The organism is Pseudomonas sp. PMCC200344, assembly GCF_030053095.1.
Lineage (GTDB): Bacteria > Pseudomonadota > Gammaproteobacteria > Pseudomonadales > Pseudomonadaceae > Aquipseudomonas > Aquipseudomonas svalbardensis.
In genome coordinates, this window is the sequence record NZ_CP125618.1 from 2,926,545 (window position 1) to 2,984,215 (window position 57,671).

Below are 57,671 nucleotides of genomic sequence, written 5' to 3' on the forward strand. Positions count from 1 at the left end.
CGTCACCCCCGAAGACCTCGAACAGTTGATCCATGCCAGTGAGTTGCATGCCAAGCGGCGCAGCATTGGCACTGTATTTTCCAATAAGGCTTGAAGATCAAAAGATCTTGCTTTAAGGCAAAAACGCAAACTAACCCTGCACATATGCCGGTTGTACATCACAAATTTGCACTGGTACGATCCAGCATCGCTCGCGCGCGAGCTTCTCTATAAAGAACAATAAAAGCAGGGAGTTAGTGATGACTGCTCAGGTTTCTTCTCCGGGGACTTCGTCCATGGATGCCATGCAAAACGAAGTGCTGGCCGAGGTTCGCAACCACATCGGCCACCTGACCCTCAATCGCCCCGCCGGACTCAACGCCATCACCCTGGACATGGTGCGCAACCTGCAGCGTCAGCTCGACGCCTGGGCACTGGATCCGCACGTACACGCAGTTGTATTGCGCGGTGCTGGCGAGAAGGCTTTCTGTGCCGGCGGCGACATTCGCTCGCTGTACGACAGCTTCAAGAACGGCGACACGCTGCACGAAGATTTCTTCGTCGAGGAATACGCCCTCGACCTCGCGATTCACCATTACCGCAAACCTGTACTCGCTTTGATGGACGGTTTTGTCCTGGGCGGCGGCATGGGCCTGGTACAAGGCGCCGACTTGCGGGTGGTCACCGAGAAAAGTCGTCTGGCGATGCCGGAAGTGGCGATCGGTTACTTCCCGGATGTCGGTGGCAGCCATTTCCTGCCACGCGTTCCCGGTGAACTGGGGATTTACCTCGGCGTCAGCGGCGTGCAGATCCGTGCGGCCGATGCGCTCTATTGCGGCCTGGCCGACTGGTACCTGGAAAGCGATAAGTTGGGCACTCTGGACGAGCAACTCGATCAGCTCGAATGGCACGAAACACCGTTGAAGGACCTGCAAGGTCTGCTGGCGAAACTCGCCGTGCAACAACTACCCGACGCGCCACTGAGCGCGTTGCGCCCGGCCATCGATCACTTCTTCGCCCAGCCCGATGTGCCGAGTATTGTTGAGCAACTGCGTGAAGTAACGGTCGCCGACAGCCACGAGTGGGCCACGACCACCGCCGACCTGCTGGAAAGCCGTTCACCGCTGGCCATGGGTGTGACCCTGGAAATGCTCCGTCGCGGCCGGCACTTGAGTCTGGAAGACTGCTTCGCCCTTGAGCTGCACCTGGACCGTCAGTGGTTCGAGCGCGGCGACCTGATCGAAGGCGTGCGCGCCTTGCTGATCGACAAGGACAAGAAACCGCGCTGGAATCCGCCGACCTTGCAGGCGCTGGACGCCGAGCACGTCGCGAGTTTCTTCACGGGTTTTGACCAAAGCGGGAGCTGAGCCATGCACGATATCGAATTGAGCGAAGAGCAAGTCATGATCCGCGACATGGCCCGGGACTTTGCCCGCGGCGAAATCGCGCCCCACGCACAAGCCTGGGAAAAGGCCGGCTGGATCGACGACGGTCTGGTGGCGAAGATGGGTGAGCTGGGTCTGCTGGGCATGGTGGTGCCCGAGGAATGGGGCGGCACCTATGTCGACTACGTCGCCTACGCCTTGGCCGTGGAAGAGATTTCGGCCGGCGACGGCGCCACTGGCGCGCTGATGAGCATTCACAACTCCGTGGGCTGCGGTCCGGTCCTCAACTACGGCACTGAAGAACAGAAACAGACCTGGCTGCCGGATCTGGCCAGCGGTCAGGCCATCGGCTGCTTCTGCCTGACCGAACCCCAGGCCGGTTCCGAAGCCCACAACCTGCGCACCCGCGCCGAACTACGCGACGGCCAATGGGTGATCAACGGCGCCAAGCAATTCGTCAGCAACGGCAAACGGGCGAAACTGGCCATCGTGTTCGCGGTGACCGATCCAGACTTGGGCAAGCGCGGCATCTCGGCGTTCCTGGTGCCGACCGATACCGCGGGTTTCATCGTTGATCGCACCGAACACAAGATGGGCATCCGTGCTTCCGATACCTGCGCGGTGACCCTGAGCCACTGCACGATTCCCGAAGCCAACCTGCTGGGTGAGCGCGGCAAAGGGCTGGCGATTGCCCTGTCGAACCTCGAAGGCGGCCGCATCGGCATCGCGGCGCAGGCGTTGGGCATTGCCCGCGCCGCATTTGAAGCGGCGCTGGCCTACTCGCGGGATCGGGTGCAGTTCAACAAACCGATCATCGAGCACCAGAGCATCGCCAACATGCTGGCCGACATGCACACCCGGTTGAACGCGGCACGACTGCTGATCTTGCATGCTGCGCGCTTGCGCAGTGCCGGCAAGCCGTGTCTGTCGGAGGCTTCACAGGCCAAGCTGTTTGCATCCGAGATGGCCGAGAAAGTGTGTTCGTCGGCGATGCAGATTCATGGCGGGTATGGGTATCTGGAGGATTACCCGGTGGAGCGTTATTACCGGGATGCGCGGATAACGCAGATTTATGAAGGGTCGAGCGAGATACAGCGGATGGTGATTGCTCGCGAGTTGAAGCACTACCTGGTCTAGAGGATCGCCGCAGAGCTGATCGTTCCCACGCGTGGGAACGATCAAGCGATCAATCTCAAGCCAGACGGGGTTTACGTCCCGACACAAAGTGGCTCACATCATTAAACCCCTGCGTCGACGCATGCCCAGGCACAACCAGCGAATCAATGAACGCTTCATCCTCAGCCGTAATCTTCACCGCTTGAGCCTTCGTGTAGGCATCCCATTGTTCTTCAGTGCGCGGCCCTACGATGGCCGAGGTGACGGCGCTGTTGTTAAGCACGAATGAAGGTCGGGGCAACCACTCGTCGCCACTGTCAGATTTGACAGTAGCCAGTCCGACCCTGACCCCTGTGTGATAGCTCCAACCGCCGGACCCTCCCGGTCGTTCCACGAAGGAGCGTTTTCATGACCACCGAATCCCCCGACACACTGGCTGAGACTTCGTCCGATAACACCGTTCTGGTTCTGTATGCGCCGGATGTACTTGGCAGCACCAAGCCAGTGGTGGGGGGACATTGCGGTGTCTCTATACGGATTTATGACCTGTCCCCCATGGGCGCCAGGGTCAAGGTGGATGCGTACCAGGGGCAGGCACCGAACGATACCGTTGCGCTGAACCTGAACGGCCAACCAAACATCGCCAGTACGCAGACAGCCTCCACGGATGATTCTGTCTTCCTGTACATTCCCAAAAATCTGCTGAGGCCCGAGTTCGTCAACCGTCTCACCTATACGGTGACCCGTGGCAGTCAGAACATGGGCACCTCCACGCCACCGCTGGAGATCTTGTACAACGCCATCCGCCCCGGTATCGAAGACCGCATTCATGGCGACGATGGCCACTCTGAGCTGGAACTGATTCTGCCCCAGGACGTACTCGAAAACGGCATTGACGCCGACCGCGCGGCGCAGGGTGTGCAGGTGTGTTTCTCTTACCCTTACTGCCGGGCCTACGACAGAATCTGGTTGAACTGCAACGGCCAGGACGTCTACCGCGACGTCACGCCTGCCGAAGCACCGGCTACTCCTTCCGCCGAGCCGACAAGGATTTGCGTCACCGTCGACAAAGCCGTTTTCGAACGCGCCGGTGATCATCCCCGGTTCGTGTTTTCGTACACCGTGACCGACCAGGTGGGAAACGGACCTGATACGGATTCGCCGTGGTCGGTTTCGTTGTTGGTGGATGTATCTCTCAAGAGCAATCGGCTAGTGGCCCCCGACCTGGCCGAAGACCCGGATGACCCCAGCGATGACCCGAAAACCATCGACCTCAGCAAACTCGGTAGCAAGGATCTGACCGTGTTGGTGCATGCCTTTGCACCGCTGTGGCAACCCAATGACATCATTCGCGTGAAATACACGTCAACGCCGCCTGGCGGCCCGGCGGTGCCGCATTCCGTTGAAGCCACCGTTTCGCGAATCCCGTTCACCTATAAATTGATGGTGCCCAATGCCAAGGTCATTGCCGACAGCGTGGTGAGGGCTTTCTATGAGCAGGTCAGAAATGGCGCGGTCATTGCCACGTCCAAAACGACTACGGCGCAGGTGACGGGCGCAGGACAGAATGACGTGCTGACCTTCACCAATGAGCCCTACACCATCGCCCCGGCTGGCCGGCTGAAGAACGTTGAGTTGCTCCTCAGCACCAGCAATAACACCCCCATCCCCGGGGGCAAGCTCAGTCTGACTCTCCCGGCCAACTTCATGTACGCCGATGGCGGCAGCGGCCAGCGCGACTTCATCACCGACGATGTCGGCAGGCTCAGCGTCAGCCGCGTCAAAGGCGCTCTTATCCCCGGCTCTTACAGTCTGAGCGCCACCAGTGGTGCTCAGGTCGCCAACGCAACCGTAACCGTTACGGGGCTGGGGCCGGTCGGTAGCATCCCGGTCGGGAACAATCCGATCGGGATCGCCGTCAGCCCGGACGGTACCCGTACTTATGTCTGCAACCAGACTAGCCACTCGGTCTCGGTGATTGATACGGCGACGAATCGAGTCCTGACGAACATCTCGGTCGGGACCAGTCCGGCCGGGATCGCCGTCAGCCCGGACGGTACCCGCGCTTATGTCAGCAACGAGGGTAGCTTCACGGTATCGGTGATTGATACGGCGACGGAACGAGTCCTGACGACCATCCCGGTCGGGAACCATCCGACGGGGGTTGCCGTCAGCCCGGACGGTACTCGTGTTTATGTCTGCAACTATGTTAGCAACACGGTCTCGGTGATTGATACGGCGACGGAACGAGTCACGAACATCCCGGTCGGGACCTATCCGAGGGGGGTTGCCGTCAGCCCGGACGGTACCCGCACTTATGTCAGCAACTGGAATAGCAACACGGTCTCGGTGATTGATACGGCGACGAATCGAGTCCTGACGAACATCCCGGTCGGGACCCATCCGCAAGGGATCGCCGTCAGCCCGGACGGCACCTGCGCTTATGTCTGCATCGGGAATAGCCACACGGTCTCGGTGATTGATACGGCGACGAATCGAGTCCTGACGAACATCCCGGTCGGGACCCATCCGCAAGGGATCGCCGTCAGCCCGGACGGTACCCGCGCTTATGTCAGCAACGAGAGTAGCTTCACGGTCTCGGTGATTGATACGGCGACGGATCTAGTCCTGACGAACATCCCGGTCGGGAACAAACCGATGTGGGTTGCCGTCAGCCCGGACGGTACCCGCATTTATGTCAGCAATTATGATAGCCACACGGTCTCGGTGATTGGGGGCTAATCAGGGACACCCATTAGCCGGTCTCGAGTCAAGGCTAAATGTCCACTTACCCTGCAGTTCTGAACTGCAGGGTGTTTCCCTCGCCAATCCCGATCGGTTGAACCCGCCGAACCCGTTTCCTCATCGGAAAAGGGGATGCATTTATGTGCGCCAGGCAAAGCTTGGTCGTCTGGGATTGACGGTGCAAGCCGAGTAGAAAAGAGTAGAAAAGGAGTAGAAAAGGGGACGCATTTATTTATCCGATGCCGGGGGAGCTGGCAGTGACTCGGGCGTTGGATAATATCTCCCCACAGCAACCGATCATTCCCACGCGGAGTGGGGGAACGCTCAAGCATCGCGAGCAAGCTCGGCTCCTACAGGTTATGCGAAATCCTGTGGGAGCCGAGCTTGCTCGCGATGGCGTCATCGAATACGCCGAATTACTTTCCGACGAACTCGGCTTCACGCTTGGCAATAAACGCCGCCATCCCTTCCTTCTGATCCTGCGTCGCAAACGCCGCATGGAACACCCGGCGCTCAAAGCGCACACCTTCCGACAGGCTCACTTCAAACGCGCGGTTGACGCTTTCCTTGATCATCATTGCAATCGGCAACGACTTCTTGGCAATCAGCGCCGCGACTTTCAACGCTTCTTCCAGCAACTCATCTGCCGGAACAATCCGCGCCACAATCCCGCAACGCTCCGCTTCCACCGCATCGATCAAGCGACCGCTGAGGCACATCTCCATGGCCTTGGCCTTGCCCACCGCGCGGGTCAGGCGCTGAGTGCCGCCCATGCCTGGCAGGACGCCGAGGTTGATTTCCGGTTGACCAAACTTGGCGTTGTCGCCGGCCAGGATGAAGTCGCACATCAGCGCCAGTTCACAACCACCGCCCAAGGCGAAACCGTTGACGGCGGCAATGATCGGCTTGCGGCGGTTAGCCACGCGATCGCTGTCGCTGAACAGGTCGTCAAGGTAGATCTGCGGGTAGGTCAGCTCGGCCATTTCCTTGATGTCGGCGCCAGCCGCGAAGGCTTTTTTCGAGCCGGTCAACACGATGCAGCCAATGTTCGAATCGGCTTCCAGGCCGTCGAGGGCGTGGTTCAGCTCGCTGACGATCTGCGCGTTCAACGCATTCAGCGCTTGCGGACGGTTCAGGGTAATCAGGCCGACGCGACCATGGGTTTCCAACAAAATCGTTTCGTAGTTCACACGTAGCTTCCTTCTCAAAGATTGCGCGAAATGACCATGCGCTGAATATCGCTGGTGCCTTCGTAGATCTGGCAGACCCGCACGTCGCGGTAGATCCGCTCCAGCGGGAAATCGTTCAAGTAACCGTAACCGCCGAGGGTTTGCAAGGCCGCGGAGCACACCTTCTCGGCCATTTCCGAGGCGAACAGCTTGGCCATGGACGCTTCGACCAAGGCCGGTTTGCCGCTGTCACGCAGCGCCGCCGCGTAATGCACCATCTGCCGAGCCACAGCGATTTGGGTTGCCATGTCCGCCAGGCGGAACGCGACCGCTTGATGCTCGATGATCGGTTTGCCGAAGCTTTCACGCTCGCGGGCATAGTCGCGGGCCGCTTCGAACGCAGCGCGGGCCATGCCCACCGATTGCGAAGCGATGCCGACACGGCCGCCTTCGAGGTTGGCCAGGGCGATTCGATAACCTTCGCCCTCCTCGCCCAAGCGGTTGGCGACTGGCACCTTCACGTCTTCGAACAGGATCTGGCAGGTGTCGGACGCGTGCTGGCCGAGTTTGTCTTCGACCCGTGCGACTTTGTAGCCCGGCGAATCGGTGGGCACGATCAGCGCCGTGATGCCACGCTTGCCGGCAATCGGATCAGTCACGGCGAACACGATCACCACTCCGGCGTTCTGCCCGGAGGTGATGAACTGCTTGCAGCCGTTCAACACGTAATGATCGCCTTCCAGACGAGCACGGGTTTTCAAGCCGCTGGCGTCGGAGCCGGCCTGCGGTTCGGTCAGGGCAAAAGCCCCGAGCATCGAACCGCTGGCCAAAGGTTTGAGGAAGCGCTCTTTCTGGTCGTCGTTGCCGTACTTGAGAATCGGCACGCAACCCACCGAGTTGTGCACGCTCATGATGGTCGAGCAGGCGCCGTCGCCGGCAGCGATTTCTTCCAGGGCCATGGCGTAGGCCAGGTAACCGGTGTCGCAACCGCCCCACTCTTCCGGCACCAACATGCCGAAGAAGCCCAGTTCCGCCATCTCGCCGATGGCTTCCTTGGGGAAGCGATGCTCGCGGTCCCACTCGGCGGCGAACGGTTTCAGCCGTTCCTGGGCAAACTGCCGGGCCGCGTCGCTGATCTGAAGTTGTTCGTCAGTCGGGAGCATAGTGATTCCTTAGTACAGGCATTCAACGGCCATGGCCGTGGCTTCGCCGCCGCCGATGCAGATCGCTGCAACGCCGCGTTTCAGGCCTTTCTGGCGCAGGGCCGAGAGCAAGGTCACGAGGATCCGCGCGCCAGACGCACCGATCGGGTGGCCGAGAGCGCAAGCGCCGCCGTGAACGTTGATCTTCTCGTGGGGGATTTCCAGTTTGGTCATGGTCACCAGACTGACAACGGCGAAGGCTTCGTTGACTTCGACCAGATCGACTTCGTCCAGCGACCAGCCGGTTTTCTTCATCAGCTTCTCGATAGCGCCCACCGGTGCCACCGGGAACAGGCCCGGGGTGTCGGCAAACGCAGCGTGGCCGTGAATCACTGCCAGCGGTTTCAGGCCGCGCTTTTCAGCTTCGGAACGGCGCATCAACACCAATGCCGCAGCGCCATCGGAGATCGAGCTGGAGTTCGCCGCCGTCACCGTGCCGCCGTCACGGAACGCCGGTTTCAAGGAAGCGATCTTGTCCAGTTTGGCTTTCGGTGGCTGTTCGTCGTTGCTGATCAGCACCTGCTCTTTACCGACGGTCACGGTGAGCGGCACGATCTCGTGTTTGAAGCTGCCGTCCTTGATCGCCTGCTGCGCGCGGGTGGTCGAGGCAATGGCAAACGCGTCCTGAGCTTCACGGGTGAAACCGTTGGTTTCAGCGCAATCCTCGGCGTAAGTGCCCATCAGGCGGCCCTTGTCGTAGGCATCTTCCAGACCGTCAAGGAACATGTGGTCAAGCACGCGACCGTGGCCCATGCGGTAACCGCTGCGGGCGCGGTCCAGCAGATACGGCGCGTTGGACATGCTTTCCATACCGCCGGCGACAACCACGTCGGCGCTGCCGGCCACCAGCATGTCGTGGGCCAGAATGGCCGCTTCCATACCCGAACCGCACATCTTGTTCAGGGTGGTGCAGCGAGTCGATTTATCCAGCCCTGCGCCCAATGCGGCTTGACGTGCAGGGGCTTGGCCGAGGCCGGCGGACAGGACGCAACCGAACAGCACTTCTTCAACCGAGTCTGGTGCCACACCGGCGCGTTCAACGGCGGCGCGAATTGCGGCAGCACCGAGTTGCGGTGCAGTCAGGCTTTTCAGTTCGCCCTGGAAACCACCCATCGGGGTGCGGACGGCGCTGACAATAACAATGGGATCGTTGGAAATAGTCATGACAAATCCTCCTTACTTGGCGGCCATGCGCAAGGCGCCGTCGAGACGGATCACCTCGCCATTGAGCATGCTGTTTTCAATGATATGCCTGACCAGCCCGGCATACTCGCCTGGTTTGCCAAGACGCGGCGGAAACGGCACGCCAGCCGCCAGGGACGCGCGGACTTCCGGGGTCATGCCGGCCATCATCGGCGTTTCGAAAATGCCCGGGGCGATGGTCATCACCCGAATGCCGAAGCGCGCCAGTTCACGGGCGGCGGGCAAGGTCAGGCTGACGATCGCGCCTTTGGAGGCGGCATACGCGGCCTGGCCGATCTGGCCGTCATAGGCTGCAGCCGAGGCGGTGTTGATGATCACGCCGCGCTCGCCGTCAGCATCTGCTTCGGTTTCGGCAATCGCCGCAGCGGCCAGGCGCAACATGTTGAAACTGCCGATCAGGTTGACGTTGATCACCTGGCTGAAATTGGCCAACACGTGTGGGCCGTTCTTGCCGAGGATCTTCTCACCGCGCACGATACCGGCGCAGTTGACCAGACCATTCAGGCCACCGAAGGCTTTGACCGTCGCCTGCACAGCGGCTTCCGCCGCGGTTTCGTTGCTGATATCCGCCACCACACTTTGCGCGCCGAGACGTTCAGCCTGGGCCGCAACGGCCTCGGCATTCATGTCCACCAGCATCACTTTGGCGCCGGCCGCGACCAGCATTTCAGCTGTGGCCGCACCGAGGCCGGACGCACCGCCGGTGACGAGAAAAACCTTGTTTTCGATCTGCATCATTGTTTCCTTGGATTCAAGCTGAAACATTCTTCGCGGCGGCCTCTTGAGCCTTGGCGATTTCCTGGTTGCGCAAGATAAAGCGCTGCAATTTGCCGCTAGGGGTTTTCGGCAATTCGCTGACAAATTCGATTTCACGGGGGTACGAGTGCGCGGCCAGTCGTTTGCGCACGTGTTGGCGCAACTCTTCGGCCAGTTCCGGTGCAGCGCGGTATTGCGCGCTGAGCACGACAAAGGCTTTGACCAGTTCGGTCCGCTCCGGATCGGGTTTGCCGACCACGGCCGCTTCGACCACTGCCGGGTGCTCGATCAACGCGCTTTCCACGTCGAACGGACCGACGCGATAGCCCGAGGTGGTGATCACGTCGTCGCTGCGACCGACGAAGCTGATGCTGCCGTCCGGGTTCCACTCGACGGTGTCGCCGCTCAGGTAATAGTTGCCGACGAAGGCCTTGGTCGGTGCGCCTTCGTAACCGGCGAACCAGCACATCGGCGACTGGGTGCGATCGATGGCCAGAATGCCAGGCTGACCGACGCCGAGTTCTTTGTACTCGTCATCCAGCACTACGATGCGGTGGCCCGGCGAGGCGAAACCGGCGGCGCCCATGTGGATCGGATGCTCCAGGCCATGGTGATTGCACAGGACCATGCCGAGTTCGGTCTGGCCATAATGGTCGTGGATGGCCACGCCGAGGTTGTCGGCGAACCAGCGAATCACTTCCGGGTTCAGCGGCTCGCCGGCGCTGCTGACGATGCGCAGCTTGCCCTTGATCGAGCGGGCCAACTCGTCGCCACCCGCGATCAACAGGCGATAGGCCGTCGGCGAACCGGTGAGGTTGGTGATCCCGTATTTGTTGATCACCCGGCAGGTGCTTTCGAGGGAGAACGGGCCATCGTAAAAGGTGATTGGATGCCCCATGGCCATGGGACCTGTGACACCGAAATAGATGCCGTAGGCCCAGCCCGGATCGGCGACGTTCCAGAAGGCGTCTTCAGGGCGCAAGTCCACGGCGTCACGGGTGTAACTCTGGAAGGCGACGATGGCCTTGAGCGGTACGGACAGCGCTTTCGATGGACCGGTGGTGCCCGAGGTGAACATCAGCAGGAACGGGTCTTCGCCGGTCAACAGGACTGGTTCGCACTCAGCAGAATAATTGGCCAGTTCGGCCCAGAAGCTGTAATCGCCGCGGACGATGCCCAGGCCTTTGGGGCCGGCGACGGTGACGATGGTCGGGCAGTCGGCGACTTCAGAGAGTTTGGAGCGATTGCCCGCGTCGGTGACCACCACTTTGGCGCCAGAGGAGCTGAGGCGGTGTTCGATGGCTTTCGGGCCGAATGCCGTGAACAGCGGCTGGTAGACCGCGCCGATGCGCCAGGTGGCGAACACGGTGATCAAGAGTTCGATGTTACGTGGCAGGAGACCGGCGACCTTGTCGCCTTTTTTCACGCCTTGGGCCAGCAGGAAATTGGCTAGCCGCGCGGCTTTGTCCTGCAAGTCGCTGAAGGTGTAGGTCGCGCTGGCGCCATCGCGACCTTCCCAGAACAGCGCGATGCGCCCCGGCAAGGCATGCCGGTCGCAACACTCGACACAGGCGTTGAGGGCAGTCAAATCGCCCGCGAGTGCGGCGTCGACGGTGTGCTGATAATTGAACTGTGATGTAGCAGACAAATAATCACGCATTGCCAGAATCCCTTTGTATTTTTATTAGGCTGGGGGAACCTTTATTAACAGGGAAATACTCGCTCTGTGCGGGGCGCGGGACAATGGTCAAAGCTATCAAGTTGCGTGACTGGTTTGGCCAAGATTCAAGAGGTGTGGCGCCAGTCAGGGCCCCTTCGCGAGCAGGCTCGCTCCCACAGGGGAACGCATTCCACATGTGGGAGCGAGCCTGCTCGCGAAGAGGCCGGCTGCATCACCACCCAATCCGGATCAATCGGCTTCGTTCAGGATCAGGCTGCGGTAATGCCCCGGATTTGACCCCGACCACTTGCGAAACGCCTTGTAGAACGAGCTGGTGTCGGCAAACCCCAGCCGCGTGGCGATCTCGGCAAAGCTGATGGCAGGCTCGGCCAGCCAGACAATCGCCAATTCCTTGCGCACGCTGTCCTTGAGCCCCTGGTAAGTCTGGCCCTCTTCAGCCAGGCGTCGACGCAGGGTGGAAGCCGACATGCACAGCTGTTGTGCCAAGGGTTCGGTTTCCGGCCAGTGTTCGGCGGGCAGTTGCCGCAAATCGTGCTTGATCCGGCTGGCCAGGCTCTCTGGGTCGCGGTACTTGACCAGAATATTGGCCGGTGCATGGGCCAGGAAACGCTTGAGTTCTTCCGGACTGCGCTTGATCGGCAAGTCCAGGCACTCGGCGGAGAAAATCATCCGCGTGCGCGGCCGGTCGAAACGCAGGTTCTCGGAGAACATCACCTGATAGTCATCGCAGAAGTCCGGTGCCGGGCAGCGCAATTCGATGGCCAGGATCGGAATCCGTCGCCCTGCCAGCCAGCAGGCGACGCCGTGAACGATCATCCAGTAAGTGAAATAGGTGAAGGCGCGGCGTGGGTCCTGATCGTCTTCGAGCAGGACGATTTCCGCCAGGCTTTGCTGACGAACCAGCTGTGCAGGCAAGTGTTCGAGCATCAACGACAGAAAGCTCAAACCCGAGGTCAGGCCGGCAGCCAGACTCGGCTGGACCATGGAACATCGACAGAGAAACTCCAGGCTGCCGGATTTGAGTTTGCGCGGGTCCATGCCAAAAAACTCATCGTCCCGGCGCCGGGCCAACAAGCGCCACAGCCTTGCGTAAGCGGTCGCCGGCACGCGGGCAGTGGTGGTTTCCAGCAGTGCCGGATCGATGCCGACTTTGTTCAACACCTCTTCGGTAGCGGCTCCTGGGGCGCAGCTTTGCAACAGCGCTTCACGCACCAGTTGAATGGAGATGGTGTCTTTTTCCGACATAAACATCACTCGGGTGCACTGATTAATCTGTCGGCCATCTTAGGCAGCACGGAGTAAAAAGCCAGTCTTGCGCAAAAGCCGGCTCAATTACCTGACCCTGTGGCCGATAGGCTGTTGCCGGGAATTCCCGAATAGACATGGAGTTGCAAACGTTATGATCGTCGGCATTGATTTGGGCACCACCAATAGCCTGGTTGCCGTTTGGCGCAACGGCGCGCCCGAGCTGGTTCCCAACGCCCTGGAAAGTCTGCTGACCCCAAGCGTGGTGGGCCTTGACGAGGAGGGTCGAGTGCTGGTCGGTCAGGCTGCAAAGGAACGTTTGCAGACTCATCCACAGTTGACGGCGGCATTGTTCAAACGACACATGGGCAGCGCTCATGAACTTCGCCTCGGCCCCCGATCGTTCCGACCGGAAGAGCTGTCGGCACTGGTGTTGCGCAGCCTGAAGGAAGACGTCGAACGCCTCTACGGAGAAACTGTCACTGAAGCGGTGATCAGCGTACCCGCCTATTTCAACGACGCTCAACGCAAAGCCACGAAAATCGCTGGCGAATTGGCCGGCCTCAAGGTCGAGCGACTGATCAACGAACCGACTGCCGCGGCCCTCGCTTATGGACTGCATCAACGCGACAGCGCCAGTTCGTTTCTGGTGTTCGATCTCGGTGGCGGCACCTTCGATGTGTCGATCCTCGAACTGTTCGACGGCGTCATGGAAGTACGCGCCAGCGCTGGCGACAACTTTCTCGGTGGCGAAGATTTCGACACCGTGCTGGTTCAGGCCTTTGTCGCCGCACACGCCAACCGTAGCGACATGCCCTCACTGACGGAACCGAATATCGCCCATCGCCTGCGCCGCGAAGCCGAGCGCGTGCGACACGCCCTTGGCCAGGCCGACAGCGCGACCTTCGTCCTGCGCCATGGCTCCGGCCAATGGGAGCAGACGTTCACCCAGACACAGTTGGCCGAACTCTGCGCGCCGCTGCTCGTGCGTCTGCGCACCCCGATCGAAACCGCGCTACGCGATGCGCGCATTCGGCCATCGGAGCTGGACGAAGTCCTGCTGGTGGGCGGCACGACCCGGATGCCGATGATCCGGCGGATGGTGGCCGGGTTGTTCGGTCGGTTCCCTTCGATTGCGCTTAACCCGGACGAATCGATTGCGCTGGGCGCAGCGGTGCAGGCGGCCCTGAAGGCACGGGATGCCGCACTCGAAGAGGTGGTGTTGACCGACGTTTGCCCATACACCTTGGGCATCGAAGTCGCGGTCAGCGTCGGCGAAAGTACGCAAGCGGGTCATTACCTGCCAATTATCGAGCGAAACTGCGTGGTCCCGGTGAGCCGGGTCAAAACCGTCTCGACCCTGCGCCACCATCAGCGCGTTGTGCAGTTGAAGATTTACCAGGGCGAAAGTCGTTGGGTAAAAGAAAACATTTATCTGGGGGAAATGGACATCGAGGTGCCCGTGGCGCCGGCTGGCGAGATCAGCATCGATGTACGCTTCACTTACGATAACAACGGCCTGCTCGAAGCCGAGGCGCTGATAAATCGTACCGGTGAGCGTCGGATCCTGGTGATCGAAAACAATCCCGGTGTACTCGATCCCGAAGAAGTCCAGAAACGCCTGGCCGCGCTGGCCAACCTCAAGGTTCACCCGCGCGAGCAACAGGTCAACAGCCTGCTAAATGCCCGTCTCGAACGCCTCTATCAGGAAAGCCTCGGTGATTTGCGTCAACGCCTCGATCACATGGCCAACCGCTTTCAGCAGGTGCTCGATACCCAGGACGACCGCGCGATACGCGAACTGCGCCTGCAACTGACGCAACAGCTCGACGAACTGGAACAGGGCCTGTGGCGGTGAACTGCTGGGCAATTCTGGGGCTGGAAGCCGATGCCGATTCACGCAGCATCAAACGCCAATACGCAACGCTGCTTAAAGTGCATCGGCCGGATGAAGACCCGATTGGTTTTCAGCGTCTGCGCGAAGCCTACGAGCAGGCCATGGAGTGGAGCCGCCGCGAACCGGGGATACCGTCGTTCAGTCAGCGCGAACCCACAGTTGAACGACAGTCACCTGCGCCGTCGTTTGACGCCGGGCTTAGCTTCGAGCTGGAACATCTACGGCTTGAGCAACACGCCGGAGCGCAACGGGCGGAGCAGTTACTGGAGGACGTCACGGTAGACCGGCTCGATGAGCGTCTGGCGCAGGCACGGGTGTCTCACTGCACCCAAGAGTTCGAAGATCAGTTGTTGATGATGTGCCTGTCACCCCGCGCCGACGGGATGTTGCTGGCAGCCTGGGGACTGGAACAGTTCAACTGGCTCAGTACCTGGCAACGCCTGGATTTATCACCACAAGCGCTTGAGTTGCTGCTTCGCGCTTACTGCAAGCATGTGGAAAAGTGCTTGCGCGAGTTGCTTGACACTGGTCAGGTCGACGCGTTCATCGAGCGTTTTGTGGCGCTCAAACAAGCCGACTGGTTGCAGCCGTTCGAACGCCACGACTGGTTTAATGAAACCTTGGCCCGTTTACTGGTGGATTCTAGCTTCTGGTCTGTGCAGGTGTTCGAAACGCTGTGTTCACATCAGCACTGGAGCGCCACAGAGGACGGGGGGCGTTGCTCGCAGCCTTATTGGTCGGCGCTCGTGAAACGCCGAGATGAGCAGGTGTTTGTTGAAACCCTGGAACGCCTGGCCGTCCTGAATGATCGTGAGCCCCAGAGCCGCGCGGCACGCTTGTTACTGACGCCAATGACCGACACCGATCGAAGCGCCTTTACCCGGCGTTTTTTTGAAGCGGACTGGAATGCCTGTCGCACACTCAGCGAGAAGCTCCTGCGCCTGAACCCGGCGCGATGCCGCGACATGCCAAACGGTGATCCGTATTTCTGGAAGGCCCTTGTGCCGCGCCGCCAAGCCTGGCCCATGTTTGCCGGGTTGTTTGGCGCGTCGCTCACCTGGGCAGCCGGCGAATACCTCAGTGATAAATCCGGTCTCGGCGCAAGCTTTGCCGCGATGCTGTTCTGGCTGTGCGTATTGGTCACGCCTGGCGCGGCATTGCTGTGGGTCTGGCGCCCGATGGCGGACCGGTTCTGGTCATTGGACGTGTATTTGAGCCGCGCCGTGTCGCCTAGACTCAGCTTCAGACGCCCTGCGCCTCTAGTGCTGCGCGAGTTGCTGCCCTGCTGGCTAATGGGTGCATTGACTTGGGCCTGCTGTGGCGCGCCGGCATTTGCCAGCTACACCGCAGTGCTGCTGGCGCTGGGTGTATTGAGTCGTGTCGCCTGGCCAGAAACGCTACGCATCAAGCCTCCCAAGGTTCGGTTGCCCACCTTGGGCTCGGCACCGTCGATTGCGCTGATGATCGGGGTCATTGGTCTGACGTTCCTGTTTTACACCATTACCAGCAGCCAGTTGATGGGCCCGGATCAAGGGTTGCAGCCGTTTGCCAAACGCAGTTGCAGTGGGCCCCTCGACAGTCGTCAGGAATGCCGGATCGCACCTGACTATGAGCAATGGTATGGGCCATCGCATGCTCAGAGGACTCAACCGTGAACAAGCGCGTCCTGGCTGTCGCAATCACCGCCGTGCTGACCGTGACCTTTCTCGGTATGTTGAGAGAGCATCAAGGCACTCTCCTTACCCCGATCCAGCGCTGGCTCCGTCAACCTGACCTCGCCGAGCGGGAAAAGGCCAACGCCCTGCGCCCGTTGATTGCCTGCCTGAACTCAGTCGACAGCCGCTGGCGTCACGCCTACGCCAACTACTTGAACCGGGACCGCAAAGTCGATCCGACCCTGAAGGAGCGCTTTCCCGAGGGCTTCGACCAGATGGTCAGCGTTCGCGAGCAGCTCAACTACCCGAGGGTCCACGATGCCTATTCCTGTCAGTTGAACGCGATGCAAAAAGACAGCCTTCAGAAATCGGCACCCGAGTTGCTACCGTTGCAAAATCGCTTCGAAACGTCCCTGTCGGCGGCCAACGAAGCGGCCGGGCTTTTTGACTTTTTCAGCGCCAGACCGACCTATTCGGTCAGCCCGGCGGACAAGGCCGAGCGCGACAGCCTGTTTATCCCGTTAGTCAAAGACTACCTCAACGCTTCTGACCAACTGCGCCGCGAGCTTGATACCGAGGATCTGGATTTGCGACAGGTTCAACTCGAGCAGCTCAAGACCCGGGATCAACTCAAGTACGCGCACATCCTCACCTACATGCTGCAAGCGCGAACCCTCATGCTCAAGCTCGACAACCGTGTTCGCGAGCGAACCTTTAACGCCAGCGATTTGAGCGACGCGACACTCATGCTGCAACAGGCCTGGGACGACGGCACCCGTTACATGCAAGCCAACCCGGCAACCAGCAACGCCGATTACCCGGAAAACATCTGGAACTATGTGCGTTCACCCGGTAAGAACTATCTGGATGCCGTTAACAGGCTGCGCGACGACTGGGCAGCCAACGCCTCGCCACAACAGCTGAGTGACGACTTCGAGCGGATCGGCCGCCGCTACGATCAGTTGATCGAGGTGTACAACGGTCGGGTGAATCCGCTGTTTTAAGACGGTGGTTTTGAGACGTATGGGCGAAGGAAAACGACCGCAAGGCGCTGGTCGGGCCGGTGAATACACTGGCTGAGGATTTGTCGACGTTGCGGGGCAGCTTGGTTTGAACTGAGTTTCTGTACACGCCGCCCTTCAAGGATTCGGAGGGCGGCTACATCGGATGAGGATATTCGTGTTACGGCATACTATGGCGCTGTGACGGAAGGACACCACTGGCGATGTATTTATATGGACTTAGGGCTTTGAACAAACGACTGAACAACCTGATGGAATTTGCCATCGAATGGATTGAAGCATCGCTGTGCATCAAGCTCTAGAGCGTGGCGATGATGGCTGCAATTGCCTGGGTAATTGGCGCTGTCATCGAACCGCAAAGGCTGCTGAACAGCCCGCTGAGCCAGGCATTGCTGGGCGTGGCAACGATCGCTTCGGGCCTGGGTTTACTGATTGAAATTCACGCTTGGGCTACGCGCCTGAAAACCTGGCAGGAAGCTTCCTGGCTGGTCCGGGGTACATTCGCCGGGTTGCTGACGATGGCACTGGCATTTTCAGCCGCATACGCTTCCACCCTAGTCAACGAAATCACCGGTGCCCCACCCTCCCTTTTCCCTTACACCACTGCGTTTCTCACGCCATTGGCCGCTCTGGCGGTGTTGTTGATGGTGGTTATGGTGGTTTACGTCCTGGTGTTTGCTCACGCCTTTGTGATGGGTACGCTTTCCATGCTCATGGGCGTAATGAAAATCATCGTGCCTAAATTCAAAACCAAAGCGGCGCGTTGGGTAACACTGGTTATCAGCATGAGGCTTTTAGGCGTCTTCGCACTGGTCTCGGGCATTCTCCAGATCACGCCGTGGTATGAAACAGCACTGAAGTCCTTCGGCTGGCTGTTCGCCGTGCGTTATGAAATGTACGCCCACGATCCCTGTGTCAAAAACACTGAGCTGGAACGCCTCATCCGCAATGACGATGAGACCGTACTGGTGGTGAGCAGAGACCAATCATTCATGACACCTTTCGAGCGTCGTAGGTGTCCGAAGACCACCGGGTTGGCGCCCGCCAGTGGCGGGCAAACACCGCAGTGACGCAATCGCGCGTTACAGAATCCGATAGAGCAAGCGCTCGATCCGCACACGACTCACGCGCTTGAGAAACTTGGCCACCCCCGCCGGGTATTCCAGCAGCGTTTCCAGCTCCTGGTAACGCTCGATCCGGCGGGTGTTCTCGAAAATCTCCGCCAGCTCTGTACGACGCGGCCCCAGCAGCTCGCCTTTCGGATCATCAATCAGCAAGGCGTTTTCCAGGTCGAGTCGGAATGCCCGCGGGTTGAGGTTGTTGCCGGTCAGCAAGGTGTAGCGCTGATCGATCCACATGCCCTTGAGGTGATAGGTGTTGTCGCCGTCACGCCACAGATGCAGGTTCAGTTGGCCGCTGTCGACGCTGCGATGATGACGCTTGGCGAAACGCCGCAGGCTGATCTCGTAAAGGTACGGCAACGCTGAAATCACCTTGAACGGCTCGCTCGGCGGGATGTAGAAGTCGTTGGCCGTCTTGTCGCCGACGATGATGTCGATCTTCACGCCCCGCGCCAGAGCCCGGTTGATTTCCCGGGTCACGGGCAGCGGCAGGTTGAAGTATGGCGTGCAGATGGTCAGTTGATGCTGAGCGCTGGCGATCAACTCGCAAATCACTCGACTCAGCGGGTTGTTCTTGCCGACACCGAGCAATGGGCTGACCGACAAACCACCCTTTTCCGGGGTGCCTGTCGTGGTGTCGTACGCCGCGTGCTTGAGGCGGCTGCGCAAGTCGCCGATGTCGTTGCGCAGGCTGCGGGTGGTCGGCAGGTTCGGCAAATCGAGACGATGCACCGCTTTGGAGGCGATCAGACCGTGCTGGACCAGGTGCTGCATCGAATCGGCCAGGGCGCTGTTCTGCAGCACGTGATAACGGTCGTAGCGGTATTTGTCGAACTTGTGTAGATAGACGTTGTTCAGACTCGCGCCGCTGTAGATCACACAGTCATCGATCACGAAGCCTTTCAAATGCAGCACGCCGAACAGCTCTCGGGTCTGCACGGGAACGCCATACACCGGCACTTCACTGGCATGAGTGCGGGTTGTTTCCTGGTACCAGGCCGAGTTGCCCGGCTGTTTGCCGGCGCCGATCAAGCCGCGCTGAGCGCGCAGCCAGTCAACGACCACCACCACGTCCAGTTCCGGACGCGCCAGTTTGGCCGCGTGCAAGGCATCAAGAATTTCCTGGCCGGCTTCATCTTGTTGCAGATAGAGCGCGACGATATAGATGCGCCGGGCGGCGCTGGCGATCTTTTCCAGCAGGCACCGACGAAACTCGGCAGCGCCAGAAAGAATGGTGACGGCATCGGCGGTCAGCGGAAAACTGCGCAGTTTGGGCAGCAGAGAGCGTTTGAAAAGCGACGGCATAGGGCTCGCAAAAAGGTCGAATCCGAAGAACCCGAGAGCTTACACCATGGATCCGCTTGGGTCTTGTTAGTGTCTGTAAAGGCCCCTTCGCGAGCAGGCTCGCTCCCACATTAAAATGCATTCCCCTGTGGGAGCGAGCCTGCTCGCGAAAGCGATTTTTCAGGCGACAAAAAATACCCGCTTGACCAAGGAGAACGATCGTTCTACTGTAGCGCCATGAACGAAATAACCAGCAACGACACACGCGACATCATTCTGGATGTCACCGAAAAGTTGATCTACAAAAGTGGCATCGCTGCCACCGGGATGGATCTTCTGGTGAAAACCGCCGGCGTCTCCAGAAAGAGTATTTACCGCTACTTCGCCAACAAGGAGGAGCTCACCGTCGCGGCCCTGCAACGCCGTGATGTACGCTGGATGCGTTGGTACAGAAGCGAAGTCGACCAGGCTGAAACACCGGCCGACCGGCTGCTTAACCTGTTTACCGTGCTCAAGGCCTGGTTCGCCTCCGAAGGCTTCCGTGGCTGTGCATTCATCAATACCAGCGGCGAAACCGGCGACCCGCAAGACCCGGTTCGCCTGGTTGCCAAAGACCATAAACAGAAGCTGCTCGACTACGTGCGCGAGCTCTGCACCGAACAGGGCGCCACAGACCCGGAGACGCTGGCCAAACAGCTGCTGATCCTGATCGACGGTGCCATTACCGTGGCGCTTGTCATGGGTGATCACAGTGCCGCCGATAATGCGCAATGCATGGCGCGAAAGTTATTGGACCTGTAACACTTTAACCAAGCCCGACAACTTGCTAGAACATTACTTTGATAGGGAGACTATTAATGTCTGATGCCGAAGTTCGTGCGCCATTGCCGCCATTCACCCGTGAATCGGCCATCGAAAAAGTACGTCTGGCCGAAGACGGCTGGAACTCCCGCGACCCGGAACGCGTGTCGCTGGCCTACACCCTGGACACCAGATGGCGAAACCGCGCCGAGTTTGCCTACAACCGCGAAGAAGCCAAAGGTTTCCTGACGCGCAAATGGGTCAAGGAACTGGATTACCGCCTGATCAAAGAACTTTGGGCCTTTACCGGCGACCGCATCGCCGTGCGTTATGCCTACGAATGGCACGACGACTCGGGCAATTGGTTCCGCTCGTATGGCAACGAAAACTGGGAGTTCGACGAGAACGGTTTGATGGCCAATCGGTTTGCCTGCATCAACGACATGCCGATCAAGGAAAGCGACCGCAAGTTCCATTGGCCACTGGGCCGTCGGCCTGACGACCATCCAAGTCTGTCCGACCTGGGCCTGTAAACCCTGATCCATGTGGGAGCGAGCTTGCTCGCTCCCACAGGGGTTTGTGGTGTTCAGGCTACCGCGGCCTGCTGCTTTGCCGCTGCTTTAGCTTCTAGCTCCCTCACCAACGGCAACACCCGCTTGCCGAAATACTCCACCTCTTCCTGAAAGTGCAGAAACCCCGCCAACACCAGATCCACTCCCACCGCTTTCAGCACAACGATCCGCTCGGCAATCTGCTGCGGCGTACCGATCAGGTTGGTCTTGAAACCGTCGTTGTACTGCACCAGATCCTCGAACGTCGACTTGGCCCAATTGCCCTCACCCTCAGGTGATGCCCTGCCCGCCTGCTTCGCGGCATCGCCAAACGCATTCACCGCCTCCGGGTCCGCCTGATCGATGATTTGCGCCAGCACGGCTCGCGCTTCTTCTTCGGTGTCGCGGGCAATGACAAACGCGTTTACGCCGACTTTCACCGAATGATTGTTTGCCGCCGCCTTGGCGCGAATGTCGTCGACCTGGGCCTTGATGCCTTCCGGGGTGTTGCCGTTGGTGAAGTACCAGTCTGAAACCCGCGCCGCCATGTCCCGAGCCGCGCGAGAACTGCCACCTTGGAAGATTTCCGGCTGACCCTGCGGTTTGGGTTTGAGGCTGTAGTTGTCGAAGCGGTAGAAGTCACCGCGAAAGGTGAAGTTGTCCTGGTTCCAGATGCCCTTCAGCGAGCGGATGAATTCTTCGGAGCGGCGATAGCGCTCGTCGTGTTCGAGCCAGTGTTCGCCAATCGCCTGGAACTCACCCTTGAACCAGCCACTGACAATGTTCACCGCCACCCGGCCGTTAGTCAGCTGGTCGATGGTTGCCAATTGCTTGGCCGCCAACGCCGGTTGCCAAGGGCCGGGCAGGATCGCGGCGATCACTTTCAGTTTGGTGGTGACGGCCAGCAACGCGTGGCTGAAGGCGACGGATTCGTGTTGGTACTCGGCGCCGTAACCGGCGGTGAAGCGGATCTGCGTCAGGGCGTATTCGAACCCCGCCTCTTCGGCCAGTTGCGCCAGTTTTCGGTTGTAGTCGATGCCCCAGTGGGTGCGTTGCTCGACCTTGCTGACCACCAGCCCGCCGCTGACGTTAGGCACCCAGTAGGCAAATTTGACGGCTTGCTGACTCATTGGCATGTCCTCGGGACTTTAGGGAAGTCCTGGGGTAAGAGCAGCAACCGTGCCAGCGCTTGAATCGCGACGGGTGACACTACGGCCCCGAGCCGAGCGAGATCCTTGTGGGAGCGGCGGTGCGGCGATCCGACTTGCTCGCGAAAGCGGTGTGCCATTCAACATCTTCGTTGGCTGATACCGCTTTCGCGAGCAAGCCCGCTCCCACAGGGATCAGGGTGTGTCTGGGGCAATTTGCTGATGCACTGTTGGCGCTGCAACAGTTGCAGTCGGGGCAAACCCGTGCAAGCCAGTAATGACAGGCCTTTGAATTAGGCATGGACCGTGCATTCCCCCTTGGCACTCACTGCCGAATCAAGGAGCCGTCCCATGACCGAACATCAGGTAATCAATCCGCTGTCCACTGGCACTGACTATGAAGCGCTGGCCGCAAGGTTCCGGCCGATTTTCCAACGCATCGCCGCCGGTGCCGTTGAGCGCGAACAGTCCCGCAGCCTTCCGTACGAACCGATTCAGTGGCTCAAGGACGCCGGTTTCGGCGCCGTACGGATTCCGATTGAATACGGCGGTGGCGGCGCCTCCCTGCCACAACTGTTTGAGCTGCTGATCGAATTGGCCGAAGCCGATTCCAACGTGCCTCAGGCCTTGCGCGGGCACTTCGCCTTTGCCGAGGATCGCTTGAACTCGACACCTGGGCCAGGCCGGGATCTGTGGTTCAAGCGCTTTGTCGACGGTGACATCGCCGGCAATGCCTGGACCGAGATTGGCAGCGTCGCCATTGGCGATGCCATCACCAAAGTCTCACCTCACGGCGATCAGTGGAGGCTCAACGGCGAGAAGTTCTACAGCACTGGCAGCCTGTTTTCCGACTGGATCGACGTGTACGCGCACCGCAGCGACACCGGCGGCGACGTGATTGCTGCCGTCCGAACCCGCCAACCCGGCATCGTGCAGAGCGACGACTGGGACGGCTTCGGCCAGCGCACCACCGGCAGTGGCACCTCACGGTTTATCGATGCCGAGGTGGAGGCCGAGAACATCATCGACTTCGCCACCCGTTTCAAATACCAGACCGCGTTTTATCAGCTGGTGCTGCTGGCCACACTGGCCGGGATCGGTCGTGCGGCGTTGCGCGATGTGGCTCACCAAGTACGTGAACGCAAACGTATCTACAGCCATGGCAATGCGCAGCACGTCAGCCAGGATTCGCAGGTGCAGCAAGTGGTCGGTGAGATTGCGGCACTGGTGTATGCGGCCGAGGCCAGCGCCTTGAGGGCTGCGCAACCGGCGCAACGGGCTTATCTGGCGCGATTCTCGGGTGATGATGCCTTGGAACAAGAGGCGAATGTCGCGGCGGAAATCGAATCGGCCAAGGCGCAGGTGGTGGTTTCTGAGCTAATCCAGCGAGCAACCGCACAACTATTCAACGCACTGGGGGCTTCGGATACTCGCGTGGGTAAATCACTGGACCGGCACTGGCGCAATGCGCGGACGGTGTCGTCGCACAATCCGGTGATCTACAAGGCGCGGATTGTCGGGGATTGGGCGATCAACGGGACCGAGCCGCCGTTTGTGTGGCAAATCGGGAACGGGCCACAGACCAAGTGATCCGACGATAGGGTCAGACGGGTCGCCGCAGTAGTTGGATATAGGTAAGATATCGGCCCTTCCCCGCAGCCCTGTCCTGCACTCCGCCGAATAAGCCGATTCCATGCCTTTCGAACTCAGTGTTGACCTCACCACCCTGGCCATTCTGGCCCTCGTCGCTTTTATTGCCGGTTTCATCGACGCCATTGCCGGCGGCGGTGGCCTGTTGACCACCCCGGCGCTGCTGACCGCAGGCCTGCCGCCGCATCTGGTGCTGGGCACCAACAAACTCAGTTCGACGTTCGGCTCGGCCACGGCCAGTTTCACCTTCTACCGACGCAAGCTGTTCCATCCAAGGCAGTGGATGCACGCCATTGTCGGCACGCTGGTGGGCGCGTTGACCGGTGCCGTGGTTGCTCACTACCTGCCGGCGGAATGGCTGAACAAGATGCTCCCGGTGATCGTTTTCGGCTGCGGCGTCTATCTGTTGTTTGGCGGAACGCCGAAAGCACCGCTGGACAGCGACGCACCGATCAAGAAAAAGTGGCAATCGACCCAAGGCTTCAGCCTTGGTTTCTACGACGGCGTGGCCGGTCCCGGCACGGGTGCGTTCTGGACCGTCAGCACGATGCTGATGTACCCCATCGACTTGGTGAAGGCCAGCGGCGTGGCGCGCAGCATGAACTTCGTCAGCAACATTGCGGCACTGTCGGTGTTCGTGTTTTCCGGGCAGGTGGACTGGATCATCGGCCTGAGCATGGGCCTGTCGGTGATGGTCGGGGCGTTCTTCGGGGCTCGCACCGCCATCAGCGGCGGTGCGAAGTTCATTCGCCCGGTGTTCATCACCGTGGTGTTGGGCTTGACCGTGCGGTTAGCCTGGCAACACTGGTTCAGCGTGGCCTAAGCGCCGCGCCACATAGACGTCGATCAGGTAACGGGCAATCGAGCGTGACGCCGGCAACGGCGGCAGCTCGCGTACGTTGAACCACTGGGCGTCTTCGATCTCGTCTTCCTGACACACGATCTCGCCGCCGGCGTATTCGGCATGGAAACCCAGCATCATCGAATGCGGGAACGGCCAGCACTGGCTGCCCATGTATTGGATGTTCTTGACCTCGATCTGCACTTCTTCGCGGACTTCACGAATCAGGCAGTCTTCGGCCGACTCGCCCGGTTCGGCAAACCCCGCCAACGTACTGTAGACCCCGGGGACAAAGCGCGGCGAACGGGCCAGCAGGACTTCATCGCCACGGGTCACCAGTACGATCATGCTCGGCGAAATGCGCGGGTAACTGCGTAAATCACACGGCTCGCAATACATCGCCCGTTCCCGGGTCACTTGGGTCATCGCCTGCCCGCAGTTGCCGCAAAAGCGGTGTTCGCGGGCCCAGGTGCCGATTTGCGCGGCATAACCGAGCACCTTGTAAATCGTATGGTCGCCTTCGAGCATGAACGCCCGCAGGCCTTTCCAGTTGCAGCCCGGCACATCGCTGTGACTGCGCAGCTCCAGTAAATAGACCGGTTCGCCGTCCAGGTGACCGATGCCATGTTCGGCGAGGATCGAAAGGTCCTGGCGCTTGAGCCATTCGCGCGCAAACAGCGCGCCATTGTCATCGAACAGAAAGCCTTCGGGGCTGCGCGCCACGGCCCAGCCGCCGGGTTGGTCGGTGTCCAGTACTGCGGTGGTCCAGCGTGAAATCATTTTTAATCAATCCAGAAATTCGGGTTTCTGTTTGCTCATATGGGCGGCCATGGCCACGCGCAGATCAGTGGATTGCAGCATGGCGGCGTTCCAGGTGGCGACGTATTCGAGGCCGTCGTCGATGCGATGGTCGCGCATGTAGCTGATCATCTCTTTGGTGCCGGTGATCGCAATCGGCGACTTGCTGGCGATCTCGCGGGCAATGCCCATGACACCGTCGAGCAGGCTGGTCGTGTCGCTGTAAACGCGATTGACCAGGCCCATGCCACGCGCTTCTTCGGCACCGAACGTGCGACCAGTGTAAGCCAGTTCACGCAGCATGCCGTCACCGATGATCCGCGGCAAGCGTTGCAGAGTGCCAACGTCGGCCGCCATGCCGATGTCGATTTCCTTGATCGAAAACTGCGCGTCTTCGGCGGCGTAACGCATGTCGCAAGCAGCAATAAGGTCGATGGCGCCACCCAGGCAATAACCCTGAATCGCCGCCAGCACCGGTTTGCGGCAATGGTCGACCGCATTGAAAGACCCTTGAAGGGCGAGGATTTTGCGGCGCAGCAAGCGCGCGTTGCGACCCACGTCCTTGCCCAGTTCATTGGCCACGCCGGCCAACATCATCAGGTCGATGCCGGAAGAAAAATGCTTGCCCGCACCACTGAGGACCACCACCCGGACTTCGTCAGTGTCGTCGACCCACTGGAAAATCTCGATGATCTCGCTCCAGAACGCGGCATTCATCGAATTGATTTTTTCCGGCCGGTTGATCTGCACATGGGCGACTTTATCGTTCAGTTCGACGGTGAACGCAGTGTACTGAGACATGGCAGTGATCCTTTTACCGGGCAGAAAATGAGTTCCGGACTATAACAAGGCATCAAGGCCGACCGTAAGGCAGCGGTTCGGCCAAAGACGGGACTTAGCCTGCGCACCACAACGGTGCGCGAGCATTGCCGCGCTTCGCACATTCATGTGACATCTCGACTTTTTTTTGAGGCAAAAAGGTAAAAAATCATGCCCTTCGTCGGTGCGTTTCCCCCTCCAAGCGGTACGTCCGTACCTCTTTAAACCGATTGTCGAACAATTTTGCCATCTGGCCTCCCCCGCTCTAAGTTCTGGCCTAGACTCAGTTTCGCGGGGCGAAACCGGCCGGTCACAAAGCGGGAAGAAAGTCGAAACTTTTGCCGCTCGTGACGGGTCAGGTTAAAGGGAGGTGCGTTGCGACTGGTGCAATCCTTGCAACGATCTCTACAGCCATTCTGCTTCATCGTATTGGCGGCGCTTGCTCTCCGATGCGTAGCGCGTTTGCGCCCGGCCACAGGAATTGGCCACGAAACACCGTTTGTGCCAGACCTAAGAATTAGATCAACAACACGGGAGATTTATATGATCAGTGCGGCTTTAGATATTCAGGGAGAACGTGCTCATCAGCAGGTCGGCGAAACGAGCACTGTAAGCGCGCCAAGTCACCAATCGGTCAGCGTCCCAGGCACAAAGACGCTGACACCGGTGACCAGTCAGAACCCCAACAAGAAGAAAGTGTTGTTCGTCACCTCGGAGATCGCCGATCTGGTGAAAACCGGTGGTCTGGGCGATGTTTCCGCAGCGCTGCCGCGAGCCATGGCGCATCTGCATGATGTGCGTGTGCTGATTCCCGGTTACCCGCAAGTGCTGAACAGCGAAAACCCGATTCATATCATTGGTGAACTCGGTGGTCACGCCGCGTTGCCCCCCTGCAAGATCGGGCGCATGGACATGCCCGACGGTCTGGTCATTTACGTGTTGATCTGCCCCGAGCTTTACGAGCGCGAGGGTTCGCCTTACGGTGCCAACAACGGCCGCGACTGGCCGGACAACCACATTCGTTTCGCCCGTCTGGGCCTGGCCGCTGCCGATATCGCCGCCAATCTTGCACAAATTCACTGGTGCCCGGACCTGGTGCACGCCCATGACTGGCCTGCCGGTCTGGCACCCGCTTATATGCACTGGCGTGGACAGCGGACCCCGACGCTGTTCACCATTCATAACCTCGCCTATCAGGGCGTGACCAGTCTTGGCTCGTGCCCGGAACTGGGTATTCCCATGCATGCCTTGCAACAGGAAGGCATGGAGTTCTACGGCAAGATGTCGTTCCTCAAGGCCGGCATGGCTTATTCGAGCCACATCACCACCGTCAGCGCCACCTATGCCCAGGAAATCACCACCCCGGCCTTCGGCTGCGGTCTCGACGGTTTTCTTGCCGCCAAGACCCAGCAAGGTCTGCTCAGTGGTATTCCCAATGGCATCGATGAAAGCTGGGATGCCGCTACCGACCCGCACCTGTTCCGCCCCTTCAAAATTGGCGATTGGGAAGGCAAAGCGGTCAACGCCGCCCACGTGCGTAAGCTGTTTGGCCTGGATGATAGCGAAGGTCCGCTGTTCGCCGTGGTTTCGCGACTGGTCTATCAGAAAGGCCTGGACCTGACCGAAGCCGTCTCCGAGTACATCGTCAAATCTGGCGGGCAGATCGCGATCATCGGTCGTGGCGAGCCGGAAGAAGAACAAGCCATGCGTGAACTGGCCCTGCGTTTTCCAGGCCAGATCGGCGTGCGCATCGGTTTCAACGAGACCGACGCCCGTCGCATGTTCGCCGGCAGTGATTTCCTGCTGATGCCTTCGCGTTACGAGCCTTGCGGGCTGAGCCAGATGTACGCCCAGCGCTTCGGTTCGTTGCCGGTGGCACGCAACACCGGTGGTTTAGCCGACACCATTGAAAACGGCGTGACCGGTTTCCTGTTCGACGAATCCACGGCCGAAAGTTACGAGGAAGCCCTGAGCCGGGCCTTCAAGGTTTTTGCCTTCCCCGACCTGCTCAATGCCATGCGCTGCCGGGCCATGGCCGCGCCTTTCAACTGGTGCAAGGCGGTCGAACCGTACGCCGAACTCTACGAAAAACTGGTGACCAAGGCGCTGGGTAAATCGGGCAAACATTAAGAGGTTTTCAAAGATGCCGTTACGGACCCTTGAGACCTGGCCCCACGGCGCAATCATGCTGGACGCAGAGCACACGCGTTTTGCCTTGTGGGCGCCAGATGCGTTTTACGTCAGTGTCGAACTGGAAGATGGACAGTCCTTGCCACTCCTGCCCCAGGCAGATGGCTGGTTCGTGATCAACACCCGCTGCCCCGCCGGCACGCGTTACCGCTACAACATCGACGGGGAGCTTGCGGTGCCCGATCCGGCCTCCCGCGCGCAGGCCGGTGATATCGACCGCCACAGCGTGGTGGTCGATCCACTTGCCTATCAATGGCAACACAGCGCCTGGCTTGGTCGGCCGTGGAATGAGGCGGTGATCTACGAATTGCACGTCGGTGCGCTCGGCGGCTTCAGCGAAGTCGAGCAGCACCTGGCGCGCCTCGTGGAGCTGGGCATCAGCGCGATCGAACTGATGCCCCTGGCGCAGTTCCCCGGTGACCGCAATTGGGGTTATGACGGGGTTCTGCCCTACGCGCCCCAAGCCTCCTATGGCACTCCCGAACAACTCAAACACTTGATCGACACCGCCCACGGTCATGGCATGGCGGTGATTCTCGACGTGGTCTACAACCACTTCGGCCCGGACGGCAACTACCTGCATCGCTACGCCAAGGGCTTTTTCCGCGAAGACAAGCACACCCCGTGGGGTGCGGCCATCGACTTCCGGCGGCGCGAGGTGCGGGATTTCTTCATCGACAATGCGCTGATGTGGTTGCTGGAGTACCGCTTCGATGGCTTGCGCCTGGACGCGGTGCACGCCATCGAAGACCCTGACTTTCTTCAGGAACTGGCGCAAAAGGTTCGCCAGCAAACCGATCCGGCCAGGCATGTGTGGCTGACCGTTGAAAACGAACACAACCAGGCCAGCCTGCTCGGAGAAGGCTACGACGCGCAGTGGAACGACGACGGTCACAACGCCTTGCACGTGCTGCTGACTGGCGAAACCGACGCCTATTACGCCGACTATGCACAAAACCCCACTGAACAACTGGCGCGCTGCCTGAGCCAGGGTTTTGTGTTTCAAGGCCACTTGACCCGTCACGGTACACCCCGTGGCGAGCCCAGCGGTCATTTGCCGCCCAGTGCTTTTGTGCTGTTTCTGCAAAACCACGACCAGATCGGCAACCGCGCCTTGGGCGAACGGCTGCATCAACTGGCCAACCCCGATGCGCTCAAGGCAGCCACCGCATTACTGCTGTTGTCACCGATGATCCCGCTGATGTTCATGGGCGACGAGTTCGCCGCCGAACAACCGTTCCTGTTCTTCACCAGCCATCACGGTGAACTCGCGGAGCTGGTCCGCGAGGGACGACGTAACGAGTTTGCCGCCTTCAGCGCGTTTGCTGATCCGCACAAACGCGAGCAGATTCCCGACCCCAACGCGCGCCAGACCTTTGAGGCTTCACGCCCCGAGCTGACATCAACCCGACAATCCGCCATACACGACCTGTATCGCCAACTGTTGCAGATCCGCCATCAGCAGATCATTCCCCGCCTGCCCGGTGCTCAAGCATTGGGCGCGGACGTGTTGGGCGCAGGCGCAGTAACGGCGCGCTGGCGACTGGGCGATGGCAGCCTGCTGTGCATTGACCTGAACCTCAGCGACACGCCGGTGGTCCACTCCCCACAGGCCGACGCTTCGTTGTTGTTCGAATACCCGCCACAGTCAGCCGGTCTGTTGGATCAGGGCACACTTGCCCCGTATTGCGCGCTAGTCAGCCTCACGGCCGCAGCCCCTTTGCTACCCCCGGATGGAGAGCGCCAATGAGCGATGCGCAACTGGAAATACTGGCCAGCCGAGCTGGCCTGGCTGTCGACTGGATCGACGCCAATGGCCGCCCACAGAAAGTCGCCCCATCAGTGTTACGCAACGTCCTCACCGGACTCGGCCACCCGGCCGGCAGCGCTCAGGAAATCGACGCCAGCCTGCAGGAACTGCAGCAGGTGCAACAGACCCGACACCTGCCGCCGCTGCTGACCGCAGACTTCGGTGTCGGCCTCAGCCTGGCGCATTACTTTGAGCCGCAAACACCGTGCGAGATCCACCTTGAAGATGGCTCGCGACTTCATTTAAAACTGGATGCCGAGGCGATACTGCCTGGCCTGGTCCCGGTCGGTTATCAGCACGTCAGCATCGACGGACAGGAGTTTACCTTGGCCGTTGCACCGACGCGCTGCTACAGCGTTGGCGATGCCGTCGACAGTCCGATCCCCCGCGCCTGGGGCCTGAGCGTGCAGCTGTACGCGCTGCGTCGTCCGGGCGATGGCGGTTTCGGCGATACCCAGGCGCTGGAAGACCTGGCTCGGGTGGCCGGCGAACGTGGCGCCGAAGCGCTGGCGATCAGTCCGCTGCATGCGATGTTCGGCAGCGACACCCAGCGCTACAGCCCGTATTCGCCTTCCAGCCGTTTGTTTCTCAACAGTCTGTACGCCGCACCGGGCGCGATCCTGGGTGATCGAGCATTGCGGACCGCGATTGATGCAACCGGCCTGGCGGCAGAACTCAAGCACCTCGAAGCCTTGCCGTTGATTGATTGGCCGGTGGCGGCCGAAGCCAAACATCGTCTGTTGCAGGCGTTGTACGAAGGCTTTGTCCAGGGCGAACACCCGTTGCATGCCGACTTCAGCAGCTTCCGCCACGCTGCTGGCGAAGCCCTGGAAAACCACTGCCGCTTTGAAGCCATCCAAGAAGCCCGCGCCGCCCAGGGTGAAAGTCTCGACTGGCGGCAGTGGCCCGTGCAATGGCAAAACCCGCGCAGCGCGGCCCTGGCCGAATTCGCCGAAGAAAACGCCGGGCGCATCGGCTTCTTTGCCTTCTGCCAATGGCTGATCACGCGCTGCCTGGAGCGCGCACAAACCGCCGCCCGCAGCGCCGGCATGAGCATTGGCCTGATCGCCGATCTGGCCGTCGGTGCCGATGGCGGTGGCAGCCAGGCCTGGAGTCGCCAGGACGAATTGCTCGCCTCGCTGACCGTGGGTGCACCACCGGACATTCTCAACCGTACCGGTCAGGGCTGGGGGATTTCCGCGTTCTCGCCCGAAGGTCTGGTGCGCAATGGCTTTCGTGCATTCATCGAAATGCTCCGCGCCAATTTTGCCCACGCCGGTGGCCTGCGCATTGATCACGTCATGGGACTGCAACGGCTGTGGGTGATCCCCAATGGCGCGTCACCCGCCGACGGCGCCTACCTCTATTACCCGGTGGATGACCTGCTGCGTTTGCTGACCCTCGAGTCCCATCGCCATCAAGCCATCGTCCTCGGTGAAGACCTTGGCACCGTGGCCGATGGTCTGCGAGAAAAGCTCATCGCCCGTTCGATTCTCGGCATGCGCGTGCTGTTGTTCGAACAGGACAACGCGCACTTCAAACCGATTCTCGACTGGCCGGACAACGCACTGGCGACCACCAGTACCCACGACCTGCCGACGCTCAATGGCTGGTGGCATGGCCGCGATATCGACTGGAACGCCCGACTGGGCCTGGTCGACGCCCCGGGTGAAATCGAATGGCGCCACCACCGCGAACGCGAGCGTGAAGGCCTGCGTCGGGTGTTGAGCGAGGACCCGCAAAACTTTCGCGAAGAGTCCCATGAAACCGATCAGGTGCTCGATGCCGCGATACGTTTCCTCGGTCATACCCGTGCGCCGCTGGTGTTGCTGCCGCTGGAAGATGCCCTGGGCATCGAGCAGCAAGCCAACTTGCCCGGCACCACCGACACGCACCCCAATTGGTCCCGACGCTTGCCCGGCGACAGTGAAGCCTTGCTCGATGACCCGGACGCCGCTCGGCGTCTGGAACTGCTCGCCTGTGCGCGGCTTCAGGCGGCCGAGCGTGACCAATGAAGCAAACGCTTATCCAACCGCTGCGGGCCACCCTGCGGCTGCAGTTCCATAAAGACTTCACGCTGGACGATGCGGTGCCGCTGGTGCCGTACTTCGCCAGCCTCGGCATCAGCCATGTGTATGCGTCACCCCTGCTGAGTGCTCGCGCCGGGTCCATGCATGGCTACGACGTCGTGGACCCGACCACGGTCAACCCGGAGCTGGGCGGCGAAGCGGCGCTGCGGCGTTTGGTCAGCGCATTGCGCGAGCAGAACATGGGGCTGATCCTCGACATCGTCTCCAACCACATGGCCGTCGGCGGTGGCGATAATCCCTGGTGGCAGGATTTGCTGGAATGGGGACGCCTAAGCCCTTACGGCGAATTCTTCGATATCCAATGGCATTCGCCCGACCCGTTGATGGAAGGCCAGTTGCTGCTGCCCTTCCTCGGCAGCGACTACGGCATCGCCTTGCAGGACGGCACCCTGCCCTTGCGCTTCGATGCGCAAAAGGGTGCGTTTTATGTCGAGCACTATGAGCATCACTTCCCGATCTGTCCGACGAATTACGGCGAACTGCTCAGAACCGATGACCCGCTGAGTGCCGAATCGCTCAAGGCGCTGGCAGACCGTTTCAGCACCTTGAGCTACCAGACCGACGCCCACAGTCTGGCGATGCCGCTTAAAACAGAGTTGCGTGAACTGGCCAGCGATCCGACGATTCTGCAGGCCATCCAGCACAACCTCAGCGCTTACGACTCGCTCACCGCCGAAGGTTTCCAGCGCCTGCACCTGTTGCTTGAACGCCAAAGCTATCGCCTGGCCAGTTGGCGCACAGCAGCAGATGACATCAACTGGCGGCGTTTTTTCGATATCAACGAACTGGGCGGCCTGCGGGTCGAACGCCCGGCCGTGTTCGAAGCCACCCACGCGAAAATCTTCGAACTGGTGGCCGAAGGCCTGTTTGACGGTCTGCGCATCGACCACATCGACGGCCTCGCCGACCCTCGGGGTTACTGCCGCAAATTGCGGCGACGGGTCGACAGCCTGTCGCGGGATCGGCACCTGCCGATCTACGTCGAGAAGATCCTCGGCGAAGGTGAAACCCTGCACCGTGACTGGTCGGTGGATGGCACCACCGGTTACGAGTTCATGAATCAGCTGTCGCTGCTGCAACACGCTCCGGAAGGCGCGCACACTTTGGCCGAACTGTGGAATCGCTACAGCGAACGGCCTGCCGATTTCCGTCAGGAAGCGCAACTGGCCCGCCAGCAGATCCTCAACGGTTCCCTCGCCGGCGACTTCGAAAGCGTCGCCCAGGCCCTGTTGCAAGTGGCCCGGGATGACCTGATGACCCGCGACCTGACCCTCGGTGCAATCCGTCGGGCGTTGCAGGAACTGATCGTGCATTTCCCGGTGTACCGCACCTACATCAGCCCCCGTGGGCGTTCGACTGAAGACGATGTGTTTTTCCAGCAAGCCATGGACGGTGCCAGGCAAACCCTCGGCGAGGCCGACTGGCCGGTGCTCGATTGCCTGGCCAGCTGGCTGGGGGGGGAGCCGTGGCGCAAACACCCGTTGGGCCGGCCGCGCAAGATGCTCAAGCATGCCTGTGTGCGTTTTCAGCAACTGACGTCGCCGGCGGCGGCGAAGGCTGTGGAGGACACCGCGTTCTATCGCTCGGCGACATTGTTGTCGCGCAATGACGTGGGCTTCAGCACCGAACAGTTCAGCGCGCCGGTGGCCGATTTCCATGCGGCTTGCATCAACCGTCTCGACGAGTTCCCCGATAATTTGCTGGCCACCGCGACCCACGACCACAAACGCGGCGAAGACACCCGCGCGCGCCTGGCGGTGCTGAGCGAGCGCAGTGCCTGGTACGCCGAGCAAGTCACGCTCTGGCGGACCCTCGCTCGTCCCCTGCGCGACGACGACCAGATACCGACTGCGGGCGATGAGTTGATCCTCTATCAAGCGATCCTCGGCAGTTGGCCGCTCGATTTGCGCAGTGACGATCAAACAGCCTTGGAGAACTACACTCAACGTCTGTGGCAGTGGCAACAGAAAGCCTTGCGCGAAGCCAAGTTGCAAAGCAGCTGGAGCGCGCCGAACGAGGCTTACGAACAAGCGGTTCAGCAATTCCTGCAACGTCTGCTTCTGAGCCCCGAAGGTGAACTGTTACGTGCGGCCCTCGGCAAAGCCGCCAAGAGCATCTCCGTCCCCGGAGCCCTCAATGGATTGGCGCAAACCTTGCTGCGCATGACCGTGCCGGGGGTACCGGACCTCTATCAGGGCAACGAGTATTGGGACTTCTCGCTAGTCGATCCTGACAACCGCCGGCCGGTGGATTACGCCAGCCGTCAGCAGTCGATGCAGACGCCATTGGAACTGCCCGAACTGTTGGCTGACTGGCGCGACGGGCGCATTAAACAAGCGCTGATCGCTCATGTGTTGAACCTGCGGCTCGAGCACACCGAGCTGTTTCGGCGAGGGACGTATCAAGCCCTTGAAGTCGTCGGCAGCCAGGCTCACCGGGTGCTGGCATTTGCTCGCTCGCTGGAAGGAAAACGCGCCATCGTGATCGTACCGATACGTTGCGCCGAGCTGCTGAAAAACAGTGCCGAACCCCGGATTGACGCGCCGCTGTGGGGCGATACACGGGTCAAATTACCGTTCACCGTCCCTGATGAAAATTTGAAGGGACTTTTTTCAGGCACAACAGTCACACACCAAAGGGAGCTGAACATCAGCGACGCGCTAGTGGATTTCCCGATCAATCTTTTTATCCAAACTACCCACACTTGAGTTCAGTTCAGGAGCATTGCGATGAGCACTAACGATAAACGTATCCGCGAATTCGCCTATCAGATCTGGGAATCGGAAGGAAAACCCGAGGGCCAGGACGCTCGCCACTGGGAGATGGCCCGCAAACTGGCTGAAGCCGAAGCCCTGGCACCGAGCAAATCGCCAAAAGCGGCGGGCAGCAAAACCGCCGGCACCAAGGCCCCTGCCAGCAAAGCCAATGGCAAGGCAGCGGAGCCAAACACCAAAGCCAAGCCCGCCGCTGCCTCCAAGGTCATCCCGCCGGGCGAAAAAGCCAACGAGAAAAAGCCTCGAGCAGCGCGTAAACCGCCCGCTGTCTGACGCCTCTCACCTGTGTCCTGATTGACCTCGTGGCGAGCCTTCTCGCCACCGAGGGCTCGCTCGCCCTCAAAAAAAACCAGAGCCAAGAACTGTCACCCCTTTGCAGGAGCACCTATGACCAGTCCGAAGAAAGCCGCGCCAGAACCTCAGGTCGAGGCCTCGCGAATCCGTGAAGGCTTGCCCTTCCCGCTGGGCGCGACCTGGGATGGCCTGGGGGTCAACTTCGCCTTGTTTTCCGCCAATGCCACCAAGGTCGAGCTGTGCATCTTCGATGATGCCGGCGAGGTCGAACTGGAACGCATCGAACTGCCGGAATACACCGACGAGATCTACCACGGCTACCTGCCCGACGCGCATCCGGGGATGATCTACGGCTACCGTGTCTACGGCCCGTACGACCCGGCGAACGGTCATCGCTTCAACCACAACAAACTGCTGATCGACCCCTACGCCAAACAACTGGTCGGCCAGTTGAAATGGTCCGAAGCCCTGTTCGGCTACACCATCGGCCATCCCGACGCCGACCTCAGTTTCGATGAACGGGACAGCGCGCCCTTCGTGCCCAAGTGCAAGGTGATCGACCCGGCCCACACCTGGGGTCACGACCATCGGGTCAGCGTGCCGTGGGACAAGACCATCATTTATGAGACTCACGTGCGCGGTATCAGCATGCGTCACCCCTCCGTCCCCGAGAATGTGCGCGGCACCTTCGCCGGGTTGATGGTCGATGACGTGCTGGAACACATCCGCAAGCTCGGCGTGTCGACAGTCGAATTGCTACCGATTCATGCCTTCGTCAACGACCAGCATCTGTTGCACAAAGGCATGACCAATTACTGGGGCTACAACAGCATCGCGTTCTTCGCCCCCGACCCGCGTTACCTGGCCAGTGGCAAGATCGCTGAGTTCAAGGAGATGGTTGCGCACCTGCACGAAGCCAATCTTGAAGTAATCCTCGACGTGGTCTACAACCACACCGCCGAGGGCAACGAACAAGGCCCGACCCTGTCCATGCGCGGCATCGACAACGCCTCTTACTACCGCTTGATGCCCGACGACAAGCGCTTCTACATCAACGATTCCGGCACCGGCAACACCCTGGACCTGAGTCACCCGTGCGTGCTGCAAATGGTCACCGACTCCCTGCGCTACTGGGCCTCGGAAATGCACGTCGACGGTTTCCGCTTCGATTTAGCGACCATTCTCGGCCGTTACCACGATGGCTTCGACGAACGTCACAGCTTCCTCGTCGCCTGCCGTCAGGACCCGGTGCTGCGCCAGGTGAAGATGATTGCAGAAGCCTGGGATTGCGGCCCCGGCGGCTATCAGGTCGGTAACTTTCCGCCAGGCTGGGTCGAGTGGAATGACAAATTCCGCGACACCGTGCGTGCGTTCTGGAAAGGCGACGACGGCCAACTGGCGGACTTCGCCAGTCGCATGACAGCCTCCGGCGAGATGTTCAATCAGCGTGGCCGGCGGCCGTACGCCTCGGTGAACTTCGTCACCGCCCACGACGGTTTCACCCTGAACGACCTGGTGTCGTACAACGACAAACACAACGAAGCCAACGACGAGAACAATCAGGACGGCAGCAACAACAACCTGTCCTGGAACCACGGCGTCGAAGGCCCGACCGACGACCCCGAGATCAATGAGCTGCGTCAGCGGCAGATGCGCAACTTCTTCGCCACCCTGCTGCTGTCCCAAGGCACGCCCATGCTGGTGGCCGGCGACGAATTCGCCCGCACCCAGGAGGGCAACAACAACGCCTATTGCCAGGACAGCGATATCGGTTGGGTCAATTGGGACCTGAGCGAAGACGGCAAGGCCCTGCTCAAGTTTGTTAAACGGCTGATCAAGTTGCGCCTGGCCTACCCGATCCTGCGTCGCGGTCGGTTCCTGGTGGGCAACTACAACGAGGACATCGGCGTCAAGGACGTCACCTGGCTCGCGCCGGATGGCAGCGAAATGTCCATCGAACAATGGGAGGAAGGCCATGGCCGCTGCCTCGGCATGCTGATGGATGGCCGCGCCCAGGAAACCGGGATCCGCCGCAAAGGTGGTGACGCGACGTTGTTGCTGGTGGTCAACGCGCACCACGACATCGTTAACTTCACCTTGCCGGAAGTGCCTGACGGCTATCACTGGACGTGCATGATCGACACCAATCAACCGTCGATTCGCGGGCAGGAACGCTTCGAGTTCGGGCACGAATATTCCGTCACTGGCCGTTCGCTGCTGCTGTTTGAATTGCAGCATGAGGAAGAAGAGTGAAATGGACCTTCAAGCGTTTCTCGATCGACAGTCACCGGACTACGCTGATACTCAGGCGCTAGGCCGGTGCCTGCGGGCGCTGGTGGAGGCTGAACTTGATCAGCTTCCGCTGCCGGGTAGCGGCCAGTCGCTGGAGCGATTCCAGCGACTGGCCGAAGTCGGTGCTCATGATCTGGGGTTGTGCAAGTTGTACGAAGGCCATACCGATGCACTGGCGATCATCCAGCAACTGGGTGGCTCGCCTACGCCGGGCAGCACGTGGGGCATGTGGGCTGCCGAACCACCGCAAGCGCGCGTGCAAGTCAGGCCGCAAGGTCAGATGGTTGTGCTGAATGGGCGCAAGGCCTGGTGTTCAGGTGCTTCGGTGTTGAGTCATGCGTTGCTCACGGCATGGGATCATCACGACCGGCAGCAATTGGTTGCGGTGGCGCTGGATCAACCCGGCGTGACCGTTACGGATCAGGGCTGGCAAGCCGTCGGAATGGGTGCCACTGGCAGCGTCGAGGTGCTGTTCGAAGGCGCCGAAGCACAAGCCATTGGCAACCCCGGCGATTACCTGCAACGTCCCGGCTTCTGGCAAGGCGGAATCGGCATTGCCGCTTGCTGGTACGGCGCGGCACAGAGCATCGCCGAACGCCTGCGCAGCCATTGCGCTCAACGTGAAGAACCCCACGCCCTCGCCCACCTGGGCGCGGTCGACAGTGCGCTGCATGCTGCCGCCGAGGTATTGCGGGTCAGCGCATTGATGATCGACGCCTCCCCGCTGGACGACGCCGAATTGCTGGCCCGGCGCGCCCGAGCGGTGGTGGAACACGCCGCCGAACAGGTCATGCTGCACGTCGGCCATGCCCTCGGCGCGGGTCCCTATTGCAAGGACCGACAGTTCGCCCGACTGATCGCCGACCTGCCGGTGTTCCTGCGTCAAAGCCACGCCGAACGGGATCTTGCAGCGCTTGGGCAGAGAGTACTTTCGGGGAAATGGGCGCTATGAAAACCAATCCAATAGTTGGCCAGGGAACGCCTCTGCATTTATGGCAAACCTCAAGCCATCTGGCGCAGTTGCCAGTGACCGACATCCTGACGCTGGTGCCGGAAGGCTCGCGCGCCGTGATCATCGCCCCCCATCCGGATGACGAAGTGCTGGGGTGCGGCGGCTTCCTGCAATTGCTCGCTGCGGCCGGCCGGCCGCTGCAACTGATTTCAGTCACTGATGGCAGTGCCAGCCATCCCGGTTCCGAGCGCTGGCCGGTGGAACGCCTGAGCGTGGTCCGCCCGCAGGAATCGGCCCAGGCCTTGCGCCGTCTCGGCCTGCCATTGCACAGCCTGAAATGGTTGCGCGGTGGTTTCGCCGACAGTCAGGTCGCGGCACGGGAAGCCGAGTTGTGCGAGTTCATCGAACGTCATCTGCGGCCCAACGATGTGGTCTTTACCACATGGCGAGAAGACGGCCATTGCGATCACGAGGCTGTGGGGCGTGCCAGTGCCGAAGCGGCGAAACGGGTCGGTGCTGCGCTGCATGAGCTGCCCGTCTGGACCTGGCACTGGGCAACCCCGGAAGACAGTTTCGTGCCTTGGCACCGGGCGCGAAAGATACTGTTGGCCCCGGCGCTGGTGGCGCGCAAACGTCACGCCATTCATGCCTTCGCCAGCCAACTGGAGGGCGACCCGAAAATCGGCTTGCCACCGGTGCTGGCACCGTATGTGCTGGACCGGTTACTGCAACCGTTTGAAGTGGTGTTTGTATGAGCGTCGAGGATTGCTATTTCGACGGTTTGTTCGCCGGCAACGACGATCCCTGGGTGTTCCGTCAGCGCTGGTACGAACAGCGCAAACGCGCCATAACGCTGGCAGCGCTGCCCCGACAGCACTACCGCGCGATCTTCGAACCCGGTTGCGCCAACGGGGAACTGAGCGCTGATCTGGCCACTCGCTGCGATCGCCTGTTGTGTTGCGATACGGCAGCCGCCGCCGTGGCGCTGGCTCGCACTCGCCTGAGTCTGTTCGACCATGCCGAAGTCCGCCAAAGTCGCCTGCCGAGCGATTGGCCCAACGAGCAGTTTGACCTGATCGTGCTCAGCGAAGTCGGCTATTACCTGGACGCCGAAGACCTCAAGTGCCTGATCGAACACGCCGCCCGGTCACTGACTGCCGACGGCCAGTTCCTGGCCTGCCACTGGCGCCCACCGATCGATGGCTGCCCGCTGAACGCCCGACAGGTCCATGACCTGCTTCACGAACAGTTGCACTTGCCGCGCCTGGTCCTGCATCAGGAGGCCGATTTCCTGTTGGAACTCTGGAGCCGTGAACCGCGCTCCGTGGCCGCGCTGGAGGGCTTGCGATGATTGGCATTTTGATCCCGGCGCATAACGAAGAAGAGTTGATCGAGCAGTGCATACGGGCCGCCCTGCGCGCCGCGTGCCATGAACGGCTGGAGGGTGAAACGGTCCTGGTGCTGGTGGTGCTCGACAGTTGCACTGACCGATCCTCAGAGATTGTTGACAGTTACCCAGTGCATAGCCTGGCGATCGAGGCGCGTAACGTCGGCCAGGCGCGCGCCGCGGGTGCACGGTTTTTACTGGATCGGGGGGTGCGCTGGATTTCCTGCTCCGACGCCGACAGCCGGGTCGCCAAGGACTGGCTGGTGGCGCAACTGGACCTCGGTGCCGACGCGGTGTGCGGCACGGTGACGGTCGATCAGTGGAACGCGGCCTTCGATGAGGCGACACAGATTCGCTATCACAAGCGTTATCAGGCCCGCGACGGCCACCGGCATATCCATGGTGCCAACCTGGGCATCAGTGCCGAGGCTTACCGGCGTGCCGGTGGTTTCGAACCGCTGGCCAGTGACGAAGATGTACAACTGGTGCGGCAACTCGAGCGCTGCGGGGCGAATATTGCCTGGAGCCAGCGTCCCCAGGTGCTCACCAGTGCTCGACTGGACAGCCGCGCACGGGGAGGATTTGGTGATTTTTTGCGGGACATGGTGCAGGTCGGATAAAAAAACGTACCGGATGGAACATCGAGGCGACGAATAGCGTGACATAAGCAATACTCTGCTCGCGGCAATCCAGGGTTTGGAGCGCTGCACACTGCTATCAACGAGAACAAGGACGTAGCCATGAAATCGGTTTCCATCAGTGAAAGCAGCCTGCCAGTACAAATCTGGAACAGCGCCCCGCAACTGGACAACATTCCTGTCATCAGCACTCAGACCCTGGTCCCCGCCGGCGCACGCGCTGTAGTGATTGCCCCACACCCTGGCGATGAAGTCGTGACCTGCGGCGGCCTGCTGCAGCTGCTCAGCGCCCAGGGACATCCGCTCCAGTTAATCTCGATTACCGACGGCAGCGCCAGCCATCCGGGCTCGCAACAGTGGTCGGAGAAACGCTTGAGCGTGTTCCGCCCCCAGGAAAGCCTCGAAGCCTTGCGTCGGCTCGGGCTGCCGATGCACAGCCTCAAATGGATTCGTGGCGGCTTCACCGACAACGCCCTGGCCGAACGGGAATGTCAGATGACTCAATTCATTGCCCGTTATTTACGCCCCGGGGATGTGGTATTCAGCACCTGGCGCGAGGATGGCATTGTCGACCATGACGCCGTCGGCCGCGCCAGCGTCAAGGCCGCGGCCATGGTCGGGGCGGCGTTCAACGAAGTACCGGTCTGGGCCTGGCACTGGCCAACGCGTGATCGAGGGCTCATACCGTGGCATCGCGCGCGCAAGGTTCGCCTGGACACCTGGACCGTCGCGCGCAAAAGCCACGCCACCCACGCCTATGCCAGCCAGCTCGACGGCGAGCCAGCCATCGGCCTCGCCCCGCTGCTGCCCCCGGTGCTTCTGGAGCGGATACGGTTGCCTTATGAAATTGTGTTTGTCTGACGTAGCGCTGGTAGCAGCTGCCGAGCTTGCGAGGCTGCTGCTACAGTTTTCGGTGAACGGTTGTTACGACGAATCACTCTGAACTGCCCGTCGCTGCATCAGTCGCATACATAACCAGTCCTGATTCAGAGGAGTGAACGTGACCAGTGATTCCAAGTGGCAGGCCGTCGAATCATCTCCATTGAACACGCCCCCGGCGATTCATCGACTGAGAGTACTGACGGTCAACACCCACAAGGGTTTTACCGCACTCAACCGACGTTTCATTCTCCCGGAACTGCGTGAAGCGGTACGCAGTACATCGGCGGACCTGGTGTTCCTGCAGGAAGTCGTCGGTGAACACGACCGCCATTCCACTCGCTACAACGATTGGCCGCAGACCTCACAGTACGAGTTCCTGGCCGACAGCATGTGGAGCGACTTCGCCTACGGTCGCAACGCGGTCTACCCCAACGGTCACCACGGCAATGCCCTGTTATCGAAATACCCGATCCGCGAACACCGCAACCTCGACGTCTCGATCACCGGCCCCGAACGGCGCGGGTTGCTGCATTGCGTGCTGGATGTACCGGGCCACACCGAAGTCCATGCGATCTGCGTTCACTTGAGTCTGCTGGAAAGCCATCGCCAGTTGCAGCTCCAGCTACTCTGCCAACTGCTCGAATCCTTGCCCGACGATGCGCCGGTGATTATCGCCGGCGACTTCAACGACTGGCAGTTGCAAGGCAACACCGCCCTCGCCCGACGCGACTATCTGCATGAAGCCTTCGAGCGTCACCACGGTCGCCCGGCGAAAACCTATCCGGCACGCTTTCCGCTGCTGCGTCTGGACCGGATTTATCTGCGCAATGCCAGCAGTCATGAGCCGCGAATACTGGGGCACAAGCCCTGGACGCACTTGTCGGATCATTTGCCGTTGGCGGTGGAAGTGCATCTTTGAAACGCCCAATAGCTTCGTAGAATACTGTGCCGGCCTGCGCCTATGGGGCAACCGCACCGCGCGCCTGGCCCAGCGTCACCCACATACGCAACTTCGAAAACGTGCGGCGCACCAAAGACGTCGTCGACGAATCCATCCGCTACAGCGTGCTGCAATTTGTCAACCAGCCCATCACCACTTCACTCATCACCAGCATCACCGAAAGCGTCAACCTGTTCCTGCGCAAACTCATCGGCGACGGCGCCTTACTCGGCGGTGAATGCTGGTACGACCCGGCCCGCAACCCACAAACCGAACTAGGACAGGACCACGCACTGTTCAACTACAAACTCACCGTGCCGCTGCCGTTTGAACGCGGCACCTTTGAAACCGAAATAACCGGGGAATACCTGGTTAACCTGGGGAACGCATAAATGGCAGGCTTTAGCGCACACCGGATCTCCAACGCCAACGTGTATCTGGATGGCACCAGCTTCTTTGGCAAGTGTGAAGAGATTGACCTGGGCACCATCAAAACCGTGATGAGCGACTTTCATGGGTTGGGTATGGCCGGGTTGATCGAGCTGCCGGATGGCATCGACAAGTTGCGCCATGCTGTCGATGAGGGGGGGCGACCTCACATCAACGTCCTGCTAAACACCATGTCTGCGCTAACCCACCAATGCGAAATTGCACTCCACTTGCCCATCCGTTTGCATTCCACCTGACCAGTCATTTGCATTCGTTCTGACCAGATTGCATCGGATTTGGCCAGCACGCTTTGTAACCATGATCGGCAGAGAACGGCCAAAAGCGGTCAGTCGGCGGATGAAATGTGGCTTGTACCAACCCACGATGTTGTATGTAATTCCACGCCAATTCAGTGCATAAAGTGGTTCGCAGGTATGGAAGCCAGTACCCTCACATTTCAAGAGTTGTTTCGTCCGGGAAGCGCCTCAAATGGCTACACCGTGGCCGAACGATGCTCCTCCGATTTTCTGATAAACGAACGTTCGTTGCTCAATGCTATCGTTATTGCTGCTGGTGGACATTCCGACTTTATGGGTTGTTTCGTTAAGGGCTTCCTAGAGCAAAACAAACAATCTAATTCTCGTCTGCTATTACGCGAGCCCGCTGAAATAGAAAGCGGTCGGATACTCCTTTACATATGCCCCGAGTGCGGTGACATCGGGTGTGGCGCCTACGCAGTATCTGTTCGCCAAAACGATGACTGTTTCACGTGGGATTCCTTTGCTTACGAGAACGGCTATGAAGAACCTCAAATCATTGAAGGAGTCGGCCCCTTCACATTTGAGAAGCATGCCTATGAGGCAGCTATCAACGATGCGGCTGCTTTCTAGAAGGCAACTCAACCTGCGCTGCTAAAGCAGGCCGATTGTGTCCGTCGACCGCCGCTTTTGGTCGATTTCGGTCAGTCGTGATAGGCAGAAATCGGCCAAAATCGGACATGCGCCAAGCCCCGACCGCGGTTCACACCGGTGGCCCCCGCGTTTCAAATAGCAGCCACCTTACGCATCAAGAACATCCGTCAGTTATTCAAGAATTTGACCACCAGAGGATTCATTTCAGCGGAGCACTCCTCCGGCAACCAGTGCCCACAATTGGGCAAGACCTGGCCTTCTACATTGGTCGCGTATTCTTTCATTTGATCCACTTGAAATTGCCCCATCCCGCCGTGCCCTCCACCGCCGATTGCCAGCACGGGCATGTTCAGGGGAGTCTTTGCCAGCTCGACGTTTTCAGTGACCGATTGGTTAAGCGCTCGGTAGTATTCGAACGACGCGTTCAGCGTATGGGGCTTGGCGTATGACTTGGCGTAAAGATCGAGCAGCTCAGGCGTAAAGACATCCTTGTTGGTCGCGTGTTCTTTGATGAAGTGCGAGAGGAACAATTTCTCATGCCCTGTGATCAACTTTTCGGCCAATTGGTTGCCAGCGGCGAAGAAGCTGAAATGCCAGACCAGCGACTCACCCTGTGGTGAGAATGCCGGGAAATCGTAAATGCGCTTGTCGGGAATCGGTGCCTCCATGTACACCAGTTTCCTTATCTGGCTTTGGTGGGTTACTGCCATGGGATAGGTGTTCCAGATACCGATGTCGTGCGCAACCAAGTCAAACGGCTGGTTCCCGCTTAGCTGTGTCGCGAGGGCGAACAGATATTTCGAGACGTCAGTGCCGGTGTAACTGGTCTTGGGCGGTTCCGACTCGCCCAGGCCCGGTAAATCCACCGCAACTACGGTGTGAGTCTTCGCGAGTTCGGGCATCAAGCTGTGCCACTCATACCAGGCTTGACCAAATCCGTGGACCAGGTAAACCAAAGGCCCGGAACCGCCCTTCACATAGTGGAGCTTCACGCCGTCTATGGTTTTGAATTCACTCTTGAATCCCGCTGGAACAGGAAACTCTGCCGCTTGTGCCAAGCATGGCAAAGCCAGGGTGATTGCGATTGCGGCGAGGGTCGATCTAATGCGCTGTTTCATTTTATTTCTCCCATCGAGTTATGACTGAAAATTACGACCATGCGAAGGCGTGCTATCCCCCGATCAATGACTGTGGATCGCTTGGGTAGTGTGCCGTTGACCTTGTGGAAAACCATGCGCCCGTGCCCGAAATGCAATGGCCAAGCTGATCAATAGCAACGCCAGCAACACGCTAGGAAATGCATTCGTTCCCCATTGGCCGAGTAACACGCCACCCAGCAGTCCACCGCCAGCAATAGCGCTGTTCCAGACCACTACGTTCATGGAGAGCGCAACGTCAGAGCCCTTGCCTGCGGCGTCGGCGAGTGCTGTTTGCAGCAGGGTGGCCGCGCCACCAAAGGTCAGCCCCCAAATGAAGACACCTACGTAAATGGCTGTGGCGGAGCCTGAGAACACTCCGAGGAAAATCGAAACCGCTGCGAATGTTGCAAGGCTGGCCAGCACGGTTGTTCGCAGGTGCCGGTCGACCAGTCGGCCCGTGAGCCAGATGCTGGCCAGCGCAGCGACACCAAATGTGAGCAATACCAAATCGACGTCACTGTTCAGCCCAGCCTTGGAAACGAAAGGCGCGACATAGGTGTAAAGAATGTTGTGGGCCAGCATCCAGGTGAAGACGACCGCCAATACCGAACGGACGCCTGGGGTGAAAAATACCTGACGTAACGGCATGCGCTGTGAGGATGATTGGCCTGGGTAATCCGGCACTTTGATCAGCACCCAAACGATCAATATCAGGGTCATGCCGGACATCAATCCAAAGGCCATGCGCCAGCCCATGAATCCACCCAGCCAGGTTCCCATCGGCACACCCAACGACAGCGCGATGGGCGTACCCACCATCGCCACCGCCAATGCGCGCCCCTGCAAATGAGGGGCGACCATGCGCCGTGCATAGCCCGCGATAAGGCTCCAGGCCAATCCCGCTGAAACCCCGGCGAAAAACCGTGCAATCAGCGTCAGCCAGTAATCGGAAGACAGCGCCGTGAGGGAGTTGAACACCAGGAAGCCGACAATCGTCACCAGCAGTACCGTCCTGCGGCGCCAGCTTTGCGTGGCAATGGTCAGCGGGATTGCCGCCAGCAATGACCCCAACGCATAGACAGTCACCATCTGTCCGGCCAGAGACGCAGAGACACCCAGGCCACTGCCGATTTCAGGTAGCAAACCTGCTGGCAAGGTCTCAGTGACAATGCAAATGAAACCCGTCATCGCCAGTGCAAGCAGGGCTCCAAGCGGAAGCTTTCCGCTCTGTCGTTCATCTATAGTCATTTGCCACCTCATATATATACCGATCGGTATAATATGGGGGTGTGCCGCGATCTAGTCAACGACTTATATATCGATTAGTATTTAAGTGATCGAAAGGAGGTTCACATGGCACAGATGGGACGTCCACGCACCTTTGACCGTGGCGTGGCAATTACTCAGGCGATGCATTTGTTCTGGGAGCACGGCTATGACGCAACATCACTCAGCCAGCTCAAGGCAAATATCGGCGGCGGCATCACCGCACCCAGCTTCTACGCTGCATTCGGCTCAAAGCAGGCGCTGTTCAATGAAGTGATGGAACGTTACCTGAACACCCACGGCCGGGTGACCGATAGCCTGTTTGACACCACGCTCCCCCCGAGAGAGTCGGTCGAACTTACGCTGCGGCGCTCCGCGAAAATGCAGTGTGAGCCCGACCACCCAGCAGGATGCCTGGTGGCGCTGGGTCTGCTGAGTGCCTGCACGGATGAAAGCAAAGCCATCTCCCAGCCGCTGGCTGACGCAAGATCCTTGAACCGTGCAGGGATGGTGGCGTGTGTCGAGCGCGCTATCGCATCCGGGGAGCTGCCAACCACGGTTGTGCCCGAGGCGTTGGCCACGGTGTTTGACAGCTTTCTCCTGGGGATTTCGGTACTGGCCCGAGACGGTGTGCCCCTCAAACAGATAAACGACGCGGTGACGCAAATCATGACGGTATGGGATGCGTCGTGTATCGGTCGTCCGGCGATTATTAAGGCAATCCCTAAACGGCAGTAAACAGCGAACCCTGTTCCCAGTAAGCGCATCAGTATCGACAGCTCTTTGGCTGTTGATGAGCGTGTTGTACCTGAAGAATGTCCGCTTTGGGTCGGCTGCTGCCCTTCGTAACTGGTCGTTATCGACCGAACGTAAGGAGGTAGGAACCTTTAAGGCCCACCCTCCCACAACTCAGCAGCCACCTGCGAGCATTGCTACGTCCAGTAATCGACCTGATGATGCCAGCCGCTCGACAGAAGTCGTAATTCAATCCCGAGCAATCTTGTCATTTGCCAAGGCTTAGGGCAGGGTCGATACCACTGAGATCTCTGCCAAGGAGTCACCCCATGTCAAAGCTATATCCCAGTATCGATCCCGAGGGGCTGGTTGAGTACTCAGTGGTCTACACCGACCGCTCGCTCAACCACATGTCGCAGTCATTTCAAGGCGTGATGAAGAACATTTCCAGGACCCTGAAACAGGTCTACAACGCCCAGGCTGTTGCGGTGGTCCCGGGCAGCGGCACATTCGGCATGGAAGCGGTGGCGCGACAGTTTGCCACCGACCAGCAATGCTTGGTGATACGCAACGGCTGGTTCAGTTATCGCTGGAGCCAGATCCTTGAGATGGGCAACATCCCGGCGGCCACCACGGTGCTGAAAGCCCGACCGGTCGACACTGGTCGCCAGGCTGCCTACGCCCCACCCCCTCTGGACGAGGTGCTGGCAGCCATTCAGGCGCAGAAGCCGCAGATTGTGTTCGCCCCCCACGTTGAAACCTCATCAGGGATTATCCTGCCCGACGAGTACCTGCGGGCCGTCGGCGACGCCGTGCATGCGGTGGGTGGCCTGTTCGTGCTGGACTGCATCGCCTCAGGCACGCTTTGGGTTGATATGCAGAAATGCGCAGTCGACCTGCTGATCAGCGCACCGCAGAAAGGCTGGAGCGCCTCCCCTTGCTGCGCCCTGGTGATGCTCAGTTCTTTGGCCCTCGAGCGCATCGAACAGACGCATAGCAGCAGCTTCGCCTGCGACCTGAAAAAGTGGCTTCAGATCATGCAGGCCTACGAACAGGGCGGACATGCCTACCATGCGACCATGCCCAGCGATTCCCTCGCGCGATTTAACGAAGTGATGAAAGAGACGCAAGCCTACGGTTTCGACAAGGTCCGCGGCGAACAACAGGCTCTGGGCGATCGGGTGCGCGCAATGTTGACTGGCAAAGGCATCAAAAGCGTGGCCGCAGCCGGCTTTCAGGCCCCTGGCGTAGTGGTGAGCTACACCGATGATGCCGACATCAAGAGCGGTAAGAAATTTGCCAACCACGGCCTACAGATCGCCGCCGGAGTGCCGTTGCAATGCGACGAGCCGGCCGACTTCCAGACCTTCCGCATCGGTCTGTTCGGACTCGAAAAGCTGCACAATATCGAGCGCACGGTCAGCACCCTCGAGCAGGCAGTGGACGAGGTGATGGTTAACTAAGCCCTCATCTTGCCCGCAGCACATACCGAACTTGTGAATTCTAGGAAGGCATCCTGCCCTGGGCACTGCCGGCCCATGGCGCTGATCTCCGACGAATATGACGCTGGTCGCCCGGACGTCATGTTAGAACCATAAGGGAAAGCACGTGCACGCGTCTTACTGACACGTGCGCCCTTCAGCGTTATCAGAAAAGGTTTCCAACGAAACCTTTCACGGGGCGGATGATTGGCGGCTGTATGACTTGGATCGACCCAAAGCTGACGATGGCGACAGGCAGAAATCGGCCAAAAGCAGACGCGCCATTCCGTCAACCTCTCACTCCAAAAGACAGGGCACCGCAATACATCAAAGTGGAGCACAGGATCATCTGGGCGATCATGAAGCCAATGGTTGCTCCCAGAAATGCAATGCTTGCAACAAGCCATGACAAGCTTGCTTTCACGCGGTACCTCAATAGCCAAGCTGACACTCCTGTGCCCACCAACATGCTGGGCATGGAAAATAGGTGCCCAAGCACAAGCAACCCTTCGGGGCGAGCCAGGCTGAACATGATTTTCATGTAGATCAATAGACTTGTAGTGGTCAACTAATTCCGGACACGACGTTAAGTTTTTCTTCGGCCCGAGCTGGCGCCAGCCCATCGTTGAATTGATGGGGCCGAATCCAGTTGTACCGATGCATCAAGAAATGGCTGATATCGCGTTGGGCTTCTTGAGCAGTTCTGTAGCCTGTGGTCGGTATCCATTCAGTTTTCAAGCTGCGGAACACGCGCTCCATCGGCGCGTTGTCCCAGCAATTCCCCCGACGACTCATGCTCTGACACATGCGATAACGCCACAGCCGCTGGCGAAATAAACGACTCGCATACTGCGACCCTTGATCCTAGTGAAACAGCAGGCCCTGAGTCCTTCCACGTTGTTCGTAGGCCATATCCAGCGCCTTGATAACCAGCTCAGCGTCCGGCTTTTCCGACAATGCCCAGCCCACCACTCGGCACACGCAAAGATCCAGTACGACAGCCAGATAGTGCCATTTCCCTTGGGCCCAAATGTAGGTGATGTCGCCGCACCACACCTGGTTGGGTGCCTAGACATCGAACTCCCGATTCAAGATGTTCGGGATATCCAACCGTTCAACCGTCGCTCGTTTACAGGCATGAGAACCTGGCTGTTTGCTGACGAGGTCAAGCTCACGCATCAAGCTGCGCACTTTGAACCGACCGAGTTGCTCACCATCATCACGCATCAACGAGAGGATGCTACGGCTGCCGGCAGCACTGCGACTTTGTGAAAACAACTCGCTCACCCGGCTGCGCAACCGAAGTCGTTCGACATCCGGCGTTCGGCGCTTTAGGCGGTGGGCGTAGTAACTTGAGGGGTTGATTTTAAATACGTCGCATAGCCAATCAACCGGCTCATGGACGCTCAGCTGATTGATCAGCGCGTACGCTCGTGATCTTCCGACATCAAGAGCTCGGTAGCCTTTTTTAATATCGATTTTTCCCGTTCAAGCCGGGCGATCCGGGCTTCCAGCTCCTGGATTTTCTGCTGTTCCGGTGTCAGCGCTTTGCTCTGCGGGGTAACGCCTTTGCACTCCTGCTGAACCTGGTCGACCCAACGGCGTACTGCCGACTCGCCGACGCCGAGTGAACGGCTGGCTTCGATGTAGCTGTAGTTTTGCTTGAGCACGAGGTCGGCAGCCTCGCGTTTGAATTCAGCAGAAAAGGAACGGCGTTGTTTGGTCATCTGACACCTCGATCTGGCGAGCATTCTCGCCTAAATGGGTGTCCGGTTTCATTAGACCACTACACAAGCGCAGTTCCGGATCATTAGCGTGGATGACCAAAGCACCTAGGTAGATCATGAGTGCCGTCTCAGAGGGAGGATGGACACTACAGGTTTAGCACTATATTAAGAAACTGCGAGGTAAATTTCGCAGGATTGTAGATGATTGTTTTTTATAGATTTATTTTTTAATGGTTTCATAAAACTACGAAATTTAATGCATGGGAAATCGGTGTTTTGTAAAATTCAGTTTTCGAAGCTATGTAATTCAAACTGTTAGCAGGGCTTCGTAGGTTTGAGGAAACAGCAATCCCTGCTCCAATCGCGAAATCAGCGTAAACGGCCTCCTTAGTCTCTTAACCCATTGATTCGTCTGAGTATTCATTCGCTACGACCCTGTCGGTCCATCACTTTTTTAACGATATCAGCGGACACCTTGATCCTCGCCACGTTTTATAACCTACTGATATTCATAGATTTTTATCTTTTGGGCTTTCGGGAACAGCTTCTCCGAGTTTTCGTAAATGAGCGGACTCATTCAACATTATGTCTAGCGTTCCCGTAGGTTAAAACTCAATGAAATCAATGGCTAATGGGATTTTTTAACGCATTGAGCGGACCTTCCCAGTGCTGCTTTTCTATGACGAAATGAGCGGACATTCCTGAAGCTTGCGTCCTGGTAATGGCCGGTTACTTAGCGATGGCAAGCTGGTACCGAATCTCCTGGAAGCCCCGCAGATCAAGCGTTTGACCTAACCTAGAACGATGGCAAATGCTACCAGCCAGCGATCGCGTCAGAATGGGCCCCACCTTGAAGCTACGTCGGAACGCGCCGAGATTTGCTTTAATCAGCGGACATTCCCGAGCAGGATTTTGAACAAAGTACCCTGCAGGCCAATAAAATTGGGCGCCTAGGCTTTTTTGCTTTAATCAGCGGACTTCCCAGCGCCCCTTTGCGCCTAACGAAATCAGCGCACTTTCCCGACCGATAATGTTGGCTCACGATCGTATTTGAAATGACGTTATTAAAAGTTTTATAAATCATAAGGTTGGCGCAATTTAACCATTTGAGCGGACATTCGCGGCGTGCCGTTTTGACGAAATGAGCGGACATTCCCTAGACCTCTGCTGGAACAAAGATGCCGTGCAGGCCACAGAATCCGCAGGTCTCCACGATTTTAATCAATGAACGGACGTTCCCGGCGCCTAGGACGATCGTGATACCAACAGCAGACCCGCTCGATGGGTATCCGCTACAGGACTCCCCGGGAGCATCTAAGGCGACCGACCCAAGGACATGCGCAGCAATCGTTTTCAAACTATCAACGTGCAAACACTCTCCGGGTACCAATAAAGGCCCGGCCTGCTGAGCGCTTTGGAGGCGCCTGCATTTGTTCGGTGTTCTTTGACCATAAGTACCAGGCGATGAACAGGATAAAGGCAACGCTGAGCCATTTCACCGCGATGAAGACCGACTCGAACTGCAGGGCGAGTGATGCAAGTCCGAGGGTGGCGACCAGCAGTCCAGGCAAACCTGATCTACAGGCCGCGTTGACGTCGATGTGCGTCGCTAATCCAGGATGAACAGGTCCCCTTCCACATCCGTATCGCCGTGTTTACGACTCTCCGCCGCAGCGTCGTAGACGATCATCAGAACCTCCCCAGGCTGCTCGCCCGATTGGAACAGACACATGCCCTCAGCGTGATCGTTGCCTTGCCCGAAAGGCACCTCCAGCACCTTCTCCAATTGATCGGTGAAGACCACGCTTTCCTCGTCGGACGCGAAACCGCCGCGCCAGCGGAAGACCGTTACCGGACCGTCCTGCTCCATGGTGGGGCCCGCCAGGATCAGCAGATCGTCACCGCGGGTGCACAGGTCACGCAAGCCCAGGCCATTGAGCGCGAAGAAGTGCTTGCGGTAGCGGCGCCCATCCCGACCGATCGTCTTCAGCACCAGCGTGTCAGACGAGGAGTCGTTCAGCTCGGGTTCGATCTCCAACAACACGGCCCAGCCGCGTAGAACCGGTCCACGCAGCCCCAGCAGAAGGCGCGATCCGATCATCACCAACCCTTCGATATCGAAGCCGTTGTCCTTACCCGGGATACGCAGGAAGTCGCGTAGCTGAGGATCTTCAGCAATGGCCGCGGTCAGGTCGTTACCGACTTCGTTGCCCTGCAGCTGCGCCGCTGTACGTCCATCGGCATCCACTTTCCTGGTGAGTACATAGCTGTCGTTCTGCTGCACCACAGGGATGCGGGCCAGCAGAAAACGATTGCCGTCCGCCTCTACCGTCGACAGGCGCTTGATATTCTTCTGTGCAGAAGTGCCGGCCTCGGACTTCTTGCGCTTCAGGCTATGGGAGCCCACCACCCAGAGGTAACCACTGTCATGGACATAGGCCAAGCCCTCGATATCGATCTCGGCGTCTTGTTTCGGTAGGGGCAGATCCAGATATTCCAGGAGCGGAAACGATTGGTGCTCGTCGCACCTTACGACGCCGCCGGGCGCAGCATCCTGGATTTTCAGGCGTTCCAGGCTCGTGGTTTCGTCGTTCGCCACCCAGAGTGTGTCGTCAATCTGCTGAACGACCGAAAGGCCATCGCGCAACGACGCAAACGCCGGATCAAAGCTCAATAGCGCAAAATTGCTTCGGTGGCTCATGAGCGGTCTCCTGTCTTTATGGCGCTGCGCGGCGGTTATTCAGAACCGAATTCTGCGCGTGCTCTTCGTCCAGAGCATGCACTTGTCCTAGCCGACCCGTCCACCGCTGAAGGCTTAGGTCCCTTCGCTGCAGCTGCTAAGCAACCCGGATTAGTTCCATCAACTCCAAAAATAGCCGACTAACGGTGACCCTCGCAGGCACAAAGCCTGCAATAACCACCTCGACGACCATTTGACGTCAATCTACCGCCATACGGATTTCCTAATCAGCAGAACCAATTGACACAGCTCAATAGCGTCGGTTCGAGCGCAACTGTGGCCGCAACATTCACCGCATACAGGATTATTGACATGATCGACCTCGCCACCTGGAATTTGAGCATCCCTGAAGGCAGCCCACCGGCCACCATAGAAACGCCTCGATTGGCGCAAGGCTTCAAGCACCAGTATTTCAGTTCTGAAGCCGCTACCCTTTCCTTCTGGGCACCTGTGACCGGTTCCAGGACGGCCAACGCTATTTACCCGCGCAGCGAGTTGCGGGAAACCTATAGCGATGGAACGCTGCGCAACTGGCAATATTCAGCGGCGGATAACATTCTGCGGGCGAGTCTGGCCGTCAATCAGGTGCCCAGCACCGGTAAGATCGTGATTGGTCAGATTCACAACAAGGACAGCAACAGCCCCATGGTGAAGCTGGAATACCAATACAAAACGTCGGCTTCGACGGGAAACATTGTCGCCAAGGTGCGCATGCGCCCCGACGATGTAGAGGGCCAGGTCATTACCATTGCGACGGGTGTGCCGCTCGACCGCAACTTTTCCTACCAGATCCACCTCAGCCCGAAGGGCGCGCTGGGCATCAGCGCAGCAGGATACAACTGGAGAACCACCATCGACCCGAGCTGGAAGACCAAACCACTGTATTTCAAAGCGGGTGCGTATGTGCAGGACAACACCGGCTATCCCACCGAGGGTGGAAAAGTGACGTTCAGGATGCTGGAGATCCAACACAACATTTAGTCGCTTCTTTAGGTCACTACCGTTGGCACGCCGATCCGAAGGATGAAGACTTTAGTGGAGTTCCTCGTCGATCGGCTACCAAGTGGCTAGCTGTCAGTGAACTCAACCGCGCGGACGGCAGATGCCCTCGACTTTCAAAACCATTGCGCGCGCATACAGTGAGATACGCTGCTATCTCAGGCGGGTGTCGAAGGTGGCGGCACGCATCCTTACATGGTGCGATCACGTTCACTATCGCAAAGAAGGCGAGCGGGACGAGGAATGCATCAGGTTGGTGGCGGAGGCTACCCAGAGAAGATTCCTGCGCCTGGTGCTGGATTGAGTTAACTAACCTTAAGGGCGTCGGTCGATTGCACCATTTCGCGATTGGCAGCTATCGGCCAAAAGCGTCTAGTTTGCGAAGATCAAGGCTCAGGGTATTGATACCAACCTTCACGGACGCTAAGCCCTCATAGCCTTCTTCAGCAGGGATTCTGAAGCCGATCCAGCGCGCGTAACCCGCTAACGGCGTGGGAGGAACAAACTCGCAGGGTGTATGGGTATCGCCGATTATCACCGTCCCCGACCCGCCATTATCGAATCAGCGGGGATATGCAAGGTTTCTACCTGGGCCCCTACGTTGACTATGGACGGTGAGCCCAGACAGTTCCTGCCTGTTTCGCACGCCACACCGCCTACAGTGAGTGATCGAAAACAAATGCACATTACGCTGCAACATCACAGCGATCATTCACGCACAAGCCCTAAACTTCAATGTTTACAAGCCTTTTAGTTGGCATGCGATATGCCCAGCTTTACTTGCCTGAGTGTTCAACCAGGTACCCATAAGCCAAATCGAGCCTAAACATCGATGGATACCCTGAATTTACTGACCAACAAAGTCCAGCCCCTTTCAAGCACGGTAAGTGCTGACGGGCAACTCGTCAGTCTGTCCGCCAGCCTGAGCGATCAATTGGGTTATGCGCCAGATGAGCTGCAGAATCAGCCGATCGAACGTATCTACAGCGTCGAGTCAGTGCGTGCCTTGCAGTTGCTGTTCGCCAATCCTCCTGCCGACGAACAAGTCCACAGCCTGGAGCTGACCCTGATTCGCCACAACGGCGGTCTGCTGCAAGTGGTCGCCTGCGGCCTTATGGAGTGGCGTTCAGTTCAACCGGCGCGCCTGCACCTACTGAAGATTCCGCTTGGGTCGCTGGGCCATCGGCTGCGGGAAATGCAAAACGCCAATGAAGTAATGAGCCAGATGCTGCAGAGCGCAAAGGTCGCCTACTGGTGCATCGAGTTCGCCGAGGCGGTGGACATCAATACTTCGCCGGATGAAATCGTCCGCCAGGTATTCGAAAACGACTCCCACTGGCGCCTGTGCAACCGGGCCATGGCCGACGTGTATGAGATGCCATCGAATGTCGATTTCAACCAACAACCGGTTCGCCTTTACTGGCCTCGCAGCCCGGCCAACGAGGAATTCGTGCGGCGCTTGATCGAAGCCGGTTTCAGCGTCGACTGCGCACTCTCGGTGGATCGGCGTCACGATGGTTCACCGGCCTACGTCGAGAACGATGTACGCGCAACCATCGTAAACGGGCATCTACTGCGCATGTGGGGCAGCATTCGCGACGTCAGCCAGGAATTGCGCATGCAGCACGACGCCGAGCAGCGCATCGATGCCTTGCGCCGGGTCTTCGATGCGGTGCCGGATGCGGTGCTAGTGATCGACGAACATCTGCAACCACAATGGCGCAACGCAGCCTTCGAAGAGACCTTTGGCATTACCCATGGCGCCGGTATCGCTCGACTGCTGCTGGATAACGCCCTGCCCGAGCGCACCTGGCACAGCCTGCCGCTGCCTGATTTGAGCGGGCGAGACTTGAACTTCAATGTGCATTGTTCGCGCATCCTGATTCGTGAAGGCGTGGCCTGGCGGGTCGCGGTGTTTCGCGAAAGTCAGGGCGTGCGCCGTGCGCAAGAGTTGCACCCATGAAAGACAAGAACCTGCCACCCACGCTACAGATGGGCATGCGTTCGTCAGTAAATGTCAGCAGCGAAGTTCTCGGCGCATTGCTCGAAACACCCGCGCTGCACGCCTTACTCGACAGCTTCAGTGAAGCGCTGATCGTGACGGATGGTGAAGGCCGGGTGCGTTTTCTCAATCTGGCCGCCGAGCGCATTAATCGACTTTCCAAACACCAAGCCGTCGGGCTGTCCGACAGTGAGTTTTACCAACGCTCGGCATTGAATTACGACGACTTGCAGGCAGCACTGAGTCGCGGCGGTAACAGCGCCTTGACCCGCTCACGGGAAGGCCGGGCTCTGCTCAGCAGCACCCACGCCATCCCCACTGGCGCCTACGAAAAACCGTTCAGGATGTTGACTCAGAAAGACTTCGACGGCAGTCAGCCGCAGCGTCGAGCGTCGCTCGGCAACCGGCCCGTGGAGCCGCAAGGTCTGCGCGATCCCCAAGACAGTGCCCTACACCTATCACCTCAGCTATCGAGTATCGCCGACACCGGCGTGCGCGCCTTCCGACGTCGCGCTCGGTTATTACTGCTTGGCGAGCCTGGCGTCGGCAAGACCGCCATTGCCCAGCATATCCACCGTGCGGCCGGCTGGGGTGATCGCCCATTTATTCACGTTAACTGCGGGAGCATTCCGGAGAGCCTGTTCGAGTCGGAGATGTTCGGCTATGAGCGTGGCGCCTTTACCGGCGCACTGCAGGGCGGCAAGCAAGGCTATATCGAGGCGGCTTCGGGCGGGACGTTGTTCCTCGATGAAATCGGAGAAATCCCTCTACATGTCCAGGCCAAGCTGCTGAAATTCCTTGAGGACAGTACTATCCAGTCTGTCGGATCGCCCCTGAGCAAAACGGTACAGGTGCAAGTCATTGCGGCCACCAACAAGGATCTGCGTCACCTGGTGAGCATTGGTGAGTTTCGCGCCGACCTCTACTATCGCCTCGCCGTCCTGCCGGTAGAAATCCCACCGTTGCGCCAGCACCGGGATGACTTGCCATTTCTCATCGACATCCTGTTGAGCCGCATCAATGGCGATCGCGAGCCCTCACTGAGTCTGTCTGCGGGCTGCCGGAAGCGGCTGATGGACTATGATTTTCCGGGCAATATCCGCGAGCTGGTAAACATCTTTGAACGGTTGGCCGTCCTCGCCGACGATGAAGCGCAGGAGCATCATTTGCCGGCTGAATTGCTCGAGCCGGTGCGCCCTCAGGAACGTTTGAAACCCTCGGTTACGGACGATGAACCGGAGGACAATCCGGAACGGAATCTCAAGCTTCAAGTCCAGCATTTCGAACGCCAGGTCATCCTCAGGGCCGTACATCTATGTGGCAGCAAGCGCAAAGCCGCGCAGCACCTGGGCATCGACATCGGTACGCTGATCCGCAAGCTTCAACGCGACTAAATTACCCCGGCACAGGGATGTGTCCACCCCCCCTTCTTTTCGCATAAAGCGCTGCAAAAACGCCTACAACCGTGGCTATTTTTGCCTGCACCTTACGCCAACAATTGTATAAAAACCTTTAAATTCAACTAGTTGAATATTTGGCACGACCTGTGCTCCTGCTATCTGCACCCCATCATCGTTGGGCTTTGCATCAGAGCCGGCTTCCATCAGCCGAGCCGGTAGTCAGGAGGAATAATAAAAATGTTGATCACCGGGATCAAAAGTCGACCGATCTACGACCGGTTGCAACCGCTGCCGGGAGGTATCCGGCACATCATTGCTGGGCAAGGCAGCGGCGGTCGCGCAATGTTGCGCTTGCTGGGTGATATGGCTGGCCTGAATCGACCGATCACCTTGCTGTACTCCCAGGAGTCGTTTTCCGGCCAGGACTTCCTGGACCAACTGCATCAGCACACCGAACACCCATTGCACGTGCATACCTCTAACCAGGCGCTGATCGACGAGCTGAAGACCCTACTCGGCGAAGCG

At 59.2% G+C, this 57,671-nt stretch carries 47 protein-coding genes and 3 pseudogenes (2 of these 50 cut by a window edge); 34 read left to right on the plus strand and 16 right to left on the minus strand.

Going from position 1 to position 57,671, the window contains the following annotated elements:
- The 3 genes from QFW87_RS13270 to QFW87_RS13280 form a co-directional block, all read left to right on the plus strand.
- A protein-coding gene (locus QFW87_RS13270; protein WP_283190725.1) for an HPP family protein crosses the window boundary here: on the plus strand, positions 1-94 show its end. 614 nt of this gene lie to the left of the window's left edge; 94 of the gene's 708 nt are visible here — the last part of the coding sequence; its start codon lies off the left edge, out of view; its stop codon occupies positions 92-94.
- Between the two features lie 145 nt (positions 95-239).
- Complete coding sequence (locus QFW87_RS13275) at positions 240-1,346, plus strand: enoyl-CoA hydratase/isomerase family protein (RefSeq protein ID WP_283180252.1); 1,107 nt, start codon at positions 240-242, stop codon at positions 1,344-1,346.
- Between the two features lie 3 nt (positions 1,347-1,349).
- Positions 1,350-2,501: an acyl-CoA dehydrogenase family protein gene (locus tag QFW87_RS13280; RefSeq protein WP_283180253.1), complete on the plus strand. Its 1,152-nt coding sequence runs from the start codon at positions 1,350-1,352 to the stop codon at positions 2,499-2,501.
- Between the two features lie 55 nt (positions 2,502-2,556).
- Here the strand turns inward: QFW87_RS13280 and QFW87_RS13285 are convergent.
- Positions 2,557-2,769, minus strand: a pseudogene (locus QFW87_RS13285) (aldo/keto reductase); the annotation flags it as partial.
- Between the two features lie 119 nt (positions 2,770-2,888).
- Here QFW87_RS13285 and QFW87_RS13290 point away from each other — a divergent pair.
- Positions 2,889-5,222 carry a beta-propeller fold lactonase family protein gene (locus QFW87_RS13290; RefSeq protein ID WP_283190726.1) on the plus strand — a complete coding sequence of 778 codons (2,334 nt, stop codon included), beginning with the start codon at positions 2,889-2,891 and terminating at the stop codon, positions 5,220-5,222.
- A 419-nt stretch (positions 5,223-5,641) separates the two neighbouring features.
- Here QFW87_RS13290 and QFW87_RS13295 read toward each other — a convergent pair whose 3' ends face one another.
- The 6 genes from QFW87_RS13295 to QFW87_RS13320 form a co-directional block, all read right to left on the minus strand.
- Positions 5,642-6,415, minus strand: a complete 774-nt coding sequence (locus QFW87_RS13295; protein WP_052966350.1) for an enoyl-CoA hydratase — start codon at positions 6,413-6,415, stop codon at positions 5,642-5,644.
- Between the two features lie 14 nt (positions 6,416-6,429).
- Positions 6,430-7,557, minus strand: a complete 1,128-nt coding sequence (locus tag QFW87_RS13300) for an acyl-CoA dehydrogenase (RefSeq protein ID WP_283190727.1) — start codon at positions 7,555-7,557, stop codon at positions 6,430-6,432.
- Between the two features lie 9 nt (positions 7,558-7,566).
- Complete coding sequence (locus QFW87_RS13305; protein WP_283180254.1) at positions 7,567-8,760, minus strand: acetyl-CoA C-acyltransferase; 1,194 nt, start codon at positions 8,758-8,760, stop codon at positions 7,567-7,569.
- Positions 8,761-8,772: 12 nt separating this feature from the next.
- Positions 8,773-9,534: an SDR family NAD(P)-dependent oxidoreductase gene (locus QFW87_RS13310; protein ID WP_283190728.1), complete on the minus strand. Its 762-nt coding sequence runs from the start codon at positions 9,532-9,534 to the stop codon at positions 8,773-8,775.
- 16 nt (positions 9,535-9,550) lie between these two features.
- Entirely contained in the window at positions 9,551-11,215 is a 1,665-nt protein-coding gene (locus QFW87_RS13315) for an AMP-binding protein (RefSeq protein WP_283190729.1), read from the minus strand.
- A gap of 249 nt (positions 11,216-11,464) precedes the next feature.
- Positions 11,465-12,481: an AraC family transcriptional regulator gene (locus QFW87_RS13320; RefSeq protein WP_283190730.1), complete on the minus strand. Its 1,017-nt coding sequence runs from the start codon at positions 12,479-12,481 to the stop codon at positions 11,465-11,467.
- A 154-nt stretch (positions 12,482-12,635) separates the two neighbouring features.
- Here QFW87_RS13320 and QFW87_RS13325 point away from each other — a divergent pair, with 154 nt between their 5' ends.
- The 5 genes and pseudogenes from QFW87_RS13325 to QFW87_RS13345 all read left to right on the plus strand — a co-directional run bounded on the left by QFW87_RS13325 (position 12,636) and on the right by QFW87_RS13345 (position 18,125).
- Complete coding sequence (locus QFW87_RS13325) at positions 12,636-14,339, plus strand: molecular chaperone HscC (protein WP_283190731.1); 1,704 nt, start codon at positions 12,636-12,638, stop codon at positions 14,337-14,339.
- A complete protein-coding gene (locus QFW87_RS13330; protein WP_283190732.1) occupies positions 14,330-16,033 on the plus strand; it encodes a J domain-containing protein in 1,704 nt (567 codons plus the stop codon). The genes QFW87_RS13325 and QFW87_RS13330 overlap by 10 nt, the downstream gene beginning before the upstream one ends.
- Positions 16,030-17,037, plus strand: a complete 1,008-nt coding sequence (locus tag QFW87_RS13335; protein ID WP_283190733.1) for a DUF3829 domain-containing protein — start codon at positions 16,030-16,032, stop codon at positions 17,035-17,037. Before QFW87_RS13330 ends, QFW87_RS13335 begins: the two co-directional genes overlap by 4 nt.
- Positions 17,038-17,147 (plus strand): annotated as a pseudogene (locus tag QFW87_RS13340) (EfeM/EfeO family lipoprotein); the annotation flags it as partial.
- A gap of 219 nt (positions 17,148-17,366) precedes the next feature.
- Complete coding sequence (locus QFW87_RS13345; protein WP_283190734.1) at positions 17,367-18,125, plus strand: hypothetical protein; 759 nt, start codon at positions 17,367-17,369, stop codon at positions 18,123-18,125.
- Between the two features lie 12 nt (positions 18,126-18,137).
- Here QFW87_RS13345 and pssA read toward each other — a convergent pair whose 3' ends face one another.
- Complete coding sequence (gene pssA, locus QFW87_RS13350; protein WP_283190735.1) at positions 18,138-19,481, minus strand: CDP-diacylglycerol--serine O-phosphatidyltransferase; 1,344 nt, start codon at positions 19,479-19,481, stop codon at positions 18,138-18,140.
- A 216-nt stretch (positions 19,482-19,697) separates the two neighbouring features.
- On the opposite strand from pssA, the gene QFW87_RS13355 reads away from it, so the two are divergent.
- Together QFW87_RS13355 and QFW87_RS13360 are read left to right on the plus strand one after the other, a co-directional pair.
- A complete protein-coding gene (locus tag QFW87_RS13355) occupies positions 19,698-20,261 on the plus strand; it encodes a TetR family transcriptional regulator (RefSeq protein WP_283180259.1) in 564 nt (187 codons plus the stop codon).
- 56 nt (positions 20,262-20,317) lie between these two features.
- Positions 20,318-20,794, plus strand: a complete 477-nt coding sequence (locus QFW87_RS13360) for a nuclear transport factor 2 family protein (protein ID WP_283180260.1) — start codon at positions 20,318-20,320, stop codon at positions 20,792-20,794.
- 53 nt (positions 20,795-20,847) lie between these two features.
- Here the strand turns inward: QFW87_RS13360 and sfnG are convergent, their stop codons facing one another.
- Positions 20,848-21,948 (minus strand): dimethylsulfone monooxygenase SfnG, encoded by a 1,101-nt coding sequence (sfnG, locus tag QFW87_RS13365; protein ID WP_283190736.1) that lies wholly within the window; start codon positions 21,946-21,948, stop codon positions 20,848-20,850.
- A 363-nt stretch (positions 21,949-22,311) separates the two neighbouring features.
- Between sfnG and QFW87_RS13370 the strand changes: the two genes are divergently transcribed.
- Positions 22,312-23,550 carry an acyl-CoA dehydrogenase family protein gene (locus QFW87_RS13370; protein WP_283180262.1) on the plus strand — a complete coding sequence of 413 codons (1,239 nt, stop codon included), beginning with the start codon at positions 22,312-22,314 and terminating at the stop codon, positions 23,548-23,550.
- 103 nt (positions 23,551-23,653) lie between these two features.
- Positions 23,654-24,433, plus strand: coding sequence for a TSUP family transporter (locus QFW87_RS13375; RefSeq protein WP_283180263.1), 780 nt, complete (start codon positions 23,654-23,656; stop codon positions 24,431-24,433).
- On the opposite strand, the gene nudC is transcribed toward QFW87_RS13375, so the two are convergent.
- Both nudC and QFW87_RS13385 read right to left on the minus strand, forming a co-directional pair.
- Positions 24,401-25,231, minus strand: a complete 831-nt coding sequence (nudC, locus tag QFW87_RS13380; RefSeq protein ID WP_283190737.1) for an NAD(+) diphosphatase — start codon at positions 25,229-25,231, stop codon at positions 24,401-24,403. The genes QFW87_RS13375 and nudC overlap by 33 nt on opposite strands.
- Before the next feature lie 6 nt (positions 25,232-25,237).
- A complete protein-coding gene (locus tag QFW87_RS13385; RefSeq protein ID WP_283190738.1) occupies positions 25,238-26,050 on the minus strand; it encodes a crotonase/enoyl-CoA hydratase family protein in 813 nt (270 codons plus the stop codon).
- 561 nt (positions 26,051-26,611) lie between these two features.
- Here QFW87_RS13385 and glgA point away from each other — a divergent pair.
- The 15 genes from glgA (at position 26,612) to QFW87_RS13460 (ending at position 43,636) form a co-directional block, all read left to right on the plus strand.
- Positions 26,612-28,198, plus strand: a complete 1,587-nt coding sequence (gene glgA, locus QFW87_RS13390) for a glycogen synthase GlgA (RefSeq protein ID WP_283180266.1) — start codon at positions 26,612-26,614, stop codon at positions 28,196-28,198.
- Between the two features lie 13 nt (positions 28,199-28,211).
- Entirely contained in the window at positions 28,212-30,008 is a 1,797-nt protein-coding gene (gene treZ, locus QFW87_RS13395; protein ID WP_283190739.1) for a malto-oligosyltrehalose trehalohydrolase, read from the plus strand.
- Positions 30,005-32,083 carry a 4-alpha-glucanotransferase gene (gene malQ, locus QFW87_RS13400; protein ID WP_283190740.1) on the plus strand — a complete coding sequence of 693 codons (2,079 nt, stop codon included), beginning with the start codon at positions 30,005-30,007 and terminating at the stop codon, positions 32,081-32,083. The genes treZ and malQ overlap by 4 nt, the downstream gene beginning before the upstream one ends.
- Positions 32,080-34,866, plus strand: a complete 2,787-nt coding sequence (locus QFW87_RS13405; RefSeq protein WP_283190741.1) for a malto-oligosyltrehalose synthase — start codon at positions 32,080-32,082, stop codon at positions 34,864-34,866. The genes malQ and QFW87_RS13405 overlap by 4 nt, the downstream gene beginning before the upstream one ends.
- Positions 34,867-34,887: 21 nt before the next feature.
- A complete protein-coding gene (locus QFW87_RS13410) occupies positions 34,888-35,205 on the plus strand; it encodes a DUF2934 domain-containing protein (RefSeq protein ID WP_283180270.1) in 318 nt (105 codons plus the stop codon).
- Between the two features lie 114 nt (positions 35,206-35,319).
- Positions 35,320-37,479 (plus strand): glycogen debranching protein GlgX, encoded by a 2,160-nt coding sequence (gene glgX / locus QFW87_RS13415; RefSeq protein ID WP_283180271.1) that lies wholly within the window; start codon positions 35,320-35,322, stop codon positions 37,477-37,479.
- Position 37,480: 1 nt separating this feature from the next.
- Positions 37,481-38,470, plus strand: a complete 990-nt coding sequence (locus QFW87_RS13420; RefSeq protein WP_283180272.1) for an acyl-CoA dehydrogenase — start codon at positions 37,481-37,483, stop codon at positions 38,468-38,470.
- Positions 38,467-39,225 carry a PIG-L family deacetylase gene (locus tag QFW87_RS13425; protein ID WP_283190742.1) on the plus strand — a complete coding sequence of 253 codons (759 nt, stop codon included), beginning with the start codon at positions 38,467-38,469 and terminating at the stop codon, positions 39,223-39,225. The genes QFW87_RS13420 and QFW87_RS13425 overlap by 4 nt, the downstream gene beginning before the upstream one ends.
- Positions 39,222-39,821: an SAM-dependent methyltransferase gene (locus QFW87_RS13430; RefSeq protein WP_283190743.1), complete on the plus strand. Its 600-nt coding sequence runs from the start codon at positions 39,222-39,224 to the stop codon at positions 39,819-39,821. The genes QFW87_RS13425 and QFW87_RS13430 overlap by 4 nt, the downstream gene beginning before the upstream one ends.
- Positions 39,818-40,477 carry a glycosyltransferase gene (locus QFW87_RS13435; RefSeq protein ID WP_283190744.1) on the plus strand — a complete coding sequence of 220 codons (660 nt, stop codon included), beginning with the start codon at positions 39,818-39,820 and terminating at the stop codon, positions 40,475-40,477. Before QFW87_RS13430 ends, QFW87_RS13435 begins: the two co-directional genes overlap by 4 nt.
- Positions 40,478-40,597: 120 nt before the next feature.
- Positions 40,598-41,356 carry a PIG-L family deacetylase gene (locus tag QFW87_RS13440; RefSeq protein ID WP_283180276.1) on the plus strand — a complete coding sequence of 253 codons (759 nt, stop codon included), beginning with the start codon at positions 40,598-40,600 and terminating at the stop codon, positions 41,354-41,356.
- A gap of 139 nt (positions 41,357-41,495) precedes the next feature.
- Positions 41,496-42,296: an endonuclease/exonuclease/phosphatase family protein gene (locus QFW87_RS13445; protein ID WP_046053575.1), complete on the plus strand. Its 801-nt coding sequence runs from the start codon at positions 41,496-41,498 to the stop codon at positions 42,294-42,296.
- A gap of 26 nt (positions 42,297-42,322) precedes the next feature.
- A complete protein-coding gene (locus tag QFW87_RS13450; RefSeq protein WP_283180278.1) occupies positions 42,323-42,709 on the plus strand; it encodes a phage tail sheath C-terminal domain-containing protein in 387 nt (128 codons plus the stop codon).
- Complete coding sequence (locus QFW87_RS13455) at positions 42,710-43,003, plus strand: phage major tail tube protein (protein ID WP_283190745.1); 294 nt, start codon at positions 42,710-42,712, stop codon at positions 43,001-43,003.
- A gap of 177 nt (positions 43,004-43,180) precedes the next feature.
- The gene (locus tag QFW87_RS13460) at positions 43,181-43,636 is read left to right on the plus strand and encodes a hypothetical protein (protein ID WP_283190746.1); all 456 of its coding nucleotides are present in this window, start codon (positions 43,181-43,183) and stop codon (positions 43,634-43,636) included.
- 188 nt (positions 43,637-43,824) lie between these two features.
- On the opposite strand, the gene QFW87_RS13465 is transcribed toward QFW87_RS13460, so the two are convergent.
- Positions 43,825-44,775, minus strand: coding sequence for an alpha/beta hydrolase (locus QFW87_RS13465; protein ID WP_283180281.1), 951 nt, complete (start codon positions 44,773-44,775; stop codon positions 43,825-43,827).
- Between the two features lie 63 nt (positions 44,776-44,838).
- Positions 44,839-46,044, minus strand: coding sequence for an MFS transporter (locus tag QFW87_RS13470; protein WP_283180282.1), 1,206 nt, complete (start codon positions 46,042-46,044; stop codon positions 44,839-44,841).
- A 105-nt stretch (positions 46,045-46,149) separates the two neighbouring features.
- On the opposite strand from QFW87_RS13470, the gene QFW87_RS13475 reads away from it, so the two are divergent.
- Complete coding sequence (locus QFW87_RS13475) at positions 46,150-46,800, plus strand: TetR/AcrR family transcriptional regulator (protein WP_283190747.1); 651 nt, start codon at positions 46,150-46,152, stop codon at positions 46,798-46,800.
- A 326-nt stretch (positions 46,801-47,126) separates the two neighbouring features.
- On the plus strand, positions 47,127-48,260 hold the full coding sequence (locus QFW87_RS13480; protein WP_283190748.1) for an aminotransferase class V-fold PLP-dependent enzyme: 1,134 nt from the start codon (positions 47,127-47,129) through the stop codon (positions 48,258-48,260).
- Positions 48,261-48,842: 582 nt separating this feature from the next.
- On the opposite strand, the pseudogene QFW87_RS13485 reads toward QFW87_RS13480, so the two are convergent.
- The 3 genes and pseudogenes from QFW87_RS13485 to QFW87_RS13495 all read right to left on the minus strand — a co-directional run bounded on the left by QFW87_RS13485 (position 48,843) and on the right by QFW87_RS13495 (position 52,706).
- A pseudogene (locus QFW87_RS13485) lies at positions 48,843-50,005 on the minus strand (IS3 family transposase).
- Between the two features lie 1,361 nt (positions 50,006-51,366).
- On the minus strand, positions 51,367-51,576 hold the full coding sequence (locus QFW87_RS13490; protein ID WP_283190749.1) for a hypothetical protein: 210 nt from the start codon (positions 51,574-51,576) through the stop codon (positions 51,367-51,369).
- A 38-nt stretch (positions 51,577-51,614) separates the two neighbouring features.
- Positions 51,615-52,706, minus strand: a complete 1,092-nt coding sequence (locus QFW87_RS13495) for a DUF3616 domain-containing protein (protein WP_283180285.1) — start codon at positions 52,704-52,706, stop codon at positions 51,615-51,617.
- A 351-nt stretch (positions 52,707-53,057) separates the two neighbouring features.
- Here QFW87_RS13495 and QFW87_RS13500 point away from each other — a divergent pair, with 351 nt between their 5' ends.
- The 4 genes from QFW87_RS13500 to QFW87_RS13515 form a co-directional block, all read left to right on the plus strand.
- Positions 53,058-53,726, plus strand: a complete 669-nt coding sequence (locus QFW87_RS13500) for a polysaccharide lyase family 7 protein (RefSeq protein WP_283180286.1) — start codon at positions 53,058-53,060, stop codon at positions 53,724-53,726.
- 850 nt (positions 53,727-54,576) lie between these two features.
- The gene (locus QFW87_RS13505; protein ID WP_283180287.1) at positions 54,577-55,707 is read left to right on the plus strand and encodes a PAS domain-containing protein; all 1,131 of its coding nucleotides are present in this window, start codon (positions 54,577-54,579) and stop codon (positions 55,705-55,707) included.
- Positions 55,704-57,140, plus strand: coding sequence for a sigma 54-interacting transcriptional regulator (locus QFW87_RS13510; protein ID WP_283180288.1), 1,437 nt, complete (start codon positions 55,704-55,706; stop codon positions 57,138-57,140). Before QFW87_RS13505 ends, QFW87_RS13510 begins: the two co-directional genes overlap by 4 nt.
- A 243-nt stretch (positions 57,141-57,383) precedes the next feature.
- Positions 57,384-57,671, plus strand: the start of a protein-coding gene (locus QFW87_RS13515; protein ID WP_283190750.1) for a dimethylamine monooxygenase subunit DmmA family protein. Its footprint extends 315 nt past the window's final position; only the first 288 of its 603 coding nucleotides appear in the window; it begins with the start codon at positions 57,384-57,386; the stop codon falls past the right edge of the window.

Bases quoted from the DNA above. Each gene is read 5' to 3' on its own strand.
- QFW87_RS13305 (WP_283180254.1), bottom strand. From the start codon at position 8,760: ATGACTATTTCCAACGATCCCATTGTTATTGTCAGCGCCGTCCGCACC.
- QFW87_RS13440 (WP_283180276.1), top strand. From the start codon at position 40,598: ATGAAATCGGTTTCCATCAGTGAAAGCAGCCTGCCAGTACAAATCTGG.
- QFW87_RS13275 (WP_283180252.1), top strand. From the start codon at position 240: ATGACTGCTCAGGTTTCTTCTCCGGGGACTTCGTCCATGGATGCCATG.
- glgA (WP_283180266.1), top strand. From the start codon at position 26,612: ATGATCAGTGCGGCTTTAGATATTCAGGGAGAACGTGCTCATCAGCAG.
- QFW87_RS13405 (WP_283190741.1), top strand. From the start codon at position 32,080: ATGAAGCAAACGCTTATCCAACCGCTGCGGGCCACCCTGCGGCTGCAG.
- QFW87_RS13300 (WP_283190727.1), bottom strand. From the start codon at position 7,557: ATGCTCCCGACTGACGAACAACTTCAGATCAGCGACGCGGCCCGGCAG.
- QFW87_RS13320 (WP_283190730.1), bottom strand. From the start codon at position 12,481: ATGTCGGAAAAAGACACCATCTCCATTCAACTGGTGCGTGAAGCGCTG.
- QFW87_RS13355 (WP_283180259.1), top strand. From the start codon at position 19,698: ATGAACGAAATAACCAGCAACGACACACGCGACATCATTCTGGATGTC.
- QFW87_RS13410 (WP_283180270.1), top strand. From the start codon at position 34,888: ATGAGCACTAACGATAAACGTATCCGCGAATTCGCCTATCAGATCTGG.
- QFW87_RS13455 (WP_283190745.1), top strand. From the start codon at position 42,710: ATGGCAGGCTTTAGCGCACACCGGATCTCCAACGCCAACGTGTATCTG.
- QFW87_RS13360 (WP_283180260.1), top strand. From the start codon at position 20,318: ATGTCTGATGCCGAAGTTCGTGCGCCATTGCCGCCATTCACCCGTGAA.
- QFW87_RS13460 (WP_283190746.1), top strand. From the start codon at position 43,181: ATGGAAGCCAGTACCCTCACATTTCAAGAGTTGTTTCGTCCGGGAAGC.
- QFW87_RS13470 (WP_283180282.1), bottom strand. From the start codon at position 46,044: ATGACTATAGATGAACGACAGAGCGGAAAGCTTCCGCTTGGAGCCCTG.
- QFW87_RS13510 (WP_283180288.1), top strand. From the start codon at position 55,704: ATGAAAGACAAGAACCTGCCACCCACGCTACAGATGGGCATGCGTTCG.
- QFW87_RS13475 (WP_283190747.1), top strand. From the start codon at position 46,150: ATGGCACAGATGGGACGTCCACGCACCTTTGACCGTGGCGTGGCAATT.
- pssA (WP_283190735.1), bottom strand. From the start codon at position 19,481: ATGCCGTCGCTTTTCAAACGCTCTCTGCTGCCCAAACTGCGCAGTTTT.
- QFW87_RS13420 (WP_283180272.1), top strand. From the start codon at position 37,481: ATGGACCTTCAAGCGTTTCTCGATCGACAGTCACCGGACTACGCTGAT.
- QFW87_RS13500 (WP_283180286.1), top strand. From the start codon at position 53,058: ATGATCGACCTCGCCACCTGGAATTTGAGCATCCCTGAAGGCAGCCCA.
- QFW87_RS13310 (WP_283190728.1), bottom strand. From the start codon at position 9,534: ATGCAGATCGAAAACAAGGTTTTTCTCGTCACCGGCGGTGCGTCCGGC.
- QFW87_RS13345 (WP_283190734.1), top strand. From the start codon at position 17,367: ATGATGGCTGCAATTGCCTGGGTAATTGGCGCTGTCATCGAACCGCAA.
- QFW87_RS13325 (WP_283190731.1), top strand. From the start codon at position 12,636: ATGATCGTCGGCATTGATTTGGGCACCACCAATAGCCTGGTTGCCGTT.
- QFW87_RS13425 (WP_283190742.1), top strand. From the start codon at position 38,467: ATGAAAACCAATCCAATAGTTGGCCAGGGAACGCCTCTGCATTTATGG.
- QFW87_RS13290 (WP_283190726.1), top strand. From the start codon at position 2,889: ATGACCACCGAATCCCCCGACACACTGGCTGAGACTTCGTCCGATAAC.
- nudC (WP_283190737.1), bottom strand. From the start codon at position 25,231: ATGATTTCACGCTGGACCACCGCAGTACTGGACACCGACCAACCCGGC.
- QFW87_RS13315 (WP_283190729.1), bottom strand. From the start codon at position 11,215: ATGCGTGATTATTTGTCTGCTACATCACAGTTCAATTATCAGCACACC.
- sfnG (WP_283190736.1), bottom strand. From the start codon at position 21,948: ATGCCAATGAGTCAGCAAGCCGTCAAATTTGCCTACTGGGTGCCTAAC.
- QFW87_RS13435 (WP_283190744.1), top strand. From the start codon at position 39,818: ATGATTGGCATTTTGATCCCGGCGCATAACGAAGAAGAGTTGATCGAG.
- QFW87_RS13370 (WP_283180262.1), top strand. From the start codon at position 22,312: ATGACCGAACATCAGGTAATCAATCCGCTGTCCACTGGCACTGACTAT.
- QFW87_RS13480 (WP_283190748.1), top strand. From the start codon at position 47,127: ATGTCAAAGCTATATCCCAGTATCGATCCCGAGGGGCTGGTTGAGTAC.
- QFW87_RS13430 (WP_283190743.1), top strand. From the start codon at position 39,222: ATGAGCGTCGAGGATTGCTATTTCGACGGTTTGTTCGCCGGCAACGAC.
- QFW87_RS13280 (WP_283180253.1), top strand. From the start codon at position 1,350: ATGCACGATATCGAATTGAGCGAAGAGCAAGTCATGATCCGCGACATG.
- malQ (WP_283190740.1), top strand. From the start codon at position 30,005: ATGAGCGATGCGCAACTGGAAATACTGGCCAGCCGAGCTGGCCTGGCT.
- QFW87_RS13465 (WP_283180281.1), bottom strand. From the start codon at position 44,775: ATGAAACAGCGCATTAGATCGACCCTCGCCGCAATCGCAATCACCCTG.
- treZ (WP_283190739.1), top strand. From the start codon at position 28,212: ATGCCGTTACGGACCCTTGAGACCTGGCCCCACGGCGCAATCATGCTG.
- QFW87_RS13505 (WP_283180287.1), top strand. From the start codon at position 54,577: ATGGATACCCTGAATTTACTGACCAACAAAGTCCAGCCCCTTTCAAGC.
- QFW87_RS13375 (WP_283180263.1), top strand. From the start codon at position 23,654: ATGCCTTTCGAACTCAGTGTTGACCTCACCACCCTGGCCATTCTGGCC.
- glgX (WP_283180271.1), top strand. From the start codon at position 35,320: ATGACCAGTCCGAAGAAAGCCGCGCCAGAACCTCAGGTCGAGGCCTCG.
- QFW87_RS13495 (WP_283180285.1), bottom strand. From the start codon at position 52,706: ATGAGCCACCGAAGCAATTTTGCGCTATTGAGCTTTGATCCGGCGTTT.
- QFW87_RS13385 (WP_283190738.1), bottom strand. From the start codon at position 26,050: ATGTCTCAGTACACTGCGTTCACCGTCGAACTGAACGATAAAGTCGCC.